The sequence below is a fragment of the Longispora fulva genome (assembly GCF_015751905.1).
Classification (GTDB): domain Bacteria; phylum Actinomycetota; class Actinomycetes; order Mycobacteriales; family Micromonosporaceae; genus Longispora; species Longispora fulva.
Genome location: NZ_JADOUF010000001.1, coordinates 5,766,050 through 5,821,807 on the forward strand (window position 1 = coordinate 5,766,050; position 55,758 = coordinate 5,821,807).

Annotated in this window: 55 protein-coding genes, 1 pseudogene and 1 riboswitch (1 of these 57 running past the window's edge); of the genes and pseudogenes, 21 read left to right on the forward strand and 35 right to left on the reverse strand. The window is 71.1% G+C overall.

Annotation, left to right across the window (positions count from 1 at the left end):
- Together IW245_RS25990 and IW245_RS25995 are read left to right on the forward strand one after the other, a co-directional pair.
- Positions 1-1,301 carry the 3' portion of a peptide-N4-asparagine amidase gene (locus tag IW245_RS25990; RefSeq protein ID WP_197005781.1) on the forward strand. 250 nt of this gene lie to the left of the window's left edge, so only the last 1,301 of its 1,551 coding nucleotides appear in the window; the start codon falls outside the window, past its left edge; the stop codon is at positions 1,299-1,301.
- A gap of 51 nt (positions 1,302-1,352) precedes the next feature.
- Positions 1,353-1,577: a DUF2530 domain-containing protein gene (locus tag IW245_RS25995; RefSeq protein WP_197005782.1), complete on the forward strand. Its 225-nt coding sequence runs from the start codon at positions 1,353-1,355 to the stop codon at positions 1,575-1,577.
- On the opposite strand, the gene IW245_RS26000 is transcribed toward IW245_RS25995, so the two are convergent.
- Positions 1,574-2,185 carry a hypothetical protein gene (locus tag IW245_RS26000; RefSeq protein ID WP_197005783.1) on the reverse strand — a complete coding sequence of 204 codons (612 nt, stop codon included), beginning with the start codon at positions 2,183-2,185 and terminating at the stop codon, positions 1,574-1,576. The two genes, IW245_RS25995 and IW245_RS26000, sit on opposite strands and share 4 nt — an antisense overlap.
- A gap of 132 nt (positions 2,186-2,317) precedes the next feature.
- Here IW245_RS26000 and IW245_RS26005 point away from each other — a divergent pair, with 132 nt between their 5' ends.
- On the forward strand, positions 2,318-3,247 hold the full coding sequence (locus IW245_RS26005) for a hypothetical protein (protein ID WP_197005784.1): 930 nt from the start codon (positions 2,318-2,320) through the stop codon (positions 3,245-3,247).
- Here IW245_RS26005 and IW245_RS26010 read toward each other — a convergent pair.
- Together IW245_RS26010 and IW245_RS26015 are read right to left on the reverse strand one after the other, a co-directional pair.
- Positions 3,230-5,719 (reverse strand): sacsin N-terminal ATP-binding-like domain-containing protein, encoded by a 2,490-nt coding sequence (locus IW245_RS26010; protein WP_197005785.1) that lies wholly within the window; start codon positions 5,717-5,719, stop codon positions 3,230-3,232. The genes IW245_RS26005 and IW245_RS26010 overlap by 18 nt on opposite strands.
- A complete protein-coding gene (locus IW245_RS26015; RefSeq protein ID WP_197005786.1) occupies positions 5,706-6,479 on the reverse strand; it encodes a DUF3027 domain-containing protein in 774 nt (257 codons plus the stop codon). Before IW245_RS26015 ends, IW245_RS26010 begins: the two co-directional genes overlap by 14 nt.
- A 14-nt stretch (positions 6,480-6,493) precedes the next feature.
- Between IW245_RS26015 and mqnB the strand changes: the two genes are divergently transcribed.
- Positions 6,494-7,081: a futalosine hydrolase gene (gene mqnB, locus IW245_RS26020; RefSeq protein WP_197008684.1), complete on the forward strand. Its 588-nt coding sequence runs from the start codon at positions 6,494-6,496 to the stop codon at positions 7,079-7,081.
- On the forward strand, positions 7,078-7,866 hold the full coding sequence (locus tag IW245_RS26025) for a 1,4-dihydroxy-6-naphtoate synthase (protein ID WP_197005787.1): 789 nt from the start codon (positions 7,078-7,080) through the stop codon (positions 7,864-7,866). Before mqnB ends, IW245_RS26025 begins: the two co-directional genes overlap by 4 nt.
- Here the strand turns inward: IW245_RS26025 and IW245_RS42360 are convergent.
- The 3 genes from IW245_RS42360 to IW245_RS26040 all read right to left on the reverse strand — a co-directional run bounded on the left by IW245_RS42360 (position 7,863) and on the right by IW245_RS26040 (position 9,236).
- Positions 7,863-8,273, reverse strand: coding sequence for a cold-shock protein (locus tag IW245_RS42360; RefSeq protein WP_197005788.1), 411 nt, complete (start codon positions 8,271-8,273; stop codon positions 7,863-7,865). The two genes, IW245_RS26025 and IW245_RS42360, sit on opposite strands and share 4 nt — an antisense overlap.
- Positions 8,274-8,289: 16 nt before the next feature.
- On the reverse strand, positions 8,290-8,901 hold the full coding sequence (locus IW245_RS26035) for an HAD family hydrolase (RefSeq protein WP_233472933.1): 612 nt from the start codon (positions 8,899-8,901) through the stop codon (positions 8,290-8,292).
- Positions 8,902-9,032: 131 nt separating this feature from the next.
- Complete coding sequence (locus tag IW245_RS26040; protein ID WP_197005789.1) at positions 9,033-9,236, reverse strand: hypothetical protein; 204 nt, start codon at positions 9,234-9,236, stop codon at positions 9,033-9,035.
- A 192-nt stretch (positions 9,237-9,428) separates the two neighbouring features.
- On the opposite strand from IW245_RS26040, the gene IW245_RS26045 reads away from it, so the two are divergent.
- Complete coding sequence (locus tag IW245_RS26045; protein WP_231398939.1) at positions 9,429-10,247, forward strand: L,D-transpeptidase family protein; 819 nt, start codon at positions 9,429-9,431, stop codon at positions 10,245-10,247.
- A 99-nt stretch (positions 10,248-10,346) separates the two neighbouring features.
- Here IW245_RS26045 and IW245_RS26050 read toward each other — a convergent pair whose 3' ends face one another.
- A complete protein-coding gene (locus IW245_RS26050; protein ID WP_197005791.1) occupies positions 10,347-11,015 on the reverse strand; it encodes a hypothetical protein in 669 nt (222 codons plus the stop codon).
- Between the two features lie 185 nt (positions 11,016-11,200).
- Here IW245_RS26050 and IW245_RS26055 point away from each other — a divergent pair, with 185 nt between their 5' ends.
- Both IW245_RS26055 and IW245_RS26060 read left to right on the forward strand, forming a co-directional pair.
- Positions 11,201-11,647, forward strand: a complete 447-nt coding sequence (locus IW245_RS26055) for a hypothetical protein (RefSeq protein ID WP_197005792.1) — start codon at positions 11,201-11,203, stop codon at positions 11,645-11,647.
- 52 nt (positions 11,648-11,699) lie between these two features.
- A complete protein-coding gene (locus IW245_RS26060) occupies positions 11,700-14,660 on the forward strand; it encodes a hypothetical protein (protein WP_197005793.1) in 2,961 nt (986 codons plus the stop codon).
- A gap of 59 nt (positions 14,661-14,719) precedes the next feature.
- Here the strand turns inward: IW245_RS26060 and IW245_RS26065 are convergent, their stop codons facing one another.
- Positions 14,720-17,008 carry a helicase-associated domain-containing protein gene (locus IW245_RS26065; protein WP_197005794.1) on the reverse strand — a complete coding sequence of 763 codons (2,289 nt, stop codon included), beginning with the start codon at positions 17,006-17,008 and terminating at the stop codon, positions 14,720-14,722.
- Between the two features lie 99 nt (positions 17,009-17,107).
- On the opposite strand from IW245_RS26065, the gene IW245_RS26070 reads away from it, so the two are divergent.
- Positions 17,108-18,751: a DNA repair helicase XPB gene (locus IW245_RS26070; RefSeq protein WP_197005795.1), complete on the forward strand. Its 1,644-nt coding sequence runs from the start codon at positions 17,108-17,110 to the stop codon at positions 18,749-18,751.
- 39 nt (positions 18,752-18,790) lie between these two features.
- Here IW245_RS26070 and IW245_RS26075 read toward each other — a convergent pair whose 3' ends face one another.
- Positions 18,791-19,300, reverse strand: a complete 510-nt coding sequence (locus IW245_RS26075) for a hypothetical protein (protein ID WP_197005796.1) — start codon at positions 19,298-19,300, stop codon at positions 18,791-18,793.
- 12 nt (positions 19,301-19,312) lie between these two features.
- Entirely contained in the window at positions 19,313-19,810 is a 498-nt protein-coding gene (locus IW245_RS26080; RefSeq protein ID WP_197005797.1) for a hypothetical protein, read from the reverse strand.
- Between the two features lie 31 nt (positions 19,811-19,841).
- Between IW245_RS26080 and IW245_RS26085 the strand changes: the two genes are divergently transcribed.
- Entirely contained in the window at positions 19,842-21,194 is a 1,353-nt protein-coding gene (locus IW245_RS26085) for an FAD-binding oxidoreductase (protein WP_197005798.1), read from the forward strand.
- Positions 21,195-21,893: 699 nt separating this feature from the next.
- Here IW245_RS26085 and IW245_RS26090 read toward each other — a convergent pair.
- Complete coding sequence (locus IW245_RS26090; RefSeq protein ID WP_197008686.1) at positions 21,894-23,561, reverse strand: glycerol-3-phosphate dehydrogenase/oxidase; 1,668 nt, start codon at positions 23,559-23,561, stop codon at positions 21,894-21,896.
- Between the two features lie 117 nt (positions 23,562-23,678).
- Here IW245_RS26090 and IW245_RS26095 point away from each other — a divergent pair, with 117 nt between their 5' ends.
- Positions 23,679-25,925 (forward strand): S8 family serine peptidase, encoded by a 2,247-nt coding sequence (locus IW245_RS26095; protein WP_231398940.1) that lies wholly within the window; start codon positions 23,679-23,681, stop codon positions 25,923-25,925.
- Positions 25,926-26,004: 79 nt separating this feature from the next.
- Here the strand turns inward: IW245_RS26095 and IW245_RS26100 are convergent, their stop codons facing one another.
- The 16 genes from IW245_RS26100 to IW245_RS26175 form a co-directional block, all read right to left on the reverse strand.
- Entirely contained in the window at positions 26,005-27,210 is a 1,206-nt protein-coding gene (locus tag IW245_RS26100) for a sensor histidine kinase (RefSeq protein ID WP_197005800.1), read from the reverse strand.
- Positions 27,207-27,884 (reverse strand): response regulator transcription factor, encoded by a 678-nt coding sequence (locus IW245_RS26105; protein ID WP_197005801.1) that lies wholly within the window; start codon positions 27,882-27,884, stop codon positions 27,207-27,209. The genes IW245_RS26100 and IW245_RS26105 overlap by 4 nt, the downstream gene beginning before the upstream one ends.
- Positions 27,881-28,177 (reverse strand): hypothetical protein, encoded by a 297-nt coding sequence (locus tag IW245_RS26110; RefSeq protein WP_197005802.1) that lies wholly within the window; start codon positions 28,175-28,177, stop codon positions 27,881-27,883. The genes IW245_RS26105 and IW245_RS26110 overlap by 4 nt, the downstream gene beginning before the upstream one ends.
- Before the next feature lie 10 nt (positions 28,178-28,187).
- Positions 28,188-29,378 (reverse strand): ABC transporter permease, encoded by a 1,191-nt coding sequence (locus tag IW245_RS26115; protein WP_197005803.1) that lies wholly within the window; start codon positions 29,376-29,378, stop codon positions 28,188-28,190.
- Positions 29,375-30,043: an ABC transporter ATP-binding protein gene (locus IW245_RS26120; protein ID WP_197005804.1), complete on the reverse strand. Its 669-nt coding sequence runs from the start codon at positions 30,041-30,043 to the stop codon at positions 29,375-29,377. Before IW245_RS26120 ends, IW245_RS26115 begins: the two co-directional genes overlap by 4 nt.
- Positions 30,040-31,140: an efflux RND transporter periplasmic adaptor subunit gene (locus tag IW245_RS26125; protein ID WP_197005805.1), complete on the reverse strand. Its 1,101-nt coding sequence runs from the start codon at positions 31,138-31,140 to the stop codon at positions 30,040-30,042. Before IW245_RS26125 ends, IW245_RS26120 begins: the two co-directional genes overlap by 4 nt.
- Before the next feature lie 15 nt (positions 31,141-31,155).
- Positions 31,156-31,527 (reverse strand): hypothetical protein, encoded by a 372-nt coding sequence (locus IW245_RS26130; RefSeq protein WP_197005806.1) that lies wholly within the window; start codon positions 31,525-31,527, stop codon positions 31,156-31,158.
- A gap of 70 nt (positions 31,528-31,597) precedes the next feature.
- The gene (locus IW245_RS26135) at positions 31,598-32,992 is read right to left on the reverse strand and encodes a sugar porter family MFS transporter (RefSeq protein ID WP_197005807.1); all 1,395 of its coding nucleotides are present in this window, start codon (positions 32,990-32,992) and stop codon (positions 31,598-31,600) included.
- Between the two features lie 9 nt (positions 32,993-33,001).
- On the reverse strand, positions 33,002-34,027 hold the full coding sequence (locus tag IW245_RS26140; protein WP_197005808.1) for a dipeptidase: 1,026 nt from the start codon (positions 34,025-34,027) through the stop codon (positions 33,002-33,004).
- A gap of 54 nt (positions 34,028-34,081) precedes the next feature.
- Positions 34,082-34,750: a copper homeostasis protein CutC gene (locus IW245_RS26145; RefSeq protein WP_197005809.1), complete on the reverse strand. Its 669-nt coding sequence runs from the start codon at positions 34,748-34,750 to the stop codon at positions 34,082-34,084.
- Between the two features lie 88 nt (positions 34,751-34,838).
- Complete coding sequence (locus IW245_RS26150) at positions 34,839-35,732, reverse strand: hypothetical protein (protein ID WP_197005810.1); 894 nt, start codon at positions 35,730-35,732, stop codon at positions 34,839-34,841.
- Positions 35,726-36,046 (reverse strand): PadR family transcriptional regulator, encoded by a 321-nt coding sequence (locus IW245_RS26155; protein WP_233472935.1) that lies wholly within the window; start codon positions 36,044-36,046, stop codon positions 35,726-35,728. The genes IW245_RS26150 and IW245_RS26155 overlap by 7 nt, the downstream gene beginning before the upstream one ends.
- A gap of 102 nt (positions 36,047-36,148) precedes the next feature.
- On the reverse strand, positions 36,149-37,768 hold the full coding sequence (gene groL, locus IW245_RS26160) for a chaperonin GroEL (RefSeq protein ID WP_197005811.1): 1,620 nt from the start codon (positions 37,766-37,768) through the stop codon (positions 36,149-36,151).
- Between the two features lie 177 nt (positions 37,769-37,945).
- Positions 37,946-38,779: a hypothetical protein gene (locus tag IW245_RS26165; protein WP_197005812.1), complete on the reverse strand. Its 834-nt coding sequence runs from the start codon at positions 38,777-38,779 to the stop codon at positions 37,946-37,948.
- A gap of 40 nt (positions 38,780-38,819) precedes the next feature.
- A complete protein-coding gene (locus IW245_RS26170) occupies positions 38,820-39,719 on the reverse strand; it encodes a LysR family transcriptional regulator (protein WP_197005813.1) in 900 nt (299 codons plus the stop codon).
- A 54-nt stretch (positions 39,720-39,773) separates the two neighbouring features.
- The gene (locus IW245_RS26175) at positions 39,774-39,977 is read right to left on the reverse strand and encodes a cold-shock protein (protein WP_197005814.1); all 204 of its coding nucleotides are present in this window, start codon (positions 39,975-39,977) and stop codon (positions 39,774-39,776) included.
- A gap of 177 nt (positions 39,978-40,154) precedes the next feature.
- Between IW245_RS26175 and IW245_RS26180 the strand changes: the two genes are divergently transcribed.
- Both IW245_RS26180 and IW245_RS26185 read left to right on the forward strand, forming a co-directional pair.
- On the forward strand, positions 40,155-40,994 hold the full coding sequence (locus tag IW245_RS26180) for an aminoglycoside phosphotransferase family protein (RefSeq protein ID WP_197005815.1): 840 nt from the start codon (positions 40,155-40,157) through the stop codon (positions 40,992-40,994).
- Positions 40,991-41,512, forward strand: a complete 522-nt coding sequence (locus IW245_RS26185) for a GNAT family N-acetyltransferase (protein ID WP_233472936.1) — start codon at positions 40,991-40,993, stop codon at positions 41,510-41,512. The genes IW245_RS26180 and IW245_RS26185 overlap by 4 nt, the downstream gene beginning before the upstream one ends.
- 77 nt (positions 41,513-41,589) lie before the next feature.
- Here the strand turns inward: IW245_RS26185 and IW245_RS26190 are convergent, their stop codons facing one another.
- Positions 41,590-42,522, reverse strand: coding sequence for an HAAS signaling domain-containing protein (locus IW245_RS26190; protein WP_203787501.1), 933 nt, complete (start codon positions 42,520-42,522; stop codon positions 41,590-41,592).
- Positions 42,522-42,851, reverse strand: a complete 330-nt coding sequence (locus IW245_RS26195; protein ID WP_197005817.1) for a PadR family transcriptional regulator — start codon at positions 42,849-42,851, stop codon at positions 42,522-42,524. The genes IW245_RS26190 and IW245_RS26195 overlap by 1 nt, the downstream gene beginning before the upstream one ends.
- A gap of 128 nt (positions 42,852-42,979) precedes the next feature.
- Here IW245_RS26195 and IW245_RS26200 point away from each other — a divergent pair, with 128 nt between their 5' ends.
- Both IW245_RS26200 and IW245_RS26205 read left to right on the forward strand, forming a co-directional pair.
- Positions 42,980-43,549, forward strand: a complete 570-nt coding sequence (locus tag IW245_RS26200) for a winged helix-turn-helix domain-containing protein (protein ID WP_197005818.1) — start codon at positions 42,980-42,982, stop codon at positions 43,547-43,549.
- Positions 43,533-44,507 carry an MBL fold metallo-hydrolase gene (locus IW245_RS26205; RefSeq protein ID WP_197005819.1) on the forward strand — a complete coding sequence of 325 codons (975 nt, stop codon included), beginning with the start codon at positions 43,533-43,535 and terminating at the stop codon, positions 44,505-44,507. The genes IW245_RS26200 and IW245_RS26205 overlap by 17 nt, the downstream gene beginning before the upstream one ends.
- A gap of 146 nt (positions 44,508-44,653) precedes the next feature.
- On the opposite strand, the gene paaN is transcribed toward IW245_RS26205, so the two are convergent.
- The 5 genes from paaN to thrC form a co-directional block, all read right to left on the reverse strand.
- Positions 44,654-46,321, reverse strand: a complete 1,668-nt coding sequence (gene paaN, locus IW245_RS26210; protein WP_197005820.1) for a phenylacetic acid degradation protein PaaN — start codon at positions 46,319-46,321, stop codon at positions 44,654-44,656.
- A 53-nt stretch (positions 46,322-46,374) separates the two neighbouring features.
- The gene (locus tag IW245_RS26215) at positions 46,375-47,019 is read right to left on the reverse strand and encodes a DUF8814 domain-containing protein (RefSeq protein WP_197005821.1); all 645 of its coding nucleotides are present in this window, start codon (positions 47,017-47,019) and stop codon (positions 46,375-46,377) included.
- Between the two features lie 113 nt (positions 47,020-47,132).
- A complete protein-coding gene (locus tag IW245_RS26220; RefSeq protein ID WP_197005822.1) occupies positions 47,133-48,152 on the reverse strand; it encodes a GNAT family N-acetyltransferase in 1,020 nt (339 codons plus the stop codon).
- A 41-nt stretch (positions 48,153-48,193) separates the two neighbouring features.
- Positions 48,194-49,180 (reverse strand): GNAT family N-acetyltransferase, encoded by a 987-nt coding sequence (locus tag IW245_RS26225; protein WP_197005823.1) that lies wholly within the window; start codon positions 49,178-49,180, stop codon positions 48,194-48,196.
- Between the two features lie 388 nt (positions 49,181-49,568).
- Entirely contained in the window at positions 49,569-50,825 is a 1,257-nt protein-coding gene (gene thrC / locus IW245_RS26230) for a threonine synthase (protein WP_231398943.1), read from the reverse strand.
- Between the two features lie 11 nt (positions 50,826-50,836).
- A riboswitch (SAM riboswitch) is annotated at positions 50,837-50,951 on the reverse strand.
- A 121-nt stretch (positions 50,952-51,072) separates the two neighbouring features.
- Between thrC and IW245_RS26235 the strand changes: the two genes are divergently transcribed.
- The 4 genes from IW245_RS26235 to IW245_RS26250 all read left to right on the forward strand — a co-directional run bounded on the left by IW245_RS26235 (position 51,073) and on the right by IW245_RS26250 (position 53,512).
- A complete protein-coding gene (locus tag IW245_RS26235) occupies positions 51,073-51,924 on the forward strand; it encodes a helix-turn-helix domain-containing protein (RefSeq protein WP_231398945.1) in 852 nt (283 codons plus the stop codon).
- Complete coding sequence (locus IW245_RS26240; RefSeq protein ID WP_197005826.1) at positions 51,924-52,124, forward strand: DUF397 domain-containing protein; 201 nt, start codon at positions 51,924-51,926, stop codon at positions 52,122-52,124. The genes IW245_RS26235 and IW245_RS26240 overlap by 1 nt, the downstream gene beginning before the upstream one ends.
- 126 nt (positions 52,125-52,250) lie before the next feature.
- On the forward strand, positions 52,251-53,099 hold the full coding sequence (locus IW245_RS26245) for a helix-turn-helix domain-containing protein (RefSeq protein WP_197005827.1): 849 nt from the start codon (positions 52,251-52,253) through the stop codon (positions 53,097-53,099).
- 101 nt (positions 53,100-53,200) lie between these two features.
- On the forward strand, positions 53,201-53,512 hold the full coding sequence (locus IW245_RS26250; protein WP_197005828.1) for a hypothetical protein: 312 nt from the start codon (positions 53,201-53,203) through the stop codon (positions 53,510-53,512).
- Here the strand turns inward: IW245_RS26250 and IW245_RS26255 are convergent.
- Positions 53,502-54,035: a PadR family transcriptional regulator gene (locus IW245_RS26255; RefSeq protein ID WP_197005829.1), complete on the reverse strand. Its 534-nt coding sequence runs from the start codon at positions 54,033-54,035 to the stop codon at positions 53,502-53,504. The two genes, IW245_RS26250 and IW245_RS26255, sit on opposite strands and share 11 nt — an antisense overlap.
- Positions 54,036-54,205: 170 nt before the next feature.
- Here IW245_RS26255 and IW245_RS26260 point away from each other — a divergent pair, with 170 nt between their 5' ends.
- Together IW245_RS26260 and IW245_RS40970 are read left to right on the forward strand one after the other, a co-directional pair.
- A complete protein-coding gene (locus IW245_RS26260; protein WP_197005830.1) occupies positions 54,206-54,853 on the forward strand; it encodes a lipocalin-like domain-containing protein in 648 nt (215 codons plus the stop codon).
- Positions 54,850-55,659 (forward strand): annotated as a pseudogene (locus IW245_RS40970) (trypsin-like peptidase domain-containing protein); the annotation flags it as partial. The gene IW245_RS26260 and the pseudogene IW245_RS40970, both read left to right, overlap by 4 nt.
- Positions 55,660-55,758 lie beyond the last annotated feature (99 nt).

The following is a 55,758-nucleotide window of genomic DNA, read 5'->3' on the forward strand; positions in this document are numbered from 1 at the left end:
TGCTCGACATGCACGGCGCGGTGAAGGGCCGGCAGTTCGACCGGCTCGGGGCGCTGTCGATGGGCGGCGTGACCCTCTTCAAGACGTCCACGCCGGAGCCGTCGGCCGAGGGCATCGAGTGGAAGGTCGAGAAGGACGTCACCGCCTACTCGGCGCTGTTCCGCCATGAGCAGCCGGTGTGGATGCTGATCGGCAACGTCGTCAACGACACCTACACCGGGATCCTGGACATCACGGTGGACCTGACGTTCTACGGCGGGAAGGCCAAGGATCCGGCGCACACCGTGCAGCCGCTGGCGGACCTGCGCCGGGAGGGTACCGACCAGGTCGGGACCGTCACGCTGCCGAAGACGACGGAACGCCTGGTCGCCGAGGTGTACGCGACGGGCTCCGGCGGCGGCTGCGAGGAGTTCTGGTACTCGGTCGCCCCGGCCGACTCGTCGTACTCGTGCGCCGGCGCCCAGGGCCCGTACCGCGAGGTCCAGGTCCTGGTCGACGACAAGCTGGCCGGCATCGCGGCACCGTACCCGCACATCTACACCGGCGGCTGGGGCAACCCGTTCCTCTGGTACGCGGTCCCGGCGCCCCGCGCGTTCAACGTCCGTCCGCTGTCCTATGACCTGGGCCCGTTCCTGGGCAGGCTGACCGACGGCCAGCCGCACAAGCTGGCGGTCCGGGTCGTGGGCGTGCCGGAGGGCCAGTCGGGCTGGGACGTGCCGACGAACGTGCTCTCCTGGCAGGGCTCCGCCCCGGTCACGGGCACGCTGGACGCCGCGAACGACTACCCGGCGAAGAACAACGTCACCTCGGTGGACAAGAAGGTCACGGTGTCCGCCGGCCACCACTTCTCCGCGACGGGCACGCTGCGCACGAGCCGCGGCGTGGTCAGCACCAGCGTCGATCAGACGGTGACGAACGGCAGCACGCACACCTGGACCGACGGCGAGAACCACGACGAGCTGGTCGCGACGTGGTCCGACCAGTCGATCGTCACCCGGGTCGGCGGCCCCAACCCGTCGGTGGTCAGGGACAGCAAGCGGTTCTCGATCAACGGGTACACCGACGTGAACGAGGCGAACCGCCTGGTCACGAAGATGAGCCTTCTCGACGCGGCCACGGTCATGACCGTCGGCCCCGGCGGGGTGTCCTGGCTGCGGATGGACGACTCGTTCAGCGGCGAGGCCGGCTACACCTTCGGGGTGCCGCGCCCGGAACGGCACGCGACCTGCGTCTCGCAGGAGACCTACAAGCTCAACAACCAGGTCACAACCCTTAAAACAGTCAACGGGTACCGGGTCTGAGCCCACGCTGGTCCGGCCCCGACCCGTGGGCCGGACCAGTACCCTGAAGGCGTGTCGACCCGTGCAGAGCCCAAGCCGTTACAGATCCGGACCGTGCCGTTCGCCGTGGCCGGGATCGTGTTGTGGGCCCTCGGCGGGATCGGGGTGCTGGTGTTCGACGGGCCGGCGCACTGGGTGCGCATCTGCGTGGCCGGGGTCGTCATCGGTATCCCGGGGCTGCTCACGATGATCCGGCACGACCGGGGCGAGCGCCGGGCGGCCGGTCCTCGCGGCTAGCACTTCGGGGCGGGGGTCATCGCGGCGATCTTCGCGACCGGGACCGAGACGACCCGCCCGTCGGAGGCCCGCCGGACCCGGATCGACGTCGGGTTGACCGAGGCCAGCATCGCCCCGCACACGTCCGACTCGTCCGTCCTGGTGACCCTGATCTGGGTGCCGCCCTCCTCCACCGGCGGGACGAACCACAACAGCCCCACGCCGACGACCATGGCGAGCAGCGCGCCCGCCGTGGCCAGCACGGCCCGCTGGAACCCGGCGACGATCCGCCCCGGCTCCTCGCCCCGCGCCTGGTACCAGGCGAGCAGGGCCTGTGGGCTCCGCGCGGCCCTCGGCCAGCCGTACGCCGCCCGGTAGGCGCCGAAAAGCGCCCCGGCCGCGAGCAGCACCGCCAGGCCCGCCAGGACGCCCACCGTGATCCGCGCCCACACCGGCAGCGCCGTCAGGGTGTCCTTGCCGATCAGCGCGCCCGCCAGCCCGAACAGCCCCAGCGCCGCCGTCAGACCGGGGATCCACAGAGCCGCGACCTTGCGGATCTCGGCCACCGGCCCGCCCTCGGCCACCAGTTCCGCGACGGCCGCCGCCCGGTCGGCCTCCTCCTGCTCCATACCGGAAACCCTACGCCCGGCGCACTGACCACTATTCGACAATGTCGAACTCGCGACGGCCCACTGGCGCAACCTGTCCCATCCTGTAGGCACAACTGCCGGCGACGGGCCGGCCGCCCCTGGGGAGTACAGATGCACGTGGCTCTACGCGTCACCGCCGTACTGGCACTGGCCGCCACGCTGACCACCGGCTGCGGGCCGGGCGGCAAGGGTTCGGCCGACTCCGGTTCCGGCGGCGGCGCAGACAAGGGCAAGGTCGCGGACGCCACCAAGCCGCAGACCAAGGAGATCGGCAAGACGATCTGGGCCGACGGGCTCAAATGGGAGCTCAAGTCGGCGCAGTACACGCCGAAGGCCGACAACGGGTACGACCTGAAGGTCGACGCCGTGGTCACCAACGAGTTCAAGGCCACCCGGATCGACGGCTGGCCCGACGTGACCATCACGATCAACGGCGCGGACGCGAACCTGACGACCGGCAGCACCGCGCCGCCGGCGCCCGGCGAGAGCACCCCGGTGCCGCTCGCGCACACCGGTTACGCCACGGCGGACAAGCCGTTCACCTTCGAGGGCGCGAAGATCGTGTTCGGCGCGGCGGGGCAGCAGCAGGCCGTCGTACCGCTGACCAGCGGGACCCTCGTCGCCAACAAGCCGGTGGACGTGGCGATGACCGCGCCGCTGACCGCCGGCCGGATGACCATGACCCCGAAGTCGGCGCAGGTCCGCTCCGACACGTCCATCGGGTCGAACAACGTCCGCGACCTGAAGAAGGGCGCCCGCAGCGTGACCTTCGTCTTCGACCTCACGGGCACGCCCTCGGCGTACGGCTTCAACGTCGACGGCGCCTGCTTCCGGCTCGTGATGCCGAACGGACAGACCCTCGGCCCGGAGACCGCCCCGATCCTGGCGATCTACCCGGACAAGCCGCTGTACCAGAACCAGGTCGTCACGTTCGTCGTCGAGGACGGCGCGGACGGCGACTACACGCTGAAGCTCGTCGACGACGCCGGCGAGGGCAAGCCCTCGGCCGGCGCGAAGCTGACCCTAAAGCTCACTCAGTAACGGGGCGTCGAGCAGGTCGGCGACCGGCAGCCCGCCGAGAACGGGACGCCGGTCGCCGAGCCGGTCGAGCAGCCAGGGCTGGTCGACCACGACGACGTCTGCGGCCGGTACGACCACGTCGGGCGCGACCCGGACCATGACCGGCGGTTCGAGGCCGAAGTCCGCGGCGGCGATCCGGCCGTAGATGTCGGCGAGGAGTTCCGGGGTCGCCGTGCGGTCGGGGTCGCCGAGCCGGTCGAGCAGGTCCCCGCACGCCTCGCGGTCGTTGAGGATCGCCGCCACGTCCGGCCACGCGCCGAGCAGGGCCGCCGCCGGGGTGGCGAGTTCGTAGAGCCCGACGAGGGCCGGGGAGGTCGTGGTCTCCCGGGGGCGGAGTCCGTTGAGGACGGGCTGCTGGCCGAGCCACCATTTCGAGTACGACGGCACGGTCATGCTGCTGCCGTCCTCCAGGACCACCCGGGTCGGCTGTACGAGAGCCTCGCGGTGCTCGAGGAGCAGCGGCAGCGCGCCGGCCCAGTCGTCGACCCACTCCAGGTCGCGCAGGGCCACGAGCTGTTCGATCAGGGCGTCCTGGCCCCACAGCGCCGCCCAGTCCGCCGCGCCGTCGAGGTGCAGCTCCTCCAGGTCGGCGACGAGCACCTCGGTCATGTCGACCACGGCGAACGTCTCGAGGACCCCGACGGCGACCAGGGCGGCGTCGGAGACGGACCCGTCCGCGAGGCGCTCCGGGTCGCAGATCCCGAACGGCGAGTCCGGGGCGACGACCGCCGCGAGCCGACCACCGGGCAGCAGCAGCTCACCGGCCGGATACCACTCGCCGTCGTCGGCAGGCAGGGCCAGCTCGGCCAGCCAGGGCTCCTCGCCCGGCAGCAGTTCCGCTGCGGCCACCAGGGCGAGGACGGCATCGGCGATCGGGGCCGGGTCCTCGCTGTCGTAGGAGGTGGCCACGGTGCCGCGGACGAAATCGTCGGTCAGGATCGACCTCGGGGTCGCCGGCCGCGCGCCCAGCCGCTCCAGCAGCGGGTCGACGGCGTCGGGGTGCACCACCCGCAGGCCCAGCGCGGACAGGTCCGGCAGTTCCGTGTCGGGTAGCAGCAGGCCCTTCGCGCCGGTCACCGTGCGGCCGTCGGTCAGCGGCACGGGCAGCGCGCCCAGCTCGCCGAGGTCGGCGTCTGACAGGCCACTGTAGAGCGTGCGCCACCAGGCGGCCTCGCGGCCCAGACCGGAGACGAGGTCGACGATCTCGGCCGTCGCCAGCCGGCGGACGCCGAGGCGGCTGAGCCCCTTGATCCGGTACCAGCCGACGGGCAGCACCCCGTCCACCGCCTCGGCCAGGGGCGCGACGATCGCGTCCGGCACCGTGACGGCGTCGCGGGGCGTGTGCCCGCCGGGCAGCCACGGCCGCTCGGTGAGGGTGGCGATCAACCGGTCGCGCAGAGCCGCGTCGAAAGCGCCGGCCGGGAACCCGGCCTCCAGCACGGCGGACAGCTCGCTGGCCGGGCCGGTCTCGTCGCCGACCAACAGGTCCGCGATGGCGTCGGCGGCCTGGCCGATCAGGAAGTCGGTCAGCGGACCGGCCTGGATGTGCTGCCGGGTGGTGTCCAGCGGGAACGTGCCGATCAGACGGACCGGCAGGCTGATCCGCTCGGAGCTGGGCGTGGGGGCGTGCACGACCTGGTCGGGGCCGGCCCCGTTCGCCGCGGCGATCACCCACCAGTGGGTCCGGACGTGCTCCTCGGCCGGTCGGTCGGCGAGCAGCGCCGGGTCGAGGGTGCCGTCGCGCCGGGCGATCCGCCAGCGCCCGCACACCTCGGCCTTCTCGATCACCCGGCCGGGCAGGTCGACACTGGCCAGGTCGAGGGCGAGCAGGAGCGCCGGGTCGAAGTCGTCGAGGACGGCCTTGATCGCCGCCGGCTCGCGGAGGGGGAGGCGGACCTCCGTCGTCCAGCCCTCGGCGGGCGGACCTGACGGGTCCCAAGGTAGACGGAGGACGGGTACACCGCCCCGTCGCTCCGCTTCCGCACGTATATGCGGAATATCGGAAATTATAGCGGCGGTCTCCGCCGCGGAGAAGCGCACCCCACCTGTGGTGGAGAGGATTTCCGGCTCGTCGGTGACCGCGAGGACGGCGGAGAAGCCGACCCCGAACCGGCCGGTGGAACCGTCCTCGCGCTTGCTGGACGCCCGCAGCGAGGTGAGCGCGTCCAGTCCGGCCCGGGTGAGCGGCTCGCCGTCGTTGGCCACGCTGAGCGTGTCGCCGTCGAGTCTGATCCGGACGGTGGTGGCCCCGGCGTCGGCGGCGTTGGTGAGGAGTTCGACGAGGAGCCGGTCGGCGTACCCGCCGTGCAGGAGGTCCTCCTCGGCGTTGGCGTCCTCGCGGAACCGGGTCGGGGAGTCCCGCCAGGCGGCCAGGATCGCCGCACGGCGGCGGGCCAACTCCTCGTGGCCCGCCGGGTGCTCAGAGCTCGTCAAGGGCAGAGTCGTCATAGGCGGGGCCGGTCGGCTCGGGCTCGACCGGGGTCTCGACGAACAGCTCCGAGAACGCGCCACAGCCGTGGTCGCCGGTGACGACCTTGCCGTCGTCGGCCGCGTACTCGTTCGAGCAGACGCCGAAGTCCTGGCGCAGCAGGCCGGCGAGCGGCAGGAAGAACCCGCAGCCGGCGCACTGGGCGTTGTCCGGGGCCGCCTTGGCGATCGGGGCGTTGGGGCCGTGCTCGCCCTCGTACCAGCGCTGGGCGGCGTCCAGGCGGCCCGTGCGGCTCAGCACCCGGGGCCGGCCGAGGCCGATCTCCCAGGACACCTCCTCGACGGCGGGGTCGTCCGACAGCACGTACGCCGGGGCGAGCCGGTCGTCGTCCGGGGCCGTGGGCAGCAGGTCACCGACGCCGACGTCGCCGGCCTGGATCCGCTCGTTCCACGGCACCCACTCGGGGGTGGTCAGGGCGTCCGGGCCGGGCAGCAGCGTCGTCTCGCACACGGTGACGTGCTTGCTGCGCGAGATCCGGGTGACGGTGACGGACCAGTGCCAGCCCCGATAGCCGGCCAGCAGGCACTCGTAGAAGTGGGTGACGAGGCGCTCGCCCTCGGCCACGGCCTCGGTGTGCTTGCCGACGCTGTCGGCCGCCTCGGGAATCGATACCAACAGGGCGTCACGGGCAAGGTCCGTGGCATCCGCGCAGACCTGATCAATTCGGGCCGTACGGGTGCGGGAACGAATTACTGCGCTGGTCACCCGCCTATTCTCGCATCATGCGAACGCTCATCGTCACTGCCGTCGAGGCCGAGGCCGCCGCCGTCCGGGCCGCGTCCCCCGAGCTGGAGGTGTACCCGGTCGGGGTCGGGATCGCGGCAGCCGCGGCGGGGACCGCGACATTGCTGGCCAGGGGCACGTACGACCGGGTGATCAGCGCCGGGATCGCCGGTGGGTTCGTCGGGCGGGCGGAGATCGGGGACGTCGTGATCGGTACCCGAACGGTCTCCCCCGAGCTCGGCGCGCACTCCCCCGACGGGTTCCTGCCGATCGAGACGCTCGGATTCGGCTCGTCGTGGTTCGCGGCGGAGGCACTCGGGGTGGCCGGCACGTTCGGGGAGATCCTGTGCGTGCAGAGCGTCACCGGGACGGCCGGCGGGGCCGGGGAGCTGGCCGCGCGGTACCCGGACGCCGTGGCCGAGGCCATGGAGGGCTTCGGGGTCGCGACAGCCGCCCACCTCGCGGGGGTACGGTTCGGAGAGCTGAGAACGATCTCCAACCTGATCGGCCCGCGCGACACCTCGGCCTGGCGCTTCGGGGCCGCCCTCGCCGCGCTGACCACGGCCTGCAAGGAGCTGACGTGAAGGTCGCCTACTCCCCCTGCCCCAACGACACGTTCGTCTTCCACGCCCTGGCCCACGGCCTGGTCCCGGGGGCGCCGGCCCTCGACGTGACCTTCGCTGACGTGGACGTGACGAACACCTCGGCGGCGACCGGCGAGTACGACCTGGTGAAGGTCTCCTACGCGGCCCTGCCCTGGCTGCTGGACTCCTACGAGCTGCTGCCCTGCGGCGGCGCGCTCGGCCGGGGCTGCGGGCCGCTGGTGGTCACCCGGCCGGGGGTCACCCCGCGCACCGTGGCGGTGCCGGGCGACCGGACGACGGCGTATCTGCTGTTCCGGTTGTGGGCCCAGACGGAGTACCAGATAACGGTGGTGCCCTTCCACGAGATCATGCCCGGGGTGGCCGCGGGGCGCTGGGACGCCGGCCTCGTCATCCACGAGGCCCGGTTCACCTACCAGGAGCACGGCCTCGTCGCGCTGGCCGACCTCGGCGAGTGGTGGGAGGGCGAGACCGGGCTGCCGATCCCGCTCGGCGCGATCCTGGCCCACAAGGACCGGGTGGACCCCGCCCGGGCAGCAGAGTGGGTGCGCGCCTCGGTCCGGCACGCGTGGGCGTATCCGGCGGCGAGCCAGGACTACGTGATGGCGCACGCCCAGGAACTGTCCCCGGACGTGGCGGCCCAGCACATCGACCTGTACGTGAACGAGTTCACCGAGGACCTGGGCGACGAGGGGTACGCGGCGATCGAGGCCCTACTGGGCAGGGCCTCGGCCGCTGGTCTGATCCCCGCGGTGGCGGTGCGCTAGTTGCCCGAGCCGCCGGGGCTGCCGATCGCCAGCTCGTTGGCGACGGCGTGCACGACCTCGGCGAACTTGGCCGCGGCCTTCTTGTCCGGGTAGCGCCCGCGCTGGAGGTCCGGCTGCACCTTGGACTCCAGCACCTTGATCATGTCCTCGATGAGGCTGTGCAGCTCCTCCGGCGAACGGCGGCGCAGCTCGGTCAGCGAGACCGGCGCGTCGAGGATCTTCACCTGGAGCGCCTGGTCGCCCCGGCGGCTCTCCACGATGCCGAACTCGACCTTCTGGCCGGGGGTCAGCGCGGCGACACCGGACGGCAGGGCTGCCTTGTGCACGAAGACGTCGCCGCCCTCGTCCCGGGTGAGGAACCCGAATCCCTTGCCCTCGTCGTACCACTTCACGCGACCGGTGGGCACAGCGGGACCTCACATTTCATTTACGGATAACAGGGCCCTTAAGGCTATCCAGGGTCGCCAGGTCCAGCCAAGTGAGATCCTGGAGCACCAGGTCAGCGCCCGCCTCGCGCAACTCGTCCGCCGTGCAGTGCCCCGTCGTGACCCCGATCGCCGGCACTCCGGCGCTGCGGGCGGCGGCCATGTCGGCGGTGTGGTCGCCGACGTACGCGACCGGGCGGTGCTCGCGGAGCGCGTCCGCCTTGCCTTCGCCCCAGGCGAGCCCGACGACGTGTTCGACGTCGAGCGCGAAGTACTCCAGGTGCAGGCGGGCCTGCGGGGCGTTCTTGGCCGTGATCACCACCGGGGTGGTGGCGGCGAGCGCCTCGCGGGCCCCGGGGAGCAGGTCGACGGCGGGGATCGCGTACTCCGGGTACAGCGCCCGGTACGCGGCCACCATCTCCTCGACCCGGTCCTCGGGCACCCACTGGGCGATCTCCCACTGCAGGGGCGGGCCGAGCCGGCCGACGACGAGGTCGACGTCGATGTCCAGCCCGTACCGGGCGTTGAGCTGGTGGTAGACCGCCCCGATCCCGCGCCGGCTGTCGATCAGGGTCATGTCCAGGTCGAATCCGACAAGGGGACGTGGCACGGACACTCCTTGACAGCGACGGCGTTCGATGCAACTCTTAGGAAAGTTTCCTAAGAAGTCAGCTCTCCTCCTCCGAGGCGATGGCCGGTCCGGACGATCTCCGGGCCGGCCATCGTCGCGCGTGGGAGGAGTTAGTGGTGGGTCGGAGCCGTGCCCTCGTGCGGGTGGGTGTAGGACAGGCCGTCCACCGGTAGCGGGAACTCGACGTCCTCACCGAACGGCGACGGCGCCCCGGCCCGGTCGAACAGGAGCTCGTTGAGGGGCAGGTGCCCGTCCTTGACGATCGCGGCCTTGCGGCCGGACTGCGCGTGCGCCGGCTCGTGGGCGTTACCCATGCTGACTCCTTAGATCACCCTGTCCGGTCAGTCTGTCACAACCGCCCGGCGGCCTTGCGGAGCCCGGGTATCGTGGACAATCGCGAATCCGACGAAGATTCTCAGAAGTCTCCGGCAACCCGTGGGGCACCCTTCCGCGTCATATTGGTGCAGGCCCACAACCCCCGGGAGGAAAAACACATGGGTGTACGCATGAGAGCGGTGGCCATCATGGCCGGCGCCCTCACCGCCGTGGTGCTCGGCGCCGCGTCGGCCTACGCGTTGAGTCCGACGCCGGTCACACCCCGGTTCCAGGACGTCGCGGTGAAGGCGGCCGAGGGCCCCGTGACCCCGCCGAGCCCGACGGCCAGCCCATCGGCCGGCCCGTCGACCAGCCCGTCACCCGTCCCGTCCGAGCCGCCCGTGCGCGGCAACACCGGCAGCTGCGAGCCCGGCGAGAACCAGAAGGAGGTCGAGGACCTCCTGGTGAAGATCGGGGGCTATGGAGCCGTCGACGCCGACGGTTTCCAGTCCGATGGGGACTGCGCGGCGATCAAGGCGTTCCAGACCCGGTTCGACATCCGGCCGCCGTCCGGCCAGCCCGGCCCGTTGACCGCCAACGTCGCCCGCCGGATCGCGGCGTTCGACCCGGCGCTGTGCGGGGCCGGCCCCGGCCTCACGATCTGCGTCGACCTGACCCAGCAGATCACCTGGGCGACCAGGGACGGATCCATCGTGCTCGCCCCGACCGTGGTGCGGACAGGGATGGGCGGCGGGTTCCAGACGCCGGCCGGGCACTTCGAGCTGACCCGGAAGAACAATCCGGAGTGGTCCAAGCCGTACAAGGTGAACCTGTACCACTTCCAGCATGTCGTGGACGGCATGGGCTTCCACGACACCCCGAGCTACATCCACGACGCGTTCGGCTCACACGGGTGCATCAACATGCTCCCCGACGACTCGAAGGCACTGTGGAACATGACCGAGGTGGGCACGCCCGTGCACATCTTCGGCAGGAAGCCGGGGACGTAGGCGAGAGCCCCGGACGGCTCCGCCGTCCGGGGCCCAGTCCTTGGCCGGCCCGGCACAAGGCTATGGTGCCAGCCTCCGCAGACCCAGCTTCGTGGGGAACTATCTGGCGAGCAGCCGGACGTCGAGAATGTCGGCGCCATTGCGGCTGACGAACAGGTTGAACCGCGCGAAGGCGACCGTCTGCGGTTTGTTCTCCTGAACGCCGGACGCGTTCTTGTCCAGCCAGGCCGGTACGTCGGTCTGCTCCGTGCCGTTCAGTGCAGGCGCCAGGCAGGTCTCGATGTCGGTGAGCACCGCCCGGTCGACGACCATCGCCGGCCGGAGGATGCGACAAGCAAGGCCTGAGAGCGGGCCGGTCGTATCGCCCCTGGGGTGCGACGTGACCATCGAGATCTCACGGTCGGTGCCCGGCTTGACGAACTTCACGTAGTACGAGACGGTGCCGTCATCCGTGAAGCTCACGCCGAAGACCGAGGCGAGCTTGCTGGTGACCTCAGCAGTCGAGGTACCCGGAATCGTGGCCCCTGCCGCCGGGACGCCCGGCGGCGGTGAGACTCCGGGTTCCGGGCTGATCGCTGGTCGGTTCACCGTCGGTTGCACGTCCCCCGACGACTGGCCGCCCGACCGTGGGGACACCTGGTGTCCGTCCCGGGGGGCTGTCGCGACGGTCGTCGCGACGCCTCCGACCAGGACGATGGCCAGCGCGCCCAGGATCCACGGACCACGTCGCCTCTTCGCGGTGGTCGTTGTGGCGTCGAACTTGTCCATCTGTGCTCCCCCGTGGAGCGACGGTCCGGACGGACCGTGCCGGCCGAACATAACATTGACAATCGTACTCGGCAACCCATACGGTTCGGCCCTGGTGCATTTACATCTCACGGGGAGATTGCATGCGTAAGTACATCTCTATGCTCTGTGGACTGTCACTGACAGTCGCAGCCGCGGTCACGGGTATGACCCAACCAGCCTCCGCAACGCCGCCCACCTGTTCGGGCGCCACGTGTGAGGGCAAGCTCGCCGCCAACTACGGATGCGGCGCGGACGCGTACGGCATCGCCGGGTACGGGGTCGCCGACTCGAACTTTCCAGACCCGGAGAACACCCCGCCCAAGATCCACGGCGAACTCATGTACTCACCACTCTGCGACGCGGTCTGGGGCGAGTACGTCACGATCAATCCGAACGACAACCACCAGATCGTGATGTTCGTGTCCGACCAGTACGGCGGGCCGTACCGGACCGTGCAGGAGCAGGTGAACGGGCTCGGCGGCTGGCAGACCACGATGGTCCGCTGGACCACCAACTCCATCAAGTACTGCGCGATCCACGACGGAGTCGACCCGGACGTGAACCATGACGCGCGGTATGGCGGCCTCAACGTCTGCAGTCGCTGGCGCTGACCCTTCCGTAGCACGCACCCTTCGTACACCTTTTGAATCACGGGGATTCATCATGCGAAAAAACAGTAGAAGACTGCGATATCTGACGGCTGGACTAGCCCTGTTCACCGGGCTGACCGTGGCCGCGCCGGGCGCGGAGGCCGCCCCGCCGACCACCCAGCCAGCGCCCGCAGGGCAGGCCGCCCGCCCCCAACCCGACTCCGACCTCGCCCCGGGCTGGAAGAAGTCGTCCGACGTCCTGGTCACCGGCGTCGGCGACACCACCGGATTCCACCTCTACTCCGCCTCCGAGAAGGACGCCTTCGCCTGGAAGACCCTGGCGACGCTCACCGCCTCGGCGCTGGACCTCGGCAGCTGGACCGGCCAGGTGTGCGTCACCGGCTCCGGCCGTTACGCCGTGGCGGTCTACGCCCCGGCCACCGCTGCGAACAGTCCCCGGCTGATGGCTTCGGGGGCGCTGGCCGCCGTGGTCGACACCCGGACGGGCAAGGCAACCCGGCTCACCGAGGGCGTCCAGCTCGCCTACTTCAACCCGGCGTGCGGGCCCGACGACCGGGTGCTGCTGACGCGGGCGGTCGGGGACGACGGCCAGAAGACCGACCTGCTCACCGTGGACGCGGCGGCCGGCCGCGTCACCGGAACCCGGCGGATCGATGCCCAGTTCACCACGCCGGCGCCCGCGCCGGACGGCGACTACGGGATGGCGAACGGCAAGCTCGTCCGGGTCGGCCCGGCCGGTGAGCTGACCGCCGTGGCCCAACCCCAGGGTCGGCCGTTCGCGGTGCGCGCCACCGCGCACCAGGGCGTCGACATCGCCTCCGTCGACGGCGACCGGGCGGTGGTCCAGCGGTTCGTCGGCGGCGCACTGCGACGGGTCGGCTCGGGCCCGTGGAACAAGCTTCAACTGTTCGGTCTGACCGGCGGCGGCAACGCCGTGGTCGGCGACACCACAGCGGTCAACGACGGCGTGGCCGAGCTGGCGAAGTTGTCGAGCGACCGGCAGGTCCAGGCGGTCTCCGGCCACGGGCACCTCCTCGCGGAGATCCTGCTGACCGGGCAGGCCGCCCGTGCCGGCACCTCCCCGCTGGCTCACGCGGATCCCCGGGACGCCGGCACGTTGACCGTGACCACGCGATCCACCCACAGCGGGCGGGTCCTGACCGGGGCGGTCACGACGACGAGGGCACCGACCCTCGACGCCATCTCCGCGCCCAAGGCCCCGGCCGCCCTGACGTCCGACCCGACGCCGACCTGCGCCATCGCCCGCAACGACCCTGCGCTACAGGCGTTCCAGGTCAGCCCGGACATGGTCGAGTGGGCGGTGGACCGGGCCGTGCACGGAACCCTCACCACCAACCGGCCCGCCAACTACCTCAAGACGGGCCAGGCGGCCTACTCGCCCCAGGGCATGTTCCCGCCGCACGCGGTCCGAGGCGGCGGCACCGTGCCGGCGCAGGTCATGCTGGGAATCCTGGCCCAGGAGACCAACCTGTCCCAGGCCTCCTGGCACGCGGTACCCGGCGACACCGGTAACCCCCTGGTCGCCGACTACTACGGCAACGGCGGCGACGGGGTGAGCATCAACTACCCCGCCGCGGACTGCGGGTACGGCATCGGGCAGGTGACCACCGGCATGCGGGTCGGCGACACCACCTACACCCGGGCCCAGCAGATCGCCATCGCCACCGACTACGCGGCCAACATCGCCGCCGGCCTGAATATCCTGATCGACAAGTGGAACGAGCTGTACGACGAGCCCGCCGGGCGCAGCTACGTGAACGACGGAAGCGCCGGGTACGTCGAGAACTGGTTCCTGGCCGTCTGGACCTACAACAGCGGCTACCACCCGAACAGCGAGGCACCGGCCAACGCCGGGTACTGGGGCGTCGGTTACCTGAACAACCCGGCCAACCCGGCGTACCCGTCCAACCGGGATCCCTTCCTGCGGAACTCCTACGCCGACGCGGCCACGCCGAGCCACTGGTCGTACCCGGAGCGGATCATGGGCTGGGCCGAGACGCCACAGCTGAAGGGCACCCCGGCCACCAACGCCTACGCCACCCCGGCGTTCGGCAGCGCGACCACCGACATGATTCACACCGCAGGCAAGATCACCGTCCCCACCCGGGCGACCTTCTGCGACGCGGGGAACCACTGCAACTCCACGACCGCCGACCCGTGTCCGAGCTGGAACGGCGCCTGCTGGTGGCGCGGTACGGCGACGTTCGCCAACTGCTCGGCCAACCAGTGCGCGACGGAGCGGCTCAGCTACTCGGCGGGAGCCGCCGAACCGGGCGTGAAGCGGGTCTACGACCGGGACTGTTCGACGTTCAACCCGCTCAAGGACCCCTACCACCAGCCCGGCGGCAACACCGCCGTGGTGTACGACCTGAATGACACGTCGCAGTACGCCCTCGGCTGTCCGAACGTGCCGGCGAGCCAGGGCAAGTTCACGCTGCGCACCGGGTACCCGGGTGGGGCCAACGGGGCCGCGTCCGCCCTCGTCGACGTGCACCAGGCCGGGGCCGGGTACAACGGGCACATGTGGTTCACGCACACCTACCAGCCGGACGACGTGCTCGGGCCGGACCGGTACAACGCGACCCATGAGGTCGTCGGTACGTGGACCCCGTACCTGGGCCTCGGCGAGACCCAGCTGCAGAGGTACGACATCTGGGTGCACATCCCGAGCCACGGCGGGGACAACACCCAGAGCGAGTACGTCGTGTACGCCGATGCCTACGACCGACAGGTGGGTATCGGTCCCGACCCCAAGCACCCCGTCGCGTGCCAGATCAATCAGCACTCCAGCACGCCGGTCACCCAGGGTTTCGACCGGTGGGTCTCGATCGGCAACTACGAACTGGGCCGGGGCGCCCGGGTCGTGCTCAACAACATCGAGCACGACTACGCGGTCCCGAACGGCACTGTGGACGTCGCCTTCGATGCGATGGCGTTCGTCCCCACGGTTCCGAGTCCAGGGCAGCACTGTGGAGATGACTACCCGAATTAGCGCAGCACGCTTCTGACAGGAGGGGATGGGCCCGCCCGGGTCCATCCCCTCCTGTCACGTTAGGCCAGGGTGGCGGACGTGATCCGGGCCAGGGCGAACGTGTGCAGGGTCTCGCTGCGCTCGTCCTCCGCGCGCAGGTAGCCGGCCCCGATCGACATCGGACGCACCAGCCGGGAGATCGTCGAGCCGTGCGGGTCGATATAGCCGACCCAGACGGCGACCCGGTCGCGGATCGCGTCGCGGAGCACGGCGAGAGCGTCATCGATGGTGCCGCTGACCACCACCGGGGCCTTGCGGGCCGCCCGGGCCCGGGCGTCGCCGATCCGCAGCTCCTCCACGATGCCGGCCAGATACGCCTCCGGCAGCTCCAGCGGCTGCCCGGACGACCGGTCGAACCCGGCGGTGGGCGCGCGGCGCGGCGCGGCCCTGGTGAGCAGCACCGCCCCGGTGGCGTCCTCGGGCACCGGGCTGTAGCCGGTGTCGCGGAGCGCGTCGATCACCCGCGCGATCTGGTACGGCGACACGAGCACCGTCGGGGCCAGCCGGCGGAACGCGAGCCCCGACAGCCGGCGGTCGGCGGCGAGCTCGGCGAGCAGCGCCTCGTCCTCACTGCGCAGGTACGCCGACGCCGAGCCGGCGCGCAGGCCGCCGTGCTTGCGGGACACGTCGTCCACCAGGTAGGTCAGCGCCTGGGGCACCGGGGTGGTCGACCGGCGCGCGAAGAGGGCGTGCAGGTCCGTCGCCGCGTACCCCGCGTCGAGGGCCCGGCGGAGGCTGTCCACGCTCACCCGGTACACGCTGGGCGACTCGCGGACCGCGACGGCCGCCAGCTCGGCGGCCAGCCCGGTCGACGGCGGGCCCGGGACCACGATCGTCAGGTCCGCCTGGAGCAGCACCTGGTCCACCGGGGCCGGCAGTAGCGCGGCGAGGATCATCACGGAACCGGGCTCACGGTCGAGCACGCCCAGCGGGTCGTCCACGGACTCCGGCGCGAGCAGGGCCCGGCCGTAGCCGGTCAGGGCGCCCATCGCCGTCAGGCCCAGGGTCGCGGCCTCCGACAGCGCGGCCGCCAGCAGGGTCGGCCGGGTGAACCGGCGCGGGGAGCGCCAGCGCAGCACGGCCAGCACGTCCTCGGCCTCCGCCCCGGTACCGGCGGGCAGCTCCGTGAGCATGGCCAGCACGGCCGCGCGCAGGGCCGGCGCGCCGGAGCGGGCCAGCTCGCCCGACAGGGCGTTCATCGGCCGGTCCCGCTCGTCCCGGGTGCCGATCAGGGCCGCCTGGCGGGGCATCCGCAGCCAGGCCTCGGCGAGGATCTGCCAGCGCTCGGCGAGACCCGCCGCGAGCCACGTGTCGAAGACGGCCGTCGGCAGCCAGTGCGCGCCGCCGGTGCCGTTGTCCAACACCCCGATCAGCCCCGCCGAGTACGCCACCTCCAGGAGCAGGCCGGCGGTGCCCTCGTCGACGGCCGCGGTCCTCGCGACCCGCCTGAGGTCGCGGGCGCTCAGGCCGCCGGCCTTGAGGATCGGCGCCGGCAGGTCGTTGACCAGCACCTCGACCAGGCGGACCACCTCGATGGCCTGCCCGGCCCCGGCCTGGTCGACGGCTCCGCCGCGCTTTCTGGTCGGCAGCACCGGCGGGGTCGGGTGCAGTTGGCCGAGCGGGCCCTCGTCCCGGCGGAGCAGCAGGCCGACCTCGCGGGGCAGCTCCACGGCGTCGTCGGAGATCGGCACGAGCAGCCGCCGGTTGAGCAGCCAGCGGACCGGCGAGTCGTCGGTCCTGTCCTGCCGGGCCTCGGTGAGGGAGCCGACCGGCGGGCCGGCGGCCAGGGTGTCCAGGACGGCGCGCGCCTCGGGCGGGGCGGACATGATCGTGCGGCGCAGCGCCGCCGGGTCGGCCGCCAGCTCCGTCGCCGCGGTGTCGCCCAGGTCGGCGGCCGGCCGGCCGAGGCCCGCCGGATACGCCGAGCACACCTCGTCGAGCACCGAGACCGGCCGCAGCGCGGTGTCCGGGCCGTGCACGAGGAGCAGCGCGCGCAGCCGGTCGACGGCGGCCCGGGTCTCCGTCACGTACGGCGCGGTGACGGTGAGCACGGCGTCCAACGATGCCGTGCCGTGGGTCGCGGTCCCGGCGGGAGCTGCGCCCAGCAGCCGGAGGGCGTCGAGCACCTCGAGGGTGAACAGGTCGAGGGCCTCGAGCGCCCGGGCCACCGACAACCGGGTCTGGGCCCGGTTGGCCAGGGCGGACAGGTCTCCCGGAAGGGGGACGGTCAGGTCCGGACGGGCACGAAGCAGCCCCGCGAGGGCCTCATCGGGCAACGCTCGCAGGTGGTCAGCCAGGCTCATAGACATCGTTTCCTAAGTTACCTGCCCCCGGGGCAAAACGCGGCCTGCCGGTACACGGTCGCCGACCGGGCATACTTGAGGGTCTGCCTTGTTGGAGGTACCCGCATGACCTGCCTGATCGTGCAGAGCGATAAGACGCTGCTTCTCGAAATCGACCATCCGGACGCCCAGGCGTGCCGGCTCGCGATCGCACCGTTCGCCGAGCTGGAGCGTGCCCCCGAGCACGTGCACACCTACCGGGTGACCCCGCTGGGCCTGTGGAACGCGCGCGCCGCCGGCCACGACGCCGAGTCGGTGGTCGACGCGCTGCTGAAGTACAGCCGCTATCCGGTGCCGCACGCGCTGCTGGTGGACATCGCGGAGACCATGTCGCGGTACGGGCGGCTGCAGCTGCTCAACGACCCGGCCCACGGTCTGGTGCTGCGGTCCACGGACCGGGCGGTGCTGGTCGAGGTCGCCAAGTCCAAGCGGCTGGCCGGCATGCTCGGCGCGCGGATCGACGACGACACGATCGCGGTGCACGGCTCCGAGCGGGGCAACATCAAGCAGGGCCTGCTGAAGCTGGGCTGGCCGGCGGAGGACCTCGCCGGGTACGTGGACGGCGAGTCGCACGAGATCACCCTCGCGGAGGACGGCTGGCACCTGCGGCCGTACCAGCAGGAGGCGGTGGACGGGTTCTGGGCCGGCGGGTCCGGGGTCGTCGTGCTGCCCTGTGGCGCGGGCAAGACGATCGTCGGCGCGGCGGCGATGGCGCACGCGAGCGCGACGACGCTGATCCTGGTCACGAACACGGTGGCCGGGCGGCAGTGGAAGCGTGAGCTGATCGCGCGCACGTCGCTCACCGAGGACGAGATCGGGGAGTACTCGGGGGAGAAGAAGGAGATCCGGCCGGTCACCATCGCGACGTACCAGGTGCTGACCACCCGGCGGAAGGGCGCGTTCTCGCACCTGGACCTGTTCTCCGCCCGCGACTGGGGCCTGGTCATCTACGACGAGGTGCACCTGCTGCCGGCCCCGATGTTCCGGTTCACGGCCGATCTCCAGGCGCGTCGCAGGCTGGGTCTGACGGCCACCCTGGTCCGCGAGGACGGCCGCGAGGGGGACGTGTTCAGCCTGATCGGCCCGAAGCGGTACGACGCGCCGTGGCGGGACATCGAGAACCAGGGCTGGATCGCGCCGGCCGACTGCTGCGAGGTCCGGGTGACGCTGACCGAGCGCGAGCGGATGGCGTACGCGACGGCGGAGGCCGAGGAACGCTACCGGATGGCGGCCACGGCGAAGACGAAGTTGCCCGTGGTGCGCAAGCTGATCGAGAAGCACGCCGGCGAGCCGGTCCTCGTGATCGGCGCGTACCTGGACCAGCTCGACCACCTCGCCGAGGAGCTGGACGCGCCCGTGATCGAGGGCAAGACGTCGAACAAGGAGCGCGAGCGGCTGTTCGACCTGTTCCGCAAGGGCGAGCTGAAGGTGCTCGTGGTCTCCAAGGTGGCGAACTTCTCCATCGACCTGCCGGAGGCGTCGATCGCGATCCAGGTGTCGGGCACGTTCGGTTCCCGGCAGGAGGAGGCGCAGCGGCTCGGCCGGGTGCTCCGCCCCAAGCAGGACGGGCGGCAGGCGCACTTCTACACCGTCGTGTCCCGGGACACCGTGGACGCGGAGTACGCGGCGCACCGGCAGCGGTTCCTCGCGGAGCAGGGGTACGCGTACACGATCATCGACGCCGACGACGTGCTGGCCCCGCCCGGCTAGTCCGACCGGCCCCGGAGTCTCCGGGGCCGGTCGTCGCCACTAGCTGGTGAGGCCCTGGATCAGGCCGAGGACCTTGTCGAACGTGGGCCGGGGCTGCCCGCAGTTCTCCACCGTGTACGTCTCCGGCCCGACGACCAGCGTGTAGTTGAACGTGTCCGCGCACTTCGCCGTGCCCGGGGTCTTCAGCTCCTTGATCAGGACCGGGTCCTTGAGCAGGCCGGTCAGCGTCGTCCGCTGCGCCTCGGTGAGCTTGCCGGACTTGTTGGCGTTCGTCCGGTCACTGGCGCTGGTCCACGAGCCGTCGGGCTGGATCTTCCAGGAGTCCTTGACCCCGGCGAGCCCGCCGGTACGGACCAGGACCACCTCGTCGGCGGAGGCCGGAACCTTCTGCGGGTTCGGGTTCACCGTCGAGGTGGGGGTGGGGGCCGGTGCCGAAGACGAGGTGGAGGCCTGGGTGTCGGCGTTCGGGGACTTGGCCGGCTCCGCGCCGCACGCGGCCAGGGCCAGGGCGGCAAGGCCGGCGATCGTCAGTACACGAAGGGTGCGCATCTTGTTGTTCTCCTAGTTGGTCGCCGTCACACGGCCGACGAATTCCGCCAGTTCGACGATATGAGGGGTGGGGGCCTCCAGGCCGCAACTCGGGACGACTCCCGAGGTGGGCCCGGCGTTCAGGACGTACGTGATGCCGTCTGGGCAGGTCTCCTGGCGGGCCGGGGCCGACAGCTCGGCGGCCAGGGCCGGGTCGTTGAGCCTGTTCGTCAACTCCCCCAGCTGGGTGGCCGTGAGGGTGCCGCTGGCCCTGACCTGCTGGCCGTTGGCGTCGGTGAGCCGCCAGGCCCCGTTCGCCTCGACCTTCCACATGTCCGATCCGCCCTTCAGACCGCCGTTGCGGAGCAGGATCATCTGGGTACCGAACCCGGACGGCCCGACGGTCGGGCGGGCGGACGCGCTCGCGGTCGGCGTCGGACGGGTGCCCGACGGGGCCGGAGACGCGGACGTGCAGGCCGGCAGGGCCAGCACGGCCAGGACGACGAGGGCACGGGACGCACGCATACCCATGTGACGTGTGCCATGGCGCTACGGTTCCCGTATGGGACTGACCGACGATCTCGCCGCCGCGCTCGGCGACCGGGTGCTCACCGACCCCGACGTTCTGGAGACGTACCGGCGGGACGAGGCGGATCTGTGTCCGGCCGGGGTGCCGCTCGCCGTGGTCCGGCCCCGCTCGACCGCCGACGTGGTCCAGGTCGTCAGGATCGCCGGGGGGTACGGGGTCCCGATCGTCCCCCAGGGCGCCCGCACCGGGCTGGCCGGCGGCGCGAACGCCCTCGACGGCTGCGTGGTGCTCAGCATGACCGCGATGACCGACATCCTGGAGATCGACCCGGTCAACCGGCTGGCCGTCGTGCAGCCCGGGGTGGTCAACTCGGCGATCAGCGCGGCGGTGGCCGAACACGGCCTGACGTACCCACCGGACCCCGGCTCGTGGGAGTCCTCGACGATCGGCGGCAACGTGTCCACGGACGCCGGCGGCATGTGCTGCGTGAAGTACGGCGTGACCAGCCGGTACGTGCTCGGGCTCGAGGTCGTGCTCGCCGACGGGGAGGTGCTGCGCACCGGCAGACGGACCGCGAAGGGCGTCGCCGGCTACGACCTGACGAAGCTGTTCGTCGGCTCCGAGGGCACCCTGGGCGTCATCACCGAGATCACGCTGGGACTGCGGCCGGTGCCCGGCGTGTCCCGGGGGCTCGCCGCGATCTTCCCGACCACCGCCGCGGCCGGGGCGGCCGTGACCTCGATCGTGGCCGGCGGGCACACCCCGAGCCTGCTGGAGCTGCTCGACCGGACCCACCTGGCGGCCATCGAGGCGTACCGGCCGCAGGGGTTGCCCACCGACGCCGCCGCGCTGCTGCTGGCCGCCGTGGACACCGCCGACCACGAGCTGGAGGGCATCGCCGCACTGTGCCGGGCGGCCGGGGCCACCGAGGTGCACGTCGCCACGGACGAGGCGGAGACGGTGGGCCTGCTGGCGGCCCGGCGGCTCGCGCATCCGGCGATGGAGCGACTCGGCAAGCTGATCATCGACGACGTCGCGGTACCGGTCTCACGGCTGGCCGAGCTGCTCGACGGCATCGACCGGATCGCGGCGGAGCACGCGGTGACGATCGGGGTGGTCGGGCACGCCGGGGACGGGAACATGCACCCGAACATCGTCGTCACCGAGGACAACGTGCCGGCCTGTCAGGCGGCGTTCGACGAGATCATGGCCCTGGGGCTCGCGCTCGGCGGCACCTGCTCCGGCGAGCACGGGGTGGGGCTGCTCAAACGCGACTGGCTGGCCCGGGAGCTCGGCCCCGTCGGCGTGCGCGTCCATCACGCGATAAAAGCCGCCCTCGATCCGCGAGGACTGCTGAACCCGGGGAAGGTGATTCCGGCCCCCTGACCCACTGGAGGTCGAGCTCCGCCCACTCCACGGCCGTCCGGTCACCCGGAAACCGCCACTCGTCCCTCGCTGACAGCTTCGGCAGCCGGTCGGTGAGCAGGGCGAGCCCGATCAGCGCTCCGGCGAGCACCCCGCCGAGCGCCCAGACCCCGGCCTCGGCCGGGCCGGTGACCCCGCCGTAGAGCCGGCCCCACGAGGCGGCCGCGGCGGCGAGCGGGACGGCGACCAGGCCACCGCTGGCGGCGCTGGCCACGACCCGCAGATCCGAGCCGCCGGTGCGGAACCGGGTGAACGCCGCCGCGATGATCACCGCCGAGCCGGCCAGGCCGAACCGCCAGCCGAGGTGCGCCTCGCCGGTGTGCCCACCGGGCCAGGACAGCACGCCGGCCGCCGCGCCGAGCACCGGCAGGACGGCGCCCAGGACGACCCCGCTTATCAACCCAACGATCAGGGTGCCAGTCGGCCGAACGGTGGATGTCATATCGCCACATTACGGAGTGCGGGGCTCCGGGCCGGTCGAATTTTCGTCACAAGTGCGTATCACTGGTGCCGGTCGATGCCCTTTGTCGGGTGGGACCGGCGGCCGGTCGCCGCAAGGACGTCCGGCCCGGCCGGCCGGCACCGGAAGGTCGCCGGCGGCTGGCCGGGAAAGCCGGCGACTTTCCGGAATCGGGCCGCGGCCACGTGGCGGTGGCCGGGTCAGGCCGAGGCCGGGTCCGGGGCGTAGCCGCGCACGTCCGGGGCGCCCAGCCGGGCGGCGTCGGCCGTCTGGTCGTCCGGCATCCGCTGGGACTCGCGCTCCGCCTGCACCCGGGCCACGTAGTGCGTGATCTCGTTGGTCGCGGTCTCCGCCGACCAGCCGAGCACGTCGCCCATGAGCCGCGCGGCGTGCGGGGCGGACTCCACTCCCCGGTGGACGGTCTCGATCGAGATCCGGGTACGCCGGGTCAGCACGTCGTCGAGGTGCAGCGCGCCCTCGGCCCGGGCCGCGTACACGACCTCGGCCGCCAGGTATTCGGGGGCGCCGTCCAGCGGGCCCGGGTACTCGTCCGCGACGTCGAGGATCTCGGTGTACAGCGCGCCGTAGCGTTCGAGGAGGTGTTCGAGCACCCCGACGGACACCCCGTGCCGGCGGGCGATGTCCGCGCGGTTCTGCCAGGCGTGCTCGTAGCCGTCCGCGCCGATCAGCGGGATGTCCTGGGTGCGCGACGCCGGGGTGCCCGGCAGCCGGGAAGCCGCCTTGTCGACGACGTCGGCCGCCATCACCCGGTACGTCGTGTACTTGCCGCCGGCCACCACCATCAGGCCCAGCATCGGCTCGACGACCGCGTGCTCGCGGGACAGCTTCGAGGTCTCCTCGGACTCGCCGGACAGCAGGGGACGCAGGCCCGCGTACACGCCCTCGATGTCGGAGACGGCGATCGGCCGGTCGAGGACGGCGTTGACATGTTCGAGCAGGTACGCGATGTCGCGGCCCGACGCCGCCGGGTGCGAGCGGTCGAGCTGCCAGTCGGTGTCGGTGGTGCCGATGATCCAGTGCCCGCCCCACGGGATGACGAACAGCACGGACTTCTCGGTGCGCAGGATCAGGCCGTCGTCGCCGGAGATCGCCGAGCGCGGCACCACCAGGTGGATGCCCTTGGAAGCCCGGACCCGCAGGCCGCGCTTCTTCGTGCCGAGCATCTCGGCGATGTCGTCGGACCACACCCCGGTCGCGGCGATCACGGTCCGGGCCCGCACGTCGAACTCGTCCCCGGACTCCATGTCCCGGACCCGGACGCCGACGACCTCGCGGGCGTCGCGGAGCACGTCCACGACCCGGGTCGAGGTGGCCACAGCCGCCCCGAGGGACGCGGCCGTCCGGGCGATCGTCGCCACGAAGCGGGCGTCGTCGACCTGGCCGTCGTAGTACTTGATCGCGCCGATCAGCTGGTCGTCGCGCAGGGACGGGAACCGGCGCTTGGCCGCCGTCCGGGACAGGTGCCGGTGCCACGGGATGCCCCGGCCGAAGCCGAGCACCGAGGCCATCGAGTCGTAGAGGGCGACGCCGGCGCCGTAGTAGGCGCGCTGCCAGACCCGGGCCGTCAGCGGCACCAGGAAGGGCACCGGGCGGACCAGGTGCGGGGCGAGCCGGGTCAACAGGAGGCCTCGTTCCCGCAGCGCCTCGTAGACCAGCGGGAACTCCAACTGCTCCAGGTAGCGCAGGCCGCCGTGGATCAGCTTCGAGGACCGTGAGGAGGTGCCGGACGCGAAGTCGCGGGCCTCGACCAGGGCCACCGACAGGCCTCGGCTCGCGGCGTCGAGCGCCGCGCCGACCCCGGTCACCCCGCCACCGATGACCAGCACGTCGAACTTCTCGGTCCGCATCCGTGCGAGGTCGGCGGCTCGCCGCTCCGGGGAAAGACGGCTCTGGGTGTAACGGGACTCACTCGGATCACGGCGCACATGCCCACGGTATCGGTTGGCCACGGATATCGTCCCGTTATGCAGCCTGAATCACGCTCGCCCTGGTCGGTGGTCGCGGCCGTCTTCGTCGGCCTGTGGACGGTCGGCGTCACCTGGGCGCTGCAGGGCGGCTGGTGGCTCGTCTCAGACGTCCTGCCCAGCTTCGGGCAGGACGCGCCGCTGGCCGGGGGCGTGGTGGTCGGCGTGATCAACGCGCTGCTGGTCGCCGTGCCGGCGGCGTTGCTGCGGTTCTCGGGACGGCCGGCCGTTCAGGCCTCCGGGGCCGCGTGGCTGGGCGGGGCCGGGCTGGTGGGGGTGCTGGCGGTGAGCAGGGCCGTGCCCGTGGCGTACCACGAATGGTTGCTGTTCTGTCAGTTCCTGATCTTCGGGGTGGTGGCCGTGGTCGCCCGCTGGGCGCACCGGAAGCGGGACCGCGAACGCGACGCGTTCGGCTGGGGACTGGCCGCCGGGCTCGCCTCGGCGCTGCCGTGGGCGTGGGCCGGATCGCTCGGCGGCTGGGTGGAGTCGGTGCTCGCGGTGCTGGTCTGCGCCGCCGTCGGGGCGTGCGCCGGCGAGCTGCTCGACTCGCGGTTCTGGATCCCGTTCCGGATCCCCGGCCGGGCCCGGCTGCTGTGGGTCGGCGGGCTCGTCGCGGGCGTCGCGCTGCTGCTGGTCGCGGCGTCGTCCGGCGCGTGGGGGCCGAACCTGCTCCTGATGGCCGTCCTGCCGCCGCTCGGGTTCGCCGCGGCGGCCCTGCACCGGCCGGCCGGCGTCGCGGCCCTGGTCAGCGCGGCCACCCTCGGCCCCCTCGCCTTCGTCGACCCCGAGGAACTGTCGCTGCTCCTCAACCTCGAAACCCGCGACATCGGCTACTGGGCCCTGCTCGCCGTCGCCGGCTCACTGGCCGTCGCGGTCCTGCTCTTCGTCGGTTACGGGTTGGCCGTCCCCCGCGAGGCCGGTCGTCCCGTGCTCGCCGGCACGGTCGCGGTCCTCATGCTCCTCGCCGGCCTCGGCGTCTACTTCGGAGTCGGCCGGCCCGGCTTCCACGGCGACCGGATGTTCGTGATCCTCAAGTCCCAGGCGAACCTGGACGGCGTGCACGGCACGGCCGTACAGGCGGCGCTGCGGGGGCACGCGGAGGCGTCCCAGCGTGGCCTGCTCGCGGCCCTCCGGGACCTCAGCCTCGGCTACCGGGCGTACTACCTGGTCAACGCCGTCGAGGTCGACGCCAGCGACCCGGTCACCCGGGCCTGGCTGTCCGCCCGCGACGACGTCGACCGGGTGCTGACCAGCCCGCACCTGCGCCCGCTCCCCGAAGGACCCGAAGTCGCCAAGGGCACCCTGCCGGCGCCCACCGAGCCGGAGTGGAACCTGAACCTGATCGGCGCCCCGACGGCCTGGGAGACCGGCGCGCGCGGCCAGGGCATCGTGATCGGCACCTCCGACTCCGGGGTGGGCATGGTCCCGGCCGTCGCGGACGGGTACCGGGGTGGATCCGACTCCTGGTACGACCCGTGGAACGGCTCGAAGACGCCCCAGGACCACGGCGGCCACGGCACCCACACCCTGGGCAGCGCCCTCGGCCGGGGCGGGATCGGCGTCGCCCCCGAGGCGAAGTGGATCGGCTGCGTCAACCTCGACCGGAACATGGCCAACCCGGCCTACTACCTCGACTGCCTGCAGTTCATGCTCGCCCCGGGCGGCGACCCGACCCGCGCGCCCAACATCCTCACCAACTCGTGGGGCTGCCCGCCGGAGGAGGGCTGCGACCACGACACGCTCGCCCAGGCGCTGAAGGGGCTCAAGGCAGCCGGGATCTTCTTCGTCGCGGCGGCCGGCAACAGCGGACCCGCGTGCGGGACGGCCGACGACGTGCCGGCGCTGTACCCGGAGAGCCTCACCGTCGGGGCGGTGAACAAGGACCGGGAGGTCACGTCGTTCTCCAGCCGGGGGCCGGCCGGCGGCCGGGTCAAACCCGACGTGGTCGCGCCCGGCGAGGGGGTGGTGTCGGCGATGCCCGGCGGCGGGTACGCGGCGCTGGACGGCACCTCGATGGCCACCCCGCACGTCGCCGGGGTGGTGGCCCTGATGTGGTCGGCGAACCCGGCGCTGATCGGCGACGTCGACCGCACCCGGCAGATCCTGCGGGCCACGGCGTCCCCGGTGACGAAGGTGGACAAGGCGAGCGAGCCGATCGACGCCTGCGGCGGGGATCCGGAGAACGTGCGCGGGGCGGGGCTGGTGGACGCGGCGGCCGCGGTGACCGCGGCGCGGGCGGCACGCTGACGCGGCAGGTCACGGCCGTGCGGGGTGCGGGCGGGGCGCTCCGCGCCCCGCCCGCCTCACGTTGCAGATCACCCCCGCGCTACGCGCCCGGCAACGTCAACCGGAAATGCGCCCCGCTGTCCGAGGCCTCCAGGGCCACCGCCCCGCCATGCGCGGCAGCGATCGCCGCCACGATCGCCAGACCGAGCCCCGCCCCCGAAGACGCCGCGGCCCGCGTCGAACCCACCCGGTAGAACCGCTCGAAGATCCGATCGGCGTGCTCCGCCGGAATCCCCGGCCCCTCGTCGACCACGTCCACCACCCCTGGCCCGACCACGACCGACACCGGCCCGGCCGTGTGCCGCAGCGCGTTGTCCACGAGATTGCCCACCGCCTGCCGCAACCGCACCGGATCCCCCACCACCGACGAGGACTCCCCGGTCAACGTCACCCGGTCCGTCAGGTCGTCGAGCACCACGTCCGCCGCGACGTCCAACAGGTCCACCCGCTCCGCGGCGAGCGGCCGGTGCTGGTCGAGCTGCGCGAGCAGCAGCAGATCGTCCACCAGCCCGGACATCCTGACCGCCTGGGCGGAGATCCGGTCGATGATCCGGTCGGCGTCGGCCAACTCCAGGGAGGCGCGCTGCTGGCGGAACACGTCGGCGTACCCCCGAATGGTGGTGACCGGGGTGCGCAGCTCGTGCGAGGCCTCGCCGACGAACCGGCGCATCTGCTCGGCCGCCGACACCGCCGCCTGCTCGGAGGCCTCCCGGCTGAGCAGCGCGGCCTCGATCCGGCCCAGGGTGCGGGCCAGCCCCCAGCAGGCCACCCCGAGGGCGAGCAGGGCGACCGCCGCCACGCCCAGGTTGATGGTCGCCAGGCGGTCCACGGTGTCGTCGACGCCGGTCAGCCGGGTGCCGACCGCGAGGTAGCCGCCCTCGCGCTGGTCGACCCGGACCACGAGCCAGTCCCCGTCGACGTACGGCCGGTCGAGCGGGCCGGGCCGCACCTTCGGCGGGGCCTGGTCCCCGGAGTCGAGGGTCAGCGTCAGGGTGCCGTCGGCGGCGTAACTCTGCACGACGTAGTCGCTGGGCAGTTCCTGCCGGCCGCTCGGCCGGGACGTGGACGTGGAGGTGCGCGGGAAGTGCCGGACCCGCTCGGCCGTGGCGACCAGGCGCTTCTCGGTCTGCGCCATCAGGTAGTGCCGCAGCAGCCGGGTGCCGGCGAATCCCGTGATCAGCAGGGTCGCGGACACCAGCGCCAGGACGCCGGCCACCAGCCTGAGCCAGAGCGGGGCCCGTCTCATGCCCTCGGGGCCCGCAGGACGTAGCCGACCCCGCGCAGGGTGTTGATCAGTCGGGGACCGTGGTTGTCCACCTTCTTCCGCAGGTACGAGACGTACAGCTCCACGATGTTCGCCTCCCCGTGGTAGTCGTAGCTCCACACCCGGTCGAGGATCTGGGTCTTCGACACGACCCGCCCGGCGTTGAGCATCAGATACCGCAGCAGCCGGAACTCCGTCGGCGACAGCGCGACGAGCTGCCCGGCGCGGCGCACCTCGTGGCTGTCCTCGTCGAGTTCCAGGTCGCCCACGGAGATCCGGCCGGTGGGCGCCTCGGCGGTCCGGCGGAGCACCGCCCCGATCCGCGCGATCAGCTCCTCCAACGCGAACGGCTTGGTGACGTAGTCGTCGCCGCCGAGGGTGAGGCCGGTGACCCGGTCGTCGACGTCGCTGCGCGCGGTGAGGAACACGACCGGGGCGTCCACGATGGTGCGGAGCTGCTTGAGCACCGTGAAGCCGTCGAGGTCCGGCAGCATCACGTCGAGGACGACCAGGTCGGGCGGGTGCCCGGCGGCGCAGCGCAGCGCCTCGCCGCCGGTGGCCACGGCCGTGACGTCGTAGCCCGCGTACCGCAAGCCGCCGCTGAGCAGCTCGCGGATGTCGGGCTCGTCCTCGACGACGAGCAGCCGGGCGGTCACCGCGTGCCGCCGCCGGCCGGCTGCCCGCCCGTGCCCCCGGTGCCGGCGCCACCCGTGCCCCCGTTGCCGCCCCGGTTGAAGCCGCCCTGGAAGTTGCCGCCGCCGGGGAACTGCTGCTGCGGATTGGTCGCCGCCGGGGTCGGGGTCAGCACCTGCCGCGTCGTGTACGCCCCGCCGACGAACCCCGCCACGACCAGCACGATCCCGAGCAGGATCGCCGTGCTCCTGGGCAGCCGCCAGCTCCTGCGCTGGCGCGCCAGCGCGTCCGCGAGTTGGGCCTCCACGTCGTTCACCATAGCCACCTTATTCATAGCGAAGTGCCTCAATCGGGCGCATCGAGGCGGCCCGGTGCGCGGGGAAACTACCGAAGAACAGGCCGATCGCGACGGAGACCCCGAGAGCCAGCGCGACCGAGCTGGGCACGATCACCGGCTGCACCCCGCCGATCGTGAACGTACTGCCGATCAGGGCCACGAGCACACCCAGGCCGCCGCCGATCAGGCTCAACGCCGTGGCCTCCAGCAGGAACTGGCCGAGGATCGTGCCCCGGGGCGCGCCCAGCGCCTTGCGGATCCCGATCTCCCTGGTCCGCTCGGTGACCGTGACCAGCATGATGTTGGTGACCCCGATCCCGCCGACCAGCAGGCTGATCGCCGCGACCGCGCCGAGCAGGAACGTGAACGTGTCCGCCGTCGCCGTCCGGGTCGCCAGCAACTGGGCCTGGTTCTGCACCCGGAACGGGCTGGTCGCGCTGGTCACCCGGTGCCGGGCGTTGAGCACGTTGAGCACCTCCACCTGGGCGAGGTCCGTGGTGTCGGCGCTGGCGGCCTGCACGAGGATGGAGGACAGGGCTCCGTACCCGGAAACGCTCTCCCGCAGGGCCCCGATCGGCACGATCACGGTGTCGTTCGGGTCGGTGAAGCCGGCGGTGTCCTTGGCCGCCAGCACCCCGGACACTGTGAACCGCACCCCGCCGAGGGTGATGGTCTGCCCGAGCGGGCTGGTCCGGCCGAACAGCTCGCCGGCCACGGTCTGGCCCAGCACGACCACCCGCCGGTTGTCCCCCTCGCCGAACAGCTCCCCGCTCGCCAGCTTCGTGTTGGACGCGGCGAGGTAGCCGGGCTCGGTGCCGATCACCTGGGGAACCGGGTGCGACGTCGACTCGCGCACGGCCGTCAGCGACGTCGTGACGATCGGGGAGACACTCAGCGCGTCGGGTACCAGCGACCTGTCCAGCAGCGACTCGGCGTCGGCCAGGGTCAGCTCCCCGGACTGGGCCTGCGCCGCGGTGGCCGCCCGGCCGCCCCCGGTCCGGTTGCCCTGCACGGTCAGGGTGTTGCTGCCCAGGCTCTCGATGCTGGACTGCACGGCCTTCGCCGACCCGTTGCCGTACGCCACCAGCATGATCACGGCGCCGACCCCGATCAGGATGCCCAGCACGGTCAGCGCCGACCGGAGCTTGTTCGCGGACAGGCCGCGGACCGCCTCCCTCACAGGATCTCTCCGTCCCGGAGCCGAATCACCCGGTGCGCCCGCTCGGCGACGTGGTCCTCGTGCGTGATGAGCGCGATGGTGACGCCCTTCTTGTTCAGGCCGTCCAGGACGTCGAGGACGTCCTCGGTGGAGTGGCTGTCCAGGTTGCCGGTCGGCTCGTCGGCCAGCAGCAGCGCCGGCTCGGTGACCAGTGCGCGGGCGATCGCGACCCGCTGCTGCTGGCCGCCGGACAACTCGTTGGGCAGGTGGTCGATGCGGTCGCTGAGCCCGACCGTCTCCAGTGCGGCCAGTGCCCGTTCGCGGCGCTGCTTACGGGGCACCTTGGCATAGGCGAGCGGCAGTTCCACCTGGGCCAGCGCCGAGGTCCTCGGGATCAGGTTGAACGCCTGGAACACGAAGCCGATCCGGCGGTTGCGGACCAGGGCCTGGCTGTCGTCGTCGAGTTCGGCGACGTCGATCCCGTCGAGGTGGTAGCTGCCGGAGGTCGGGGTGTCCAGGCAGCCCAGGACGTGCATCAGGGTGGACTTGCCCGAGCCGGAGGAGCCCATGATGGCCACGTAGTCGCCGGGATCCACGGTCAGGGAGACGCCGCGGAGGGCGTGCACGGCCGCCTCCCCGGATCCGTACACCTTGGTGAGGTCGCGGACCTCGATGACCGGTCTCATCGGGTCCGACCGGTGCCACGCTGGGTGGTCGGCTGCGGGTTGGCCCCGCCGGTCGTCGCGAGCACGATCCTCTCGCCCTCGGCCAGGCCCCCGGTGACCTCCGTGTACAGGTCGCCCTGCAACCCGAGCTGCACCGGCTTGGCCGACTGGGCCCCGGCCGCGTCGACCACGGTCACGCTCGCCCGGTTGCCCGAGCCGCGCACCGCGCTCGTCGGGACGACCAGCACGCCCTCCTTCGCGCCGGTGACCACGGTGATCGAGGCCGACTGCCCGAGCCGCACCTCCGCCGGCAGCTGGTCGAACGTCACGGTCACCCCGTAGGTGACGACGCTGTTCTGGGTGGTCGGGGTCGGGTCGACGACGGCGACCTTGCCGGGGGCCGGCTTGCCGGGGGCGGCGTTCAGTGCGACGGTCACGGCCTGGCCCACCTGGACCTTGAGACTGTCCGCCTCCGTGAACACGGCCCGGACCTGGAGATTCGTCAGGTCGGTGAGCTGGAAGAGCGGGGTGCCGGCGTTCGTACCCGTCGAAGCCGTCTTTGTCCCGCCGCCGCTGCTCGAACCGCCGACCTCGGCGTTGACGGCCAGCAGCGTGCCCGCCGAGGGCGCCTTCAGGGTCGAGCTGTCCAGCGCGTCGTCGGCCTGCTCGGCCTTGGCCTGCGCGGAGACCAGCGAGGACTGGGCACGGGCGACCTGGGAGGCGTCGACCTTCGTGGCGGTCTGCGCGGCGGTGAGATCCGCCTTCGCGGAGGTGACGGCCGCCCAGGCGGCGTTGGAGTTCTGCTCCAGCACCTTGGTGTCCAGGGTGGCCAGCACGTCGCCGGCCTTCACCACCTGGCCGGCTTTGACCTTCACGTCGCTGATCTTGCCGGCGGCCGTGAAGTCCACGTTCAGGATCTTCGCCGCCGTCACGGTGCCGCTCGCGGAGATCGTCGCGCTGACGTTGCCCTTCGCGACCGCGACCGTGCGGACGCCGGCCTTCGACTCGGCCTTCGCCGGCGAGCGCAGGGCGAGGTAGGCGCCGATGCCGCCGGCCACGATCAGGAGGGCGAGGGCGCTGTTGATGATGACGAGGCGACGTCGCCTGGGATTGCGCATGGAGGTCCTCAACGATCAGGGGGTGGCTTCGGGAGTGGGCTGGCCGGGCGCTTCGCTGCGCCGGGGCCTCGGGCTGAAGCAGCCGCGCATGCCGCCAGGGCCGCCCGAGCGGCCGTCGGTGGGCCGGGCGGTCGGCCGGTCGCTGGGGAAGCCGGAGGGGCGGTTGCCACGGTCGGTGGGAAAACCGGAAGGCCGACCTGACGGGTACCCGAAGGGCCGGTCGGTGGGCCTGCCGCTCGGCCAGCCGCCCGGCCGGTCGGTGGGCCTGTCGGTGGGCCGCTGGCAACTGGGCGCCCCGGCGTCCTTCGGCGCGGACTGCGCGGGCGCCGGCCCACCGCACCCGGCCAGTGCGAGCACCACGAGCCCGGCGAGCAGCAGTCTTCTCATGGTGGGTACCCCACCATCACGACCTATGCCCGCCCTGACAACTTCCTGTGAGAACCCTATGAGCCGGCGGCTACATGTCCTCCAGTTCCCGCCCCTTCGTCTCCCTGACGAACCGGAGCACGAAGATCAGGGCCAGGAACGCGAACATCGTGTACAGCCCGTACGCCAGGGTCAGCCCCACGCTCGCCAGCGGCGGGAACGTCACCGTGATGATCCAGTTGGCGATCCACTGCGCGGCGGCGGCCACGGCCAACGCCGTGGCCCGGATCCGGTTGTTGAACATCTCACCGAGCAGCACCCACACCACGGGGCCCCAGCTCATCCCGAACGCGAAGACGTACACGTTGGCGGCCACCAGCGCGACCTTCCCCTCGGCAGCCCCGAGCACCAGGTCGGTCCCCGATCCGCTGGCCGTGGAGAACGCCCACGCCATCGCGCCCAGCGACAGCACCATGCCGGCCGCCCCGACGATCAGCAGCGGGCGGCGGCCGACCCGGTCGATCAGCGAGATCGCGACCAGGGTGGTGACGATATTGGTGACGGACGTGATCACGGAGGTGAGCATCGCGTCGGACTCGGCGAACCCGACGGCCTGCCAGAGCGTCGTGGAGTAGTAGAAGATCACGTTGATGCCGACGAACTGCTGGAACACCGACAGCAGGATCCCCACCCAGACGATGCCGCGCAGGCCGAGCACCGGCCCGCGCAGGTCGCGCAGGTTGACGGCCTGGTCGCCGCCGGCCAGGGACCGGACGATCTCGCTCATCCGGCCGTCGACGTCCCCGCCGACGAAGCGCCGCAGCACGTCGCGCGCCCGGTCGAGCTTCTTCACCTTCACCAGGTACCGGGGCGACTCGGGGATCTGGAGGGCCAGCACCCCGTAGACGAGGGCCGGGAGCATCGCCGAGGCGAACATCCACCGCCACGCCGCTCCGCCCCACGGCACCGACTCGCCGGCCCCACCGGCCGAGCGGGCCAGCAGGTAGTCGATGAGCAGCGAGGCGAAGATGCCGGACACGATGGCGAGCTGTTGCAGGGAACCGAGCCGGCCCCGGATGTCGGCGGGCGAGATCTCCGCGATGTACGCCGGTGCGATCACCGACGCGGCCCCCACCGCGAACCCGCCCACCAGCCGCCACCCGGTCAGGCTGACCGGCCCGAACGACAGCGCCGACCCGAGCGCGCTGATCCCGAACAGGATCGCGGCGAGCAGCATGACCCGCAGCCGGCCCCACCGGTCGGCCAGCGGCCCGGCGAACCAGGCCCCCACGGCGCAGCCGAGCAGCGCCGAGGAGACCACGAAGCCGAGCACCGCTGAGGACAGTCCGAAGTCGGCCTTGACCGCGTCGACCGTGCCGTTGATGACCGCGGTGTCGTAGCCGAACAGGAAGCCGCCGATCGCGGCCGATCCGGACACGAAGAGCACCGCGCCGTGCCGCTGGCCGACTTCCGAGATTTCGGTCATGTCGCAAATCTATAGGCTTGCTCGCATCACCCGCAGCGCATTGCCGTGCGCCAACGCCGCCAGGTCCGCCTCCGACCAGCGCCGCCGACGCAGCTCGTCGAGCAGCCGCGGATAGCCGGCGACATCCTCCAACCCCGACGGCAGCGCCTCGACCCCGTCGTAGTCGCCGCCCAGGCCGACGTGCGCGACCCCAGCGACGTCCCGGACGTACTCCACGTGGTCGGCGACGTCGGACACCCCCACCGGGGGCAGCGGGTTGGCCGCCAACCAGGCCTCGGCATCCTCCTGTTTGTCCTTCTCGTCCGCCCAGGCCCGACACTCCTCGGTCAGGAACCACGGCACGAACGTCACCATCACGAGCCCCTCGGTGTCGCGCACCCGGCCCAGGACGTCGTCGGGCACGTTGCGCGGATGGTCGCACAGCCCGCGCGCCGAGGAGTGTGAGAAGAACGCCGGGGCGTTCGACGTGTCCAGGGCCGCGTGCATCGTGCTCGGCGCGACGTGCGAGAGGTCCACCATCATCCGCAGCCGGTTCAGCTCGCGCACCACGTCGTGCCCGAAGTCGGTCAGCCCGCCGACCACCGGCTCGTCCGTCGCACTGTCCGCCCACGGGATGTTCTTGATGTGCGTCAGCGTCAGGTACCGCACCCCCAGCCGGTGCAGCATCCGCAGCACGCCCAGCGAGGAGTCGATCTGGTGCCCGCCCTCCGCCCCGAGCAGCGACGCGACCCGGCCGCGTTCCCAGGCCCGCTCGACGTCGGCGGCGGTGGCGGCGAACTCCAGGTCCCCGTGGCGCCGGACCAGGTCGTGCACGGCGTCGACCTGCTCCAACGTGGCGGTCACCGGGTCGGGCAGCTCCTGGTCGACCCAGACGGACCAGAACTGGGCCGCGACCCCGCCGGCCCGCAGCCTGGGCAGGTCGGTCTGCAGGCCGGTGGCGGTCTGGTCGGTTGCGAGGTCGCAGCGGTCCAGGTCGTAGCCGTACCGGACGCGCAGCTGCCAGGCCAGGTCGTTGTGCCCGTCGATGATCCTCATGCGGCGCATCCTACAAAGCCGGTGATCACCGCATGCCCTGCTCGGGCCGTCGGCTCAGCCCGAGACCACCGCGCGCCACTCCGCGACCCGCTCCGCGCTCACCGCGGCCTCCCAGCCACCATCGCCCCGGGCCGCGCTCCCGACATGGAACGCCCGCACCCCCCGGTCCCGCAGCACCGGCACGTGCGCCGCCGTGAGCCCGCCCCCGGCGAGGATCAGGGCCGGGTCCCGGGCGAGCAACGTGTCGAGCCCGACGCCGAGCCCGTCGGGCGATCCCGCGGTGAGCACCGCGTCCAGCCCTGGCAGGGCGCACACGACCTCCCATGCGTCGGGGCCGACCGCGTGGTCGATGGCCCGGTGGAAGGTCCACGGTCGACCTCGCAGCGCCCCGGCCAGCCGCGTGGTGGCCGGGGCGTCGATCTCCCCGGTACCCGTCAGGAAGCCCAGCACGAATCCGTCGGCGCCGGCGTCGATCAGCTGGCCTGCGACGGCGGTCAGCTCGTCGAGGTCCCGCTCGTCGGTCTGGAACCCGGCCCGGGACCGGAGCATCACCCGCAACGGGAGACTGGTGGCGGCCCGGACGGCCGCGACCGTCTCGACGGTCGGGGTAAGGCCGTCGGCGCGCATGTCCGAGACGAGTTCCAGGCGGTCGGCGCCGCCGGCCTCGGCGGCGGACGCGTCGAGGGCGTCCAGGGCGATGATCTCCAGCAGGGCGCGCGTCATGAACAGGATTGTTTCAAATTACCCGAGGTGTCTGTGCTACCGGGGCCACCGGCACCGTACCCGAACACTGTCCATATCGGACTCGAACTCAGGCGACCGAGCCGCCCGCCGCAGCCTCGCCCGCCTCCCGACGGGCGGCGGAGAGCAGGTAGGCCAGGGCGAAAACGGTGGCGAACGGCATGACATAGGACATTCGATCGAAATACGCGCCGGAGTTGCCCCAGTCGAGCCAGGGGTACGCCTCGGGGCCGAGATCGGACCCGAACAGCGCGCCCGGCAGCCACCACGGCGCCAGGGACCACGGGGTCTGCGCGCCGTACAGCTGGACGACCTGGGCGCCGATCGCCAGATACAGCGACAGGAGCCCACCGAGCAGCGCGACGCCCCGCACGACCAGCGCACGCGCCCGCCCGGTCAGCCGGGACACCGCCGTGGACGTGGCAGCCAGACCCACCGCCCAGCACCCGATCGCCACCAGAACCCTGGCCTGGCGGCCCGGATCCCTCGAGTTCAGGGCGTCGATGCCGCCGAGCAGGGTGGCCGTGGCCGCCGCCAGCACCACGAGCGCGACGAGCCTGGTACCCGCCGAGGTGCGCTGCTCGGCGCCGATCCAGTGGCCGACCAGCGCGGCGACCGTCGCGAGGCCCAGGAGCGCCGCGTAGAGCACGATGTTGTCCACCAGCGCGGACGCCTGCAGCGCGTCCCGGAGGAACAGCACCAGGTAGACGCACATCTCGCCGAGCAACCCGCCCAGCGGGGCGAGCAGCATGGTCAGTCCGGGCCGCCACAGACTCCGGAGCGGAAGGCTGGCACGGTGCGGCGGCCGGGCGCAGGCCAGGCTCGCCGAGAAGGTCAGCCGCCGCCAGCCGCGGTCGATCGCACTCAGCTCCGCGTCCCACTCGCGGGCGACCTCCGCCCGCAGCCGCCCGGGCCAGCGGCGCACGGCGATCCGGAGCAGCCAGTGCGACAGCCGGGTCACCATGCCGGCCGCACCACGGGTACCGGGCTGGTGTCCTGCCGCAGGGCGCGCAACGCCGCCTGGGATCTCGACACGCCCTCGGCGGTGAGGCTGTAGTAGCGCCGGGCCGGTCGACCGGCCGCCACCGGGTCGACGTCCTCCCACTGGGTCTCCAGCCAGCCGGCGCCGACAAGCCGGGTCAGGATCGGGTAGAGGCTGCCGCTGGCCAGGCCGGTCTGGTGCATGAGGTCGAGCCCGTAGCGCTCGACCTCGACATCGGCCAGGAACGCGGCGAGCACCTTGGCCACCGGGACCGTGAGTCGCACGTCATCCGTCACCCCCAGAACTCTACATAGGGTCTATGCCTTCGGTCTACATAGGGTGCGGAGATGGAAAAGGGCGAGCCCGAAGGCCCGCCCTTTCCCGAGGAAGATCAGGACTTAGAAGTCCATGTCCCCGCCACCGGGGCCGGCCGGAGCGGCCGCCTTCTCCGGCTTGTCGGCCACGACGGCCTCCGTGGTGAGGAACAGCGCGGCGATCGACGCGGCGTTCTGCAGCGCGGAACGCGTCACCTTGGCCGGGTCGATGATGCCCTCGGCCAGCATGTCGACGTACTCGCCGTTGGCCGCGTTCAGGCCCCAGCCCGGGGTCAGGTTGCGCACCTTCTCGACGATGACGCCACCCTCGAGACCGGCGTTGACGGCGATCTGCCGCAGCGGGGCCTCGAGCGACACGCGGACGATGTTGACGCCAGTGGCCTCGTCACCGACCAGCTCGAGCTTGTCGAACGCTGTCGCGCCGGCCTGGACGAGCGCCACGCCACCACCGGGGACGATGCCCTCCTCGACGGCAGCCTTCGCGTTGCGAACGGCGTCCTCGATGCGGTGCTTGCGCTCCTTGAGCTCGACCTCGGTGGCCGCGCCGACCTTGATGACCGCGACACCGCCGGCGAGCTTCGCCAGGCGCTCCTGCAGCTTCTCACGGTCGTAGTCGGAGTCCGACTTCTCGATCTCGGCGCGGATCTGGTTGACCCGACCCTGGATCTCGTCCGCCTCGCCGACGCCGTCGACGATCGTGGTCTCGTCCTTGGTGACGACGACCTTGCGGGCGCGACCGAGCAGCTCCAGGCCGACACCGTCGAGCTTGAGGCCGACCTCCTCGCTGATGACCTGGCCACCGGTGAGGATGGCGATGTCGCCCAGCATGGCCTTGCGGCGGTCACCGAAGCCCGGGGCCTTGACGGCGACGGACTTGAAGGTGCCACGGATCTTGTTGACGACCAGGGTGGCCAGGGCCTCGCCCTCGAGGTCCTCGGCGATGATCAGCAGCGGCTTGCCGGACTGCATGACCTTCTCGAGGATCGGCAGCATGTCCTTGACAGCCGAGACCTTCTGGTTCGCGATGAGGATGTACGGGTCGTCGAGAACCGACTCCATCCGCTCCGCGTCCGTGACGAAGTAGGGCGAGATGTAGCCCTTGTCGAAGCGCATGCCCTCGGTGAGCTCGAGCTCGAGGCCGAAGGTGTTGCTCTCCTCGACGGTGATGACGCCTTCCTTGCCGACCTTGTCCATCGCCTCGGCGATGATCTGGCCGACGGTGCTGTCACCGGCCGAGATGGAGGCGGTGGAGGCGATCTGCTCCTTGGTCTCGACGTCCTTCGCGAGCTTGGTCAGCTCCTCGGAGACGGCGGCCACGGCGGCCTCGATGCCCCGCTTGAGGGCGATCGGGTTCGCGCCGGCGGCCACGTTGCGCAGGCCCTCGCGGACGAGCGCCTGGGCCAGCACGGTGGCGGTGGTGGTGCCGTCGCCAGCGACGTCGTCCGTCTTCTTGGCGACCTCCTTGACGAGCTCCGCACCGATCTTCTCGTACGGGTCCTCGAGCTCGATCTCCTTGGCGATGCTCACACCATCGTTGGTGATGGTGGGGGCGCCCCACTTCTTCTCGAGCACGACGTTGCGGCCCTTCGGGCCGAGCGTCACCTTCACGGCGTCGGCGAGGATGTTCATGCCCCGCTCAAGGCCGCGGCGCGCCTCCTCGTCGAACGCGATCAACTTAGCCATGGTGGCGTGTCCTCCGCTGCTGCGTCCTGCCCGGGTAAGGGCTTGATGTACGCAAGGTCCGAGTCGAGTCAGTGCCCGCGACGGACGGCCCTACGGAGGGCCTCACCTTCTCGACCTGGCACTCGCAGTGCACGAGTGCCAGGTCAACGTTTAGCACTCTCCAGCCGTGAGTGCAACCTATACGGCCTCTCTCAGGAGCTGATCCGTGCTCAGCGGCGTCTCCCGGGAGCGCAGGTCGGCGTACGTCACAACGGTCCCGGCCAGCACCAGGACGAAGATCGGCAGCGCCACGACGGCCGACCAGAGCCCGCTGCCGACCTCGGCGACGAACCGGAACGCGTCCCCGCTGATCGAGGAGGACAGGCTGCCCGGGGCGCCCAGGCAGCAGGAGAGCGCGAGGACCACGAGCGCGAGGGGTACCAGTCGCGACAGCGTGTGGCCGAACCGGGCGTGGGTGAGCTTGAAGGAGCGCGGGATCCCGGGGCTCCGCTCGTAGACGACAACCGGGGTGACCAGCGCGCACGCGACGGCGAAGTAGATCGAGCCGACGAGGCACAGGCACAGGCCGAGCACGATCAGGATCGAGGTGAGGATCTGCCAGCCCCAGACGGGCAGGGCGCGGGTGCGGCCGAACCGGAGCGCCGCGCCGAGGGTGACAGGCCGGCCGGAGGCCTCCTGGGTGATCGCCCACACGCCGGCCGCCGCGCCGAGCGAACCGAGGTAGGCGGAGACGATCCACACCACGAACGACAGCAGGGCCGCCCAGGGGTGGAAGTTCGCGCTGTCGTAGGTGGCGTCGCCCATGGGCTGGGTGTAGGAGGCGCTGCCGAGGACGCTGAGCACGACGGTCGGGGCGGCGATGGTGACCGCCGCGATGGTCAGGAGCGACTTCCAACTGCGCCGGATGACGCCGACCACCCGGTCGTACCAGCCGCCGAATCCGGCTGCGGGGTCGGGCACGAGCGGATCGTCGGTCGGTTGGCCGACGGCCTGATAGCCATAACTCGCCATGTTCGCCCCCTATTGGGTAGTTGAACATTGCTTAGCATGACTACGATAAGTTTTTCCGGGAAACAGCCTGAACGAATGCCGTGACCGCCCTGTCGCGCGATCCGGCGAGCCGAATGGCGCGTAGTTCCCTGGCCAGAGAAAGCCCTTTCACGGGTACGAGGACCAGCGTCCCCGCCGCGAGCTCCCCCGCCACCGCCAACCGGCTGAGAATGGTCGCGCCCAGCCCGGCCCGCACCGCGGCCTTGAGCGCCTCGGTGGACGTCATCACCCCGAACGGCTCGGCGATCAGGTGCCCGGCCGCCGCTGCCGCCGCCTCGTAGGTCCGCCGGGTGCCGGACTCGGACTCGCGCAGCAGCAACCGGGTGGCGACGAGGGTCTCCAGCGGCAGCGGCCCGTCGAGCCGGGCCCACGGGTGGTCGGGTGCGACGAGCACGACCAGCTCGTCGCGGTCGAACAGCCGGGTGGTCAGCCCGGCGGTCGGGATGGGCCCCTCGACGAACCCGACGTCGACGGCCCCGGACCGCACGAGGGCCGTGACCTCGTCGGAGTTGGCGACGGTCAGGGACACCGTGATGTCCCCGGCCGCGGCGATCCGGGCCGGCAGCACGTACTCGGCGTTGGTGTAGCTGGCGGCCACCCTGATCCGGCCTTGGGCCCCGGCCCGCAGCGCCTCGGCCTCGCCGGCGAACCGGTCGGCGGCGGAGAGCAGGTCCCGGGCCAGGTCGGCGAGCCGGGCGCCCTCCGAGGTGGGCCGGCAGCCGCGCGGTGTACGGATCAGGAGTTCGACCCCGACCCGGCGCTCGAGCCGGCGGAGCGCCTCGCTGGCGGACGGCTGGGTGATCTGGTGCGCGCGGGCGGCGGCGGAGATGCTGCCGGTGGTGACGGCGTCGACGAACAGGCCGAGGGAGACGAGGTCCGCGAGCCCGAGACGACTACCCATAGGTTGAGTCTATGGGTAGTCCACCTCGTCTCGACGCTGTCCGGCGAGAACGAATCAGCCTGCCAGTCGGACGTTCTCCGCCTGCGGACCCTTCTGGCCCTGACCGATTTCGAACTCGACCCGCTGGCCATCGTCCAGCGACTTGTACCCATCCATCTGGATCGACGAAAAGTGGACAAAAACATCCTGCCCGCCGTCCACGGCGATGAAGCCGTAGCCCTTTTCGCTGTTGAACCACTTGACAGTGCCCTCAGCCACGCTGCACTTCCTTCTGCCAAACACCCCGACGCCGCACACCGCGAACGCCGACACCAAGCCATTCCCGGAGCTCGATGAACGCACGCTACACGAGCCGATCAACCAACGCACTAATACAAACCGGACAGTAGAAATATCGCTGCGACTGTGGACAATCGCGGCTACATTCTGTTTCTTATGCGCGCACATCCACCGCCGTCCGACGCCACTCGCGAATGGCTACGGAAAGTCATCAATGCCGATGTATCGACGATCGTGCCGCTCGCCGGTGGGATCGCACAGTCCGTCACCGGCGTGACGACGTCCGACGGCCGGGAGTACGTGCTGCGGCTGTGGAGCCGTCCCGACTGGCGGGAGACCGACCCCGACCACAGCCCGGAGAACGAGGTGGCGGCCCTCGCGGCGCTCGCCGGCAGCGGCCTGCCGGTGCCCGAGGTCGTGGCGGTGGACGCCCACGGCCGGCACGGGGAGTTCCCGGCGCTGCTGATGACCCGGCTGCCAGGCACGATCCTGTCGAGCGCCACCCACGCGTCCCCGGAGGCCGAGCCGTTGACCGCCGGCATGCTCCGCCAGCTCGTCGAGGCCGCCGAGGTGTTGCACACGCTGCCGGTGCCCGCCGTCGGCCCGTACGCGCCGTACGCGGACCTGACCGACTGGGAGCCGCCGTCGGACCACCCGGCGTGGGACCGGGCCTTCGCCGTGGCCGCCGCCCGGCCGGCCCCGACACCGGACGTGTTCATCCACCGCGACTACCACCCCGGTAACACTCTGTGGCAGGACGGCCGGCTGACGGGCATCATCGACTGGACCACGGCCGCACACGGACCGGCAGGGGTGGACCTCGCGCACCTCCGGATCAACCTGGTCCACGCCTACGGTCAGTGGGCCGCCGACACCGTGCTGCGGTTCGCTCCCGAACACAACCCTTACTGGGACATCCGGGCCGTGCTCGACATGGTCGACGCCGAGGACGAGAGCCTGCCAGCAATCGAGCGCTATCTGGAGACCCTGCTGTGATCATCCGACGCGCGACGATGGCCGACACCGCGCACCTGCGGGCCCTGAGGATCGAGGCCCTGGCCGACGCGCCGCTGGCGTTCGCGACGAAGCTGGACGAGGCGCTGTCCAGGCCCAACGAGACATGGGTCGAGGCGACCGCGCGCGGGGCGGCAGGGGTCGAGCAGGTCCAGTTCGTGGCGGAGGTCGACGGCCGGATCGTCGGGTCGTCGATCGGGCTGGCCCGGGACGACCACACCTACGTCATCGGCGTCTACATCCAGCCCGCGCACCGGGGCAGGGGGCTGCTCGGCGGGATCATCGGCGCGCTCGCGCACTGGTCCGTCGCGTGTGGACGCCCCGAGCTCCGGCTGGACGTGACGAGTGCGGCGGCGCAGCGCGCGTACCAGAAGATGGGGTTTGTCGAGACCGGTCGCGGGCCCGGCTTCACCCCGCTGAGCACGTGGTCGAAGGTCTTCATGGCCCTGCCGCTGCCCTGCGCCGCCGTGGCGGATGGTCCGGGCGGGCATGCCCGCTAGGGTCACGGGGCGCACGCCCGGATCATCGCCAGCAGCGGGCGCGCGCCGTTCCTGACCGACCCCGCGCACCGGTGGAGTCAGGGCACCGCCGACGGGCTGGGGCTCGCGGCCGGGGTCGGGCTGGCGGCCGGAGTCGGGACGGCGGTCGGGCTCGCCGAGGGTCCGGCCCCCGGGGTCCGCTGTGGGCGCCTGATCGGGCCGGGACCGTTGTGGTCCGACGGGCACAGCGGGTAGACCCACTGCGTCGGCTCGCCGTACGTCGGCGGGCGGTTACCACAGCTCCACGGGTGGCCGAGCTGGATGACGTCGCCGTTCTGGTCGTAGAGCCGGACGTCCTTCAGCGGGTTGCCGTCGGCGTCGTAGGCGACCACGTCGTTCACGCCCTGCCACCGGTCGTAGACGCTGACTCCCCGGTCGCCCTCGCTGCCCTGGATGACGAAGACCAGTCCGGTGAACGCGAGCGGCACGGTGCCCAGGATCAGCAGCCACCGGAACCAGCCGGTCACCGACCGGGTCCGCCGGCCGAGCCAGATCGAGAACGCGACGCACCCGACCAGCACGACCACCGCCACCAAGGGGTGGTTGTCGGTGAACGGCAGCAGACCGGTGGAGCGCCCGGACACCACCAGCATCACCCAGCACGCGACGATCCAGCCCCGGAAGACCCACCAGGCGGGCCGCAGGGCGACCAGAAGATCCACCATTCGGGGGTACCCGACCACCCGCCCCAGCCGCACGTCCATCCGTCGGCCGAAGGCGACGACCCGCTGCCAGTCCGGGGTGGAGGTGGACTTCGGGGCCGGTTCGAGCCCGGCCGCCGCGCGCAACTCCGCCGCGTACTCCGCCGGGCCGCCCAGCCGCTCGGCCAGCGTCCCGCTGTGCTCGGCCTCGATGTCGGCCAGGTGCGCCGGGAGGTCCTCCATCAGCTCGTCGCGGACCTCCGACGGCAGGTCGGCCAGCGCCGAGCGCACCCCCGCCAGATACGCCTCACTCTGGTTCGTCGTGGTCATCACGCGGCCGCCCTCCCGTCGAGCAGGCTGTTCATGGTTGTGGCGAACCCGCGCCACACCGTGCTCGCGTCCGTGAGCTGGGTGCGGCCGGCGGGGTTGAGCGCGTAGTACTTGCGGTGCGGGCCCTCCTCGGAGGGGACCACGTACGTGGTCAGGTAGCCGGCGGTGAACAGCCGGCGCAGGGTGCCGTAGACGGAGGCGTCGCCGACCTCGTCCAGCCCGGACGCCCGCAGTCTGCGGAGGATGTCGTACCCGTAGCCGTCCTCTTCGCGGAGCACCGCGAGGACGGCCAGGTCGAGCACTCCTTTGAGAAGCTGGGTGGTATCCACGCATCGGAGAGTACTGCGCACAGCGAAGTACCGTCAAGACGGCACTACCCCTGGCCGCGCTGTACCCGGGTCCGGCAGAAGCCAAAGAAGTCCTTGACATCTCCAGATGCCAAAGTATTCTTTGGGATATGGAGATCCGAGACCCCCGGGCGATCAAGGCGCTGGCGCACCCGCTGCGCCTCGACCTGCTGGAGCTGCTGGGAGCCAGCGGCCCGGCGACCGCGGCGCACTGCGCCCGGGTGCTGGGCGTCCCGCAGGCCAACTGCTCCTTCCACCTCCGGCAGCTCGCCCGCTTCGGCTTCGTCGAGGACGCCGGGCACGGCCAGGACCGCCGGGAGCGCCAGTGGCGGGTGGCCGCCCAACGCCCGACCCTGCGGATCGGCACCGGCGCGGACGCCGTGGTCCGCCAGGAGGTCGAGCGGCTCGTCATCGAACGCGAGACCCGGGCCATCCTCGACCACCTGGAACGGCGGGACACCGAACCCGCCGACTGGCAGGAGGCGGCCGGCATGATGGCAGCGATCGCCGTCCTGACCGCCGAGGAGGTCGGCGACCTCAAGGAGCAGTGGATGACCCTGCTCGAGCCCTACCTGCGGCGGGACCCGCCCCCGTCCGCCCGCCACGTCCGCTACTTCATGGCCGCGACCCCGCTGCCCGACCAGACTCGAGAGGAAACCGAACATGTCCGCGAAGACTGAGTCCCTGATCGACCTCCGCGACCCGCGCCCCGTCGCTGGCGACCTCGACGTCCGTGGCCCGCGCCCCGTCCCGGGCGACCTGGACGTCCGGTGGATCCACGGCGCGCCGGGCGAGCCGCCGCTCCAGGCCCACCACTACGCGGAGCACACCGTCATCCTCCGGCAGGGCAAGGCGGTCAACTACGAGGCGCCGTTCCTCTACCTGCTGTTCGGCGAGGAGCGCGCCCTGCTGCTCGACACCGGCGCGACCGAGGACCCGGCGGCCTTCCCGCTCCGCGCCACGGTCGACCGCCTGGTAGCCGAGTGGTTGGAGCGCCACCCCCGCGCCGGCTACCAGCTGGTCGTCGCGCACACCCACGGCCACCACGACCACGTGGCCGCCGACCCGCAGTTCGCCGACCGGCCCGACACCACCGTGGTGCCCCGGGACGCCGAGGCCGTCCGCGCCTTCTTCGGCTTCGAGGAGTGGCCGAACGGGACGGCGACCCTGGACCTGGGCGGCCGGGTGCTCGAGATCCTCGGCACGCCGGGCCACCACGAGGCGTCGATCACGGTGTACGACCCCTGGACCGGCATCCTGCTCACCGGCGACACGGTGCTCCCCGGCCGGGTGTTCGTCTTCGACCCGGCCGGGTTCCGGGCCAGCCTCGACCGGCTGCTCGCCTTCGCCGAACACCGCACCGTGACCCACGTGCTCGGCTGCCACGTCGAGCTGACCACCCGACGGGGCCGGCTCTACCCGATCGGGGCCGGCTACCAGCCACGGGAGCGCGCTCTGGCGATGACGCTCGGGCAGGTGGCGGCGCTGCGGGACGCCGCGGCGGCGATCACCGGCAAGCGGGGCGTGTTCCGGCACCCGGACTTCGTGATCTACCAGGAGCCGCAGCGCCGGCACCTGGTGGGGCTGCTGGTCCGCGGCCGGGCGTACCAGCTGCGGGCACGGCTCGGCTGGCGATAGCCCCGGCCCGCACGACGGCCGCGGCGGGTGCGGTTCGGCTGGCGCTGGACGGCCGCGGGCGGGTGCTCGTTGGCCGCGACCGCGCCGAGCGGTGGAGACACGGCGGGCGGGCACCCCGTGAGGTACCCGCCCGACGATCGGAACTGTCAGCTGTGCCGGCGGGACTGCACGATCCGGAACCGGTTGGACACGTAGGCCCCGTCGGTCAGGGCCGAGTTGGCCGCCCGGTTCGCGCCGCTGGCGTGGAAGTCCGAGTAGGCCGCGGACTGGTTGACGAACACGCCGCCGGTCAGGTTGATCGACAGGTGCACGCCGACCTCGATCGACGCCTCCTCGACGACCCGGAGCACGTCCTCGTCGGTGGAGTAGACCCCGGCGGTGAGCGCGCCCTTGGCCTCGACGGTCTTCGCGAACAGGTCCACGCTCTCCGTCGTGCCGCCGGTGGCGATCAGGAACGAGATCGGGCCGAACCACTCGGTGCCGTAGGTGTCCTCGTCGGCCGCGTCCAGCTTGACGATCAGCGGGGTGCGGACCACGGCGTCCGGGAAGTCCGGGTGGGTGTGCGCGACGGAGTCGAGCACGACCTCGCCGACCTTGCGGGCCAGGTCGAGCCGGCCGATGACGCCGTCGTTGACGATCGCGCCGATCAGCTCCACGGCCCGGGCCGGGTCACCGGTCAGCTTGGCCGTGGCGCCCGCGATCCCGGCGGCGACCTCGTCGAAGGTCTTCACGCCGTCCGGGGTGGAGATGCCGTCGCGCGGGATGTAGATGTTCTGCGAGGTGGTGCACATCTGCCCCGAGTACAGCGACAGCGTGAACGCGATGTTGCGGCACATCCCGGCGAAGTCGTCGGTCGAGTCGATGATGATCGTGTTGACACCGGCCTTCTCGGTGTACACGACGGCCTGGGTGGCGTTCGCCTCCAGCCAGTCGCCGTACTCCGTCGAGCCGGTGAAGTCCACGATCTTCACCTCGGGCCGGGTGGCCAGCACGGAGGCCAGCTTCTCGCCCGGGGCCTCGGGGGCCAGCTGGACCAGGTTCGGGTCGAACCCGGCCTCGGCCAGCACCTCGCGCGCGACCCGGACCGTGATCGCCAGCGGGGCGATGGCGCGCGGGTGCGGCTTGACGATCACCGGGTTGCCGGTGACCAGGGAGGCGAACAGGCCCGGGTAGGAGTTCCACGTCGGGAAGGTGTTGCAGCCGACGACGAGGGCCAGCCCACGCGGTACCACGTGGAAGGTCTTCGTCATCCGCAGCGGGTCACCCTTGCCGGCCGGCTTCTCCCACTCGGCGGTGGCCGGGTGCCGGGTCATCTCGGCGTACGCGTAGGCGACGGCCTCCAGCGCCCGGTCGAACGCGTGCGCCGTGCCGGCCTGGAACGCCATCACGAACGCCTGGCCCGTGGTGAACTGCACGGCGTTGGCCAGCTCGAACGTGTTCTTCGCGAGCCGGTCGAGGATCTCCAGGGTGACGCCGGCCCGGGCCTGCGGGGTGGCGGCGCGCCACGCGGGCAGCGCCTCCTGGCCCCGGGAGATCAGGGTGTCGACGTCGAGGTGCGGGTAGCGAATACCCAGGTCAACCCCGAAGGGGCTGGTCTCCGTCGCGACCCGCTCGGTGCCTTCGAGCGGAAAGTCCCCGTTGTGGTACGCCTCGAAGGCAGCCTTGCCGTCCGCGGCGGCCGTCTCGCCCCACACCCGGGGGCTGGGCGATTCGGGGTAGGCCGACCAGTAGCCCCGCTCCCGGATCGCGGTGAGCGCGGCGTCGAGTTTGTCGCTGTGTGTGGCGAAGAGGTCCGCAGTCATGCCCACCATCATGCACCGGCTATGACAACATTCGGCAATCTGATCACCAACGTGTCATGCGTGGCTCAGCACGGCGGGGGTTCGACCTCGTCGGTGACGTAGGCGTGCGTGACGTACTGGCCGCCGAACAGCTTGTCCCACCGGTCGGTGGAGCTGATCCACTCCCCCTGGGTCTGGCACTCGACCGGCAGCACCGCGTACGGGGCGGCGTAGCCCACCACCCGGTAGTCCGTGCCCGGCCCCGAGCGCAGGTTGATCAGGCCCTGGGCCTGGCCTGCGCCCGGCGACACCCCGCTCCACAGGAACGTCACGGTCACCCAGGCGTTGGTGTCGAGCTGCAGTCCGTCCCAGAACGTCCCGTCGGCGAGGTCGAGCCCCGCCGGGTTGTCGACCGTCCGGCCGAACTCGTCCTTCTTGCCGTTGTAGTCGTCGTACCATGCGGCCTGGGCCTGGGGCACGCCGCGCGGCAGGTCGCCCCACTCCTGACGGTCGGGGTCCCAGTAGTCGTCGTGGGTGTTCCAGGGCCCGACGTCCCAGACCGGCGCGTACTCGCACCGGCCGCCGTCGGCGCACACCTGCACCGTGCGGTCGCCGCTCCCCTTGGCCGACAGCCCGCGGCGGGACGGCAGGGAGACGAAGTGGTCCCGGGAGGTGATCACGTGGCCGTTGGCCGTGTTCTTGCCGACGAGGCCCTCGCGGGTCGCGTACACCCGGGCTTGGAAAGGAGGGTCGTCGACCGCGTAAGCAGGGGTTGGGGCGACCGTAATCACCCCAACCAACACACTAGCTATCTTCACCCACATAAAAGAACATTAGGCGGCTTCTACAACTCCTGTTGCCAGTTCACCCAGGTATCCGCCCAACGGAACCCCATCCGCTCGTTAATCACGATCATGTAGGCGTTGTCGGCGGCGTTGGAGGTGTCGATCGCGCGGAGCTGCGGATACGTCGCCCGGTAGAAGGCCAGGTTCTCCAGCTTCACGATCGTGCCCAGCCGGTGGCCCCGGTGCGCGGAACTCGCGATGGTGTTGTGCTGCCAGGCGTGCCACTCGTCGCCCTGGTCGCTGGCCAGCGCCGAGTACGCCGCGAGCGTGTCCGACTCCCGGTGCACCAGCCCGACCGCGAAGTGGAGGTGCCCCCGGGCGTGCGCGACCTCCTCGCCGGCCCGGACCCGGTCGGCGTCGATCTTCTCCTCCTCGAACGCCAGGTCGCCGATCGGGGACTCCATCATGACCCGGCTGTCGAGGTAGGCCAGGTCCGCCGCGTACCGCTCCGGCACCCGGTCCCGCCAGGTCACCAGCTCGTAGCCCTCGGCGTGCGTCCACGCCTCGGCCAGCTGCCTGGCCAGCTCCTCCTCGGAGACGACGCCGGACACCCAACGCCGGTGCGCCTCGTCGAGCACCCGACGGAAGCCCATCTTCGCCGCGAACGCCATCCCGGGGCCGTGCGGACTGTCCGCCTCGGTACCGGGCAACGCCTGTGTCGCGTCGGTCTGGAGGTTCTTGCGATGGTGGAACCGGGCGCGCTCGACGGCCTTCCCGTAGAGCGCGCGGCCGATACCCCGGCGGCGGTGCGCGGGCGGCACCGTGAAGTCGACCCCGATGTTGTCCAGGTTGTCGAGGGTCGGCATGTGGATCTGGAGCGACCCGACCGGCTCGCCGCCGTCCACCGCGAGCCAGAACTCGTTGGCCTCGCCGGGCCACGGATTTCGGAGCCGACCGGTATCGCGTTCGAGGGTGGGGGCGGGGAACTCCGCGCGGTCGTGGGCGGCGGCCGCCGCGTGCACCTGGTGCCAGGCCGCCACCGCCGCGTCGTCGCGCACATCGATCTGGTTGATATCCATACCCGCCAGACTGACCGCCCCGACCCGACGCCGCGACTGAATTACGCCAACTCCTGCTTGTACTCCACCGTCGACTCCCTGGCCCGGAATCCCACCGCCTCGTTGATCGCGATCATGTGCCGGTTCTCCTCGGCGTTCCACGTGTCCAGGACGCGCAGCCCCGGCACCTCCGCCCGGACGAACGCCAGGTTCGCCAGCTTCACGATCGTGCCCAGCCGGTGGCCCCGGTGCTCGGGAGCCGCGATCGTCATCCACTGCCAGCCATGCCAGTCAACCCCATGATCAAAGGCAATCGTCGTGTACGCGACCAGCCGCCCCCCGTGCAGCGCCCCGGTGTTGAACCGCCGCCTCTTGCGCACCTCGAGCGCCACGTCCTTGGCCCGGAGCAGGGCGACGTCGACGTCCTCCTGCTCGACCGGGATGTCGCCCATCGGCATGTCGATCAGCATCCGGCCCTCGAGGTAGACCGCGTCGGCGATCAGCCCGTCCGGCACGCCGTCCCGCCAGGTGACCAGCTCGTAGCCCTCGGCGTGTTTCCACGACTCGGCGAGCAGCGCGTCGAGGGCTGCGTCGGGCACCGTACCGGCCTCCCAGCGGCGGCGCACCTCGTTCATCGCCCACGTCGCGCCCATCGCCTCGGCGAACGCGTGCCCAGGCCCCTCGCCCCGACAGCCGCCGATCATGGTGGTCCGGCCGTTCGCCCCGGCGCGCTCGACGGCCTTGGCGTGCAGGGCGCGGCCGATGCCCCGGCGGCGGTGGTCCCGCGACACCCAGATCTCGACCTCCACCAGGGCGAGGTTGTCCCGGGTCGGCATGTCGACCACGAGGCCGCCCACGATCCGGCCGTCCTCGACCGCGATCCACTTCTCGGTGGCGGTCCCCGGCCACGGGTCGTCGATCGCGTCGACCCACTGTTCCCGGCACCGGTCCGGCAGGTCCGGGGTCTGGTCCTGGTGGATCTGGTTCAGCGCCGCGTAGTGCTCCTCGACCAGGGTCCGGTCGGAGGTGTCCAGCTCGATGATGTCCATGCCTGCCACCTTGACCGTCGGGCGCGGAGACCGCGACCGATTTAGCCAGGTGGATCAAGGACAAAAAGGAACCGCCCCCGAATCCTCGGGGGCGCTCCACGTTGGTCGGGAGAACGCTCGCTTGAGCAGCACCGCCAAGCTGCGGCACCGCTGCACCGATCGAGATCGGAGCACATCATCGAAACAGGTTTCGATGGTGGTTACGGCGTCCTCCCGCAGAGAAAATACTCTGCCTCTACCACCCGGCCGTCAAGCAGCCAAGTTATAGTTATCGATCGTTAAGCTCACGGTACGCGACGACGCGCCCGGGGACACCGGGCGACTCGCCAACCCACCAGCACACATTACGCAGCGCCGCGACTACTCTGGGTAACTTATGTGACCTATGTCACAACAACCCAGCCTCGCGGGCGGCCCGCAACGAAGGCTTCACCCGGTGCGTCGGTCCGACCCGGTCGGCCACGGCGTCCAAAGTCTTCAGTCCCTCGCCGGTGTTGTAGACCACTGTCTCAGCAGTCGGGTCCAGCCGGCCACTCTCAACGAGCTTCTTCAGCACGGCCACGGTCACGCCACCGGCGGTTTCCGCGAACACGCCGGTGGTCCGCGCCAACAACTCGATGCCGTCGCGGATCTCGTCGTCGGTCACCGAGTCCATCCACCCCCCGGTCCGGCGCACCGACTCCAGCGCGAACGGGCCAGCGGCCGGGTCCCCGATGTTCAACGACTTGGCGATACCGGTCGGCTTCACCGGGGTGATCTCGTCCTTGCCGTCGCGCAGGGCCGTCGCGATCGGGTCGCAGCCCTTCGACTGCGCGCCGAACACCTTCCACGAACTCTCGGCGACCAGTCCGATCTCGACCAGCTCCTCGAACGCCTTGTCGATCTTCGTCAGCAGCTCGCCCGACGCCATCGGCGCGACCACCTGGGCCGGGAGCCGCCAGCCCAGCTGCTCGGCCACCTCGTAGCCGAGGGTCTTGGAGCCCTCCGCGTAGTAAGGACGGACGTTGACGTTGACGAACGCGGTGTCCTCGAACGCGTCGGTCTCCGTCAGCTCGCCGCACAGCCGGTTCACGTCGTCGTAGGAGCCCTCGATCGCGACCAGCTCGCCGCCGTACACGGCCGTGGTGATGATCTTGCCCTGCTCGAGGTCGGACGGGATGAACACGATGCTCGGCACCCCGGCGCGGGCCGCGTGCGCCGCCACCGAGTTGGCCAGGTTACCCGTCGACGCGCACGCGAAACGGGTGAAACCCAGCTCCTTCGCCGCCGTCAACGCCACCGACACCACCCGGTCCTTGAACGAGTGCGTCGGGTTCGCCGAGTCGTCCTTCACCCACAGCGTGCCGGTCATGCCCAGCTCGGCCGCGAGCCTGTCCGCCCTGATCAGCGGAGTCAGACCGGGGTCGAGGGTCACCCGGGAGGCCGGGTCCTGGCCGGCGGGGAGCAGCGGCGCGTACCGCCAGATGTTCTGCGGGCCCGCCTCGATCTGCTCGCGGGTGACCTTGTTCAACGCCGCCTGGTCGTAACCGACCTCCAGCGGGCCGAAGCACTCGAAACAGGCGTGTTGAGCGATCAGCGGGTACTCCTGGCCGCAGGCACGACAGACCAGACAGCGGGCGGGAGAGTTGGTGGCAGACAGCGCCATAGCGCGATTCCTTCCCATCTTTCCCGGAATCGATCTTCGATCCGGGCCGGATTTGGCACCTAACCCACACGTGTGGCGGTTGCCGGAGCGTCAACGGGCCGTTCCCTCGGCTCCTCTGGATGAGGTATTCAGTTGTGCCCAGCATTCTATGGGCTTTTTCCACCACCCGACACGTGAGCCACACCACGCTCGTTGAACCCTCCGATCGGGGACAAGGAGGTCCGAAATGGCAGTAGGGCACAGCCCAATGGTGCGTCGGAGCAGGCTGGGGGCTGAGTTACGCAAGCTCCGCCGGGACAAGCAACTGACCATCGCGAACGTGGCAGCACTCGTCGGCTGGCAGGCCTCGGAGCTCAGCAGGCTGGAGAACGGCAAGCTCCGACCGGACCTGTCCGTAGTCATGGACATACTCGACGCGCTGGAGGTGATCGGCGGGCAGCGGGAGATCCTGATCTCCATGGCCCGGGACGCCAACCAGCGCGGATGGTGGAAGGCGATGGTGGGGCCGATGTTCGAGCGGTACCGCCAGATCGCCGAGATCGAAGCAGGCGCCACCGACATCCGGCAGATCACTCTGCTCTTCGTGCCCGGACTCCTCCAGACAGAGGAGTACACCCGGGCCAGGCTGTCGCACTACCCGAGCTTCGCCGACCCGGCGGCGCTGCAGACAGCGATCCACGGCAGGCTCACCCGCCAGAAGCTGCTGGACAACGAGGAAACGAAGTATTCGGTGATCATGGACGAGGGAGTCCTTCATCGCCGGACCTGCGCACCACCGATCCTGACCGACCAGTTCCGCCATCTGGTCAAGATCGCGACACGACCGAACATCAGTATCCGGGTACTCCCCTTCGGTGCCGACATCTATGAGCGGACACCGGCGGCATCCGCCTTCACGCTGTTCCGGTATGCGAGCCCCGACGATCCGCAGGTCGGATTCGTCGAGACCAACACCGTGGACCTGGTGCTCAGCGACGCTGAGGACCTGGCCCGGATGGAGGGCATCTTCCAGGAGTTCTGGGCAGCCACGCTCAACGCCGAGGATTCGAGCAGGATGCTCGAAGAGGCCGCTGAGCGGTTTCAGCGAGAAGGATCGTGATGACGACCGAATTCACCGCTTGGCGCAAGTCAACCCGGAGCTCCCCCTCTGGCGACTGCGTCGAAGTCTCACCGAGTGGCGATCAACAGCTCGTCGGAGTCCGGGACACAAAGGACCGTTCGGCCGGCATGCTCGTCTTTGTCGGCGCGGAGTGGTATGCATTCGTGGGCGGGGTCAAGGCTGGCTCCTTCGATCGCTGATCGGTTCCATCTGCACAACGAAAGTGTGGCCTCGGGGATCGCCCCGAGGCCACACGTATTTATTCCATGACCCGAATACCAGGAACGCGGAAGCCCGAAGCCTCGATAGAGCGCTAACGTCGAGGCATGTCGAAGTCAGCCGACCTCCACAGCAGGCGTCAAGATCTGGGCGTCGCCCTCCGAGAGCTTCGCGAGTCCACCAGCTTGAGCGGCAGCCGCCTCGCTGCTCGGCTCGGCGTCAGCCAGTCCAAGGTCTCGAAGATCGAGACCGGCCTGTGTAGACCTTCGATCGACGAGGTCGAAAGTATGCTGACGGTGCTGCAAGCGTCTCCTGAGACACGCGAGAGGATCCTCGCGATGGCGCAGATCGGACCACTGGTCTTCACCCACGCGAGGGCGATGCGACAGGCTGGCCTGGATCGCAATCAGCAGACGGTCGGAGTCAGGGAGCGCTCGGCGCAGGAATACAGGAGCTACTTCCCTGCCGCAATCGCCGGACTTCTACAAACGCCGGAATACATACGGGCAATGTTCAGCCTTCCGAATTCAGGAGGAGTCGATCCGCAGCGAATGATCGCCGCGCGACTGGAGCGGCAGCGCGTCCTCTTCGAGGGCGCACGCAGCTTTCAGTTCTTGGTCGGCGAGGCCGCACTACGCAACCGGGTGGGCCCCAGCGCAGTGATGGCGACCCAGATGGATCACCTCGTGTCTGCTTCCAGGCTCGCGAGCGTCAAGATGGGCATTCTTCCTTGGACCATCCGACTCCCACAGGCGCCGCTGCACAATTTCGTGATCTTCGACGAGCGGCTGGTGGTGATCGAAACCATGCACGGCGACCTCAAGGCGCGTGATCGCACGGACATCCTTCTGTATGTGGAGTTATTCGAGTCATTGAATCAGGTTGCGTTGCATGGGGAGGAGGCTCGGGAGTTCTTGCTGAAGGTCGCTGATGAGCATCGGGAGCTTCCGGACTGATCGGTGCGCGCCGGGTGAGGGACCGCCGTAACCGTCTGAAGTTTATGCTCTGACCCGCATCGATTCGGCTCCAGGCTGGGGCACGGTCATAGCGTTTGGGGATGACGACTACCGCTACCGCGCTCGGGACGCTGGACACCGTTTCCAACGGGCCTCGTGATGCCATCATCAGTCTCGCGCTCGACGGGATCGTGCACTGGATGACGCCCGGGGACAGTTACCGGTTCCATCATGACGGGCTGGACTGGCGGGTGACCGGTGGGCGGTTCCGCGGAGCGGCGTTGACCCGCGCGGGGCAGCCCGTACACCACCTGCCGATGGTGCACGGGGACGAGACGTTGAGCGTCGCGCACGCCTACACCGCCCAGATCGGACCCGACGGGTACTGGGAGCTGTGGCGGCTCAATCGGTGAGCAGCAGCTTCGGCAGGTCCTCGATCCAGCTCAGGACCATGCGCTCGTAGCGGATGGCGTATTCGCAGGTCACCAGCCGGTAGGGTTCGCCGGCCTCGGCCAGCGCCGCGCGTTCGGTCTCGTGGTGGGCGAGGCGGGCCGCGTGCACCTTGCGGTGCCGGTCGAGCAGCAGCTCCAGGTCCTCCGGGCCCAGGTGCTGGCCGAAGCCGATCCGGAGCAGCAGCTCCTCGCGGGGCTGCTGCGGATGCGGAGCGCCCACGAGCCAGGCCCCGAACGCCTCCCGCCCGGCGTCCGTGAGGTGGTACGGCACGCTCCCCCGCGGGCCGGTGTCCCCCGCCCCGACCAAACCCCGGCCGGCCAGCAGCGGCAACTCCCGGAAGATCTGGCTCCGCGTGATGCCCCAGAAGGGGCTGATGTCGGCCTCGGCCGCCCGCGCCAGTTCACCGGCGGTGGCCGATGTCAGGCGGTGCAGCAGTCCGAGGGTCGCGGCGGAGGTGGCGTTCAGGTCGCGCGGCTGCCTCATGGAACGCAATTGTCCGCTCAAACTACGAACTCCGGCTCGGAAAAAGGGTTAGCTGTCAGTTAAGACCGAACACACTGGGTGGTACGAGTGGATTTGTCGGTCCAGTTTCGACGGATGAGTGAGCAAGATCCACAGTAGAACTTGTCGTGCCCCGCTGGCACAATTCTGGCATGCGTAGCCGGTTCGGCGGGGCCATCCTCGCTTTGGCGCTCGTCAGTGTGCTGACCGGGGTAGCGGCCGCCGGGTTGGCCGTCTTCTCCGTCGTCGGGGTGGGGCTCGGCCCCGAGAGGTGCTGTCCGGCGGGCGGGCCACCGGCGCAGGCGGGCCCGCGGCCCACGGTCAGCCCGTCGGCCGCGCCGACCAGGGCGCCGGGGCTGCCGTTGTGCGTGGTCGGCTCGTGGCGGGTGGTCACGGAGACGGCGATCGTGAAGTTCTACTCCAACGCCGACCCGTTCCCGGCCAGCACCAGCGGCAAGGTCTACGAGTTCCGGGCCGACGGCACCGGCACGGAGAGCTACGACAACGTGACGTACACGGCGAACAGCGACGGGTCGACCCTGCGGCTGACGTCGAACGGGTCGGCGGAGTTCACGTGGACGGCGACGGGGGACACGGTGACATATCTGGCCCGGACGAGTACGACGCTGCGGCACCACTGGTCGGTGCCCGAAGGGGAGCTCGACTCGGAGAGCAAGCCACAGCCGGAGCTGAACGAGACGGATCATTACACGTGCGCTGGTGGGACGTTCGAGGAGAGCAACGCCACGGGCTACAAGTCGGTGTGGGCCCGCACACCCGGCTACGGGTTCTACGGATGAGGCGTGCCCTGGCCCTGATCGCGCTGGCTGGCCTGCTCGTGTTCGGGGGTGCGGTGCCGGCCTCCGCCGCGCCGCCCAGTGCCGAGGAGCGGGCCGCCGCCATCGCCCGGCCGGCCATCGTGATCGTGGAGATCCGCTGGCACGCGTGGGTCCGGGACACCCGGACGGGTGAGGTGTTCGGCGGCCGCGACGGGTATCGGATCGTGAGCTCGTGCACCGGGTTCGGGGTGCACGCAGACGGCCAGCTCGTCACGGCCGGGCACTGCGTGGACCCCGGGCCGGAAGGCATCGGCCGCGCTCTGTTCGGGATCGTCGCCAAGGAGCTGGCCGCCGTCGGCCGGGCCACGGACACCGACAAGGCCGTCGCCGCCCTGCTCGACCACGCCGTGACCGAGGGGCCGACGAAGGACAGCCCGATCAGCCGGCAGGTCGTCGTGCACCGCGGGGTGCGGATCGACGGCGGGACCGTCGACGACCAGCTGCCCGCCGAGGTCGTGCACGTCCTGCCGCACAGCCAGGGCGACGTCGCCGTGCTGAAGATCGAGCGCGGCAGGCTGCCGGCTCTGGAGGTGGTCGACGGCCGCGACCTGCCGGTCGGTACGCCGATCCTCGCCATCGGCTTCCCCGGTTCCGCCGACCGGATCAGTGACCCCACGCTGGAGCCGAGCGCCAAGGACGGCCGGATCAGCAACCGCCGCACGGTCGCCGGCATCCCGTTCTACGAGGTCAGCGCCGCCTCCACCGGCGGAATGAGCGGCGGGCCCGTGGTCGACCAGGAGGGCCGGGTGGTGGGCATCGTCAGCGCCGCGCCGGCCGGCGAGCCGCAGGCGTTCAACTTCATGGCCGCGTCCTCGCTGGTCGCCGGGGTGTTGCGGGGCAAGGAGATCCCGCACGGGCTCAGCGCG

What these genes read in the sequence shown, in the direction of transcription:
- IW245_RS26000 (WP_197005783.1), bottom strand. Translation starts at nt 2,185, where the DNA reads ATGGAGCAGGAGGAGGCCGACCGGGCGGCGGCCGTCGCGGAACTGGTG.
- IW245_RS26005 (WP_197005784.1), top strand. Translation starts at nt 2,318, where the DNA reads ATGCACGTGGCTCTACGCGTCACCGCCGTACTGGCACTGGCCGCCACG.
- IW245_RS26040 (WP_197005789.1), bottom strand. Translation starts at nt 9,236, where the DNA reads ATGGGTAACGCCCACGAGCCGGCGCACGCGCAGTCCGGCCGCAAGGCC.
- IW245_RS26045 (WP_231398939.1), top strand. Translation starts at nt 9,429, where the DNA reads ATGAGAGCGGTGGCCATCATGGCCGGCGCCCTCACCGCCGTGGTGCTC.
- IW245_RS26050 (WP_197005791.1), bottom strand. Translation starts at nt 11,015, where the DNA reads ATGGACAAGTTCGACGCCACAACGACCACCGCGAAGAGGCGACGTGGT.
- IW245_RS26055 (WP_197005792.1), top strand. Translation starts at nt 11,201, where the DNA reads ATGACCCAACCAGCCTCCGCAACGCCGCCCACCTGTTCGGGCGCCACG.
- IW245_RS26060 (WP_197005793.1), top strand. Translation starts at nt 11,700, where the DNA reads ATGCGAAAAAACAGTAGAAGACTGCGATATCTGACGGCTGGACTAGCC.
- IW245_RS26065 (WP_197005794.1), bottom strand. Translation starts at nt 17,008, where the DNA reads ATGTCTATGAGCCTGGCTGACCACCTGCGAGCGTTGCCCGATGAGGCC.
- IW245_RS26070 (WP_197005795.1), top strand. Translation starts at nt 17,108, where the DNA reads ATGACCTGCCTGATCGTGCAGAGCGATAAGACGCTGCTTCTCGAAATC.
- IW245_RS26075 (WP_197005796.1), bottom strand. Translation starts at nt 19,300, where the DNA reads ATGCGCACCCTTCGTGTACTGACGATCGCCGGCCTTGCCGCCCTGGCC.
- IW245_RS26080 (WP_197005797.1), bottom strand. Translation starts at nt 19,810, where the DNA reads ATGGGTATGCGTGCGTCCCGTGCCCTCGTCGTCCTGGCCGTGCTGGCC.
- IW245_RS26085 (WP_197005798.1), top strand. Translation starts at nt 19,842, where the DNA reads ATGGGACTGACCGACGATCTCGCCGCCGCGCTCGGCGACCGGGTGCTC.
- IW245_RS26090 (WP_197008686.1), bottom strand. Translation starts at nt 23,561, where the DNA reads ATGCGGACCGAGAAGTTCGACGTGCTGGTCATCGGTGGCGGGGTGACC.
- IW245_RS26095 (WP_231398940.1), top strand. Translation starts at nt 23,679, where the DNA reads ATGCAGCCTGAATCACGCTCGCCCTGGTCGGTGGTCGCGGCCGTCTTC.
- IW245_RS26100 (WP_197005800.1), bottom strand. Translation starts at nt 27,210, where the DNA reads ATGAGACGGGCCCCGCTCTGGCTCAGGCTGGTGGCCGGCGTCCTGGCG.
- IW245_RS26120 (WP_197005804.1), bottom strand. Translation starts at nt 30,043, where the DNA reads ATGAGACCGGTCATCGAGGTCCGCGACCTCACCAAGGTGTACGGATCC.
- IW245_RS26125 (WP_197005805.1), bottom strand. Translation starts at nt 31,140, where the DNA reads ATGCGCAATCCCAGGCGACGTCGCCTCGTCATCATCAACAGCGCCCTC.
- IW245_RS26130 (WP_197005806.1), bottom strand. Translation starts at nt 31,527, where the DNA reads ATGAGAAGACTGCTGCTCGCCGGGCTCGTGGTGCTCGCACTGGCCGGG.
- IW245_RS26135 (WP_197005807.1), bottom strand. Translation starts at nt 32,992, where the DNA reads ATGACCGAAATCTCGGAAGTCGGCCAGCGGCACGGCGCGGTGCTCTTC.
- IW245_RS26140 (WP_197005808.1), bottom strand. Translation starts at nt 34,027, where the DNA reads ATGAGGATCATCGACGGGCACAACGACCTGGCCTGGCAGCTGCGCGTC.
- IW245_RS26145 (WP_197005809.1), bottom strand. Translation starts at nt 34,750, where the DNA reads ATGACGCGCGCCCTGCTGGAGATCATCGCCCTGGACGCCCTCGACGCG.
- IW245_RS26150 (WP_197005810.1), bottom strand. Translation starts at nt 35,732, where the DNA reads ATGGTGACCCGGCTGTCGCACTGGCTGCTCCGGATCGCCGTGCGCCGC.
- groL (WP_197005811.1), bottom strand. Translation starts at nt 37,768, where the DNA reads ATGGCTAAGTTGATCGCGTTCGACGAGGAGGCGCGCCGCGGCCTTGAG.
- IW245_RS26165 (WP_197005812.1), bottom strand. Translation starts at nt 38,779, where the DNA reads ATGGCGAGTTATGGCTATCAGGCCGTCGGCCAACCGACCGACGATCCG.
- IW245_RS26170 (WP_197005813.1), bottom strand. Translation starts at nt 39,719, where the DNA reads ATGGGTAGTCGTCTCGGGCTCGCGGACCTCGTCTCCCTCGGCCTGTTC.
- IW245_RS26180 (WP_197005815.1), top strand. Translation starts at nt 40,155, where the DNA reads ATGCGCGCACATCCACCGCCGTCCGACGCCACTCGCGAATGGCTACGG.
- IW245_RS26190 (WP_203787501.1), bottom strand. Translation starts at nt 42,522, where the DNA reads ATGACCACGACGAACCAGAGTGAGGCGTATCTGGCGGGGGTGCGCTCG.
- IW245_RS26200 (WP_197005818.1), top strand. Translation starts at nt 42,980, where the DNA reads ATGGAGATCCGAGACCCCCGGGCGATCAAGGCGCTGGCGCACCCGCTG.
- IW245_RS26205 (WP_197005819.1), top strand. Translation starts at nt 43,533, where the DNA reads ATGTCCGCGAAGACTGAGTCCCTGATCGACCTCCGCGACCCGCGCCCC.
- paaN (WP_197005820.1), bottom strand. Translation starts at nt 46,321, where the DNA reads ATGATGGTGGGCATGACTGCGGACCTCTTCGCCACACACAGCGACAAA.
- IW245_RS26220 (WP_197005822.1), bottom strand. Translation starts at nt 48,152, where the DNA reads ATGGATATCAACCAGATCGATGTGCGCGACGACGCGGCGGTGGCGGCC.
- IW245_RS26225 (WP_197005823.1), bottom strand. Translation starts at nt 49,180, where the DNA reads ATGGACATCATCGAGCTGGACACCTCCGACCGGACCCTGGTCGAGGAG.
- thrC (WP_231398943.1), bottom strand. Translation starts at nt 50,825, where the DNA reads ATGGCGCTGTCTGCCACCAACTCTCCCGCCCGCTGTCTGGTCTGTCGT.
- IW245_RS26235 (WP_231398945.1), top strand. Translation starts at nt 51,073, where the DNA reads ATGGTGCGTCGGAGCAGGCTGGGGGCTGAGTTACGCAAGCTCCGCCGG.
- IW245_RS26240 (WP_197005826.1), top strand. Translation starts at nt 51,924, where the DNA reads ATGACGACCGAATTCACCGCTTGGCGCAAGTCAACCCGGAGCTCCCCC.
- IW245_RS26245 (WP_197005827.1), top strand. Translation starts at nt 52,251, where the DNA reads ATGTCGAAGTCAGCCGACCTCCACAGCAGGCGTCAAGATCTGGGCGTC.
- IW245_RS26250 (WP_197005828.1), top strand. Translation starts at nt 53,201, where the DNA reads ATGACGACTACCGCTACCGCGCTCGGGACGCTGGACACCGTTTCCAAC.
- IW245_RS26255 (WP_197005829.1), bottom strand. Translation starts at nt 54,035, where the DNA reads ATGAGGCAGCCGCGCGACCTGAACGCCACCTCCGCCGCGACCCTCGGA.
- IW245_RS26260 (WP_197005830.1), top strand. Translation starts at nt 54,206, where the DNA reads ATGCGTAGCCGGTTCGGCGGGGCCATCCTCGCTTTGGCGCTCGTCAGT.